Genomic DNA, 55,848 nt, shown 5'->3' with positions numbered 1-55,848 from the left:
AGATCATCGTCCGCTGGCCGCCGGCCCGCCAGGCGCTGCAGGCCGGCTATGACGCCTTGCCACCCGGCCTCCACAAGCTCGTGACCAAGGCCTATTTCGGCGGCGGCGGCGGCCGGCGTTTCGGCCTGCGCCACTTGCCCGACCCGCGTGCGCTCGCCCTCTATGAATCGCAGGCCTATGCGAGCAACGACAAGGCGGCGCGCCTGCTCGGCTACCGGCCGCACCATGGCTTCACTGAGGGCATGGCCGTCACCGGTGCCTATCTGCGCTGGGCCTATGGCGACCTCTGCCGCGCAGGCGAGGCGGCCCGGGCCTCAGCCCCCGCTGTGCCCGAACCTCCCGCAGCCCTGGCCAAAGCGAGCTAAATCCTTGCTACGCCATGCTTCCTGGACGTTGATCGATCAGGGCGTCGTAAGCCTCGGCGCCTTCCTGCTCAATATCGTGCTGGCGCGCCATATCGCGCCGGTCGAGTACGGCGTCTTCGCGCTGATCTTCGGCATCCTGCTGATGATCCAGCTCTCGATCAGCTCGGTGATCTTCTATCCGATGTCGATCCGGATCGCGCGACTGCCCGAGGAGGAGCGCGCGGCCCTGGCCGGGTGCAGTCTCGCCTTGCTGCCCATGCTGTTGCTGCCGGCAGCGCTGCTGCTCGCCTTCGGCCTCGTCGTCATGGGGCGCCCCGACCTCGCCCTGCCGGTCTCTCTCCACCTCGTGATATGGCAGGGGCAGGAAGCGCTGCGCCGCATCCTGTTCGCCGAGTTCCGGCATCGCGACGCCCTTGCCGGCGACAGCATCGCCTATCTCGGCGCGCCGCTCGCCGTGCTGCTCCTGCTTCAGCAAGGCACGCTGACGCTGCCGAGCGTCTTTTTCTGCATGGCGGCAGCATCAGGCGTGGCGCTCCTGGTCTCGTCTCGCCTCGTGCGCGCCGAACGGCCGGCGGCGGGTACGCTGCGCCCGACCTTCAGCGAGTTCTGGTCGCTCGGGCGCTGGTCGCTCGCCAACAACTTCGTCGGCGCGCTGCGAATCCAGCTCTTCCTCTGGGGGCTGACCGCGATGTTCGGCGCGGCCTCGACCGCAGCCTTCCAGGCCGCGCTGAACGTCGTAAACCTCGCCAACCCGATCCTGCTCGGCCTGTGCAACGTCATCCCGCAGGCGGCCGCCCGAAAGTCCCGCGAAGGCTACCGGGCCGCCTGGAAGGCCGCACGGGACTATGCGCTGATCGGCACGCTGCCGCTCGTGCCCTGCTATGCCGTGCTGCTGGCTGCCCCGGACCTCGTCCTGCTGCTGCTCTATGGCGCGGATTCAAGCTATCTCGGCCTTGCTTTACCGATCCGCATCCTCGCGATCAGCTGGCTGCTCGGCTACTCGGCCGACATGGTCTGCTCCTTCATGCATGGCGTCGACGCGGCCCGGCTGGCGTTGCTCGTCAGCGCCGCCGGCACGCTCGCTGCCGCCGCCCTGTTCTTGCCGCTGACCCAGCAATACGGGCTGGCCGGCGCTTGCTTTGCGCTCGGCGGCTCCAATCTGGTCCGCCTTTTGACCGCGCACTGGTTCCTGACGAGGATGATCGCCCATGGCCGACCTTCTGCTGCCTGAGGCCGCGAGCCCGGTGCCGCGCGCCGCTCCGCGCGAGAGCCTCGACATCAGACATGTCGTGATCGACGACGCTGGTCCGCACCCGTCGGCGGCCAACGGGGTGCACCATGTCGTGCGCCGGATGGCGCGCGAGCAACTCGCTGCCGGCGACAATGCGAAGATCCTATTCCTGCGCAGCCACGACCAGGATGGCGGCGGAGAGGCCGTCGATCTGCCGACACTGATCCTTCCGCTCGACGGGCCGCGCCTGGTGGGGCGGGTCTACGGGTTGGAGGAACCGATCATCGCGGCAATGGCCGGAGGCGCCGGCCCGACGACGGTGTTCCACATCCATACCGCCCGGCAATTGCTGCTGCCATCCCTGGCCCGGGCGCTCCACCAGCGGGGCTTGCCATTCGGCATCACGGTCCATGGCCGCTATTCGCATGTCTTCGCGCCAAGCGGCGCTATCGCGAACTGGCGAACCGCCGCCTATCTGCGGCTGTTCGAACGCCAGGCGCTCGAGCTGGCGCGCTTTGTCCAGGCCGTCTCGCCCGCAGAAGCCAAGCTCATCGCCAGGCTGGCGCCGGCTGCGCGCGTCCACGTCGTGCCGAACGCCGCCTATTCCAGCGTGTTCGATGGTATTCCGCGGCGGCCGACGCGCAATGTCGGCTTCGCCGACTTCCCGGTCTTCGGCTTCTGCGGCCGGTACGAGATCCTGCATAAGGGACTCGACCTGCTGGTGGAAGGATTTGCCATCTATCGCCGGCAGGGCGGGCGCGGGCGTCTTGTCCTGATCGGCACCGGACCCGCACGGGACGTTCTCGCCGCAATGGCGGCTACACTCGACCTCACCGACGCGATCGAGATCCAAGGGCCATGCTTCGGCGAAGCCAAGCACAGCAAGATGTCCGGCTGGCACTTCTTCGTGCAGCCGTCACGCTTCGATGGCGTGCCGATCGCGGCCCTGGAAGCCGCCCTCGCCGGCCTTCCCCTGGTGGTTTCGCAGGAAACCGGGCTCGCGGAACAGGTCGCCAGCGCGAATGCCGGGCTCGTCATGCGCGATCTGACGGCGAGCGCGGTCGCGGAAGCCTTCCACAAGGCCGCACTGCTCTCGCCGGAGACCTGGCAGAGCATGATGCTCGGAGCTCACGCAATGGCGACCCAGATCGGAGACTGGACCCCGATCTCCGCGCAGCTGCGAAAACTCTATCTCGCGAGGTGAGCCGGAGGTGTGGCGTCAGCCCGACACCTCACGAAGCTGCCGCAATGATCGTGCCACCGCCATGCGGCATGCCGTGCAACTCGGCCGGCGGTACCGCTTCGAGGTGGTTGACCGCCCAGATCGCCGCCTGGGTCCGGTTCTGCACGCGGATCTTGCGCAGGATTGCCTTGATATGGACCTTGACCGTCGCCTCGCCGATCGCCAGGCGCCGCGCGATCACCTTGTTGGAATCGCCCTGGATCAGGCATTTCAGGATTTGCATTTCACGCGCAGACAAACCACGGCCGGAGTCTGCGGACGGCGGCGAATACGCAATCACTTCCTTCTCGACCTGAATATCGACGCCATGCTCTTTGCCGATTTCTGTCAGGACATCGGCTGGAAACAAACTTTCTCCAAGCATGACGAGTTCAAGCGATTTAACAAGCGTCACGAAATTGATGCGCTTCAGCAGATATCCAGAAACAGACAACCTGAACGCAAGCTGAACTTGCTTTATATTATAATTGTCGGAGAGCATTACAATTTTAGCGCCAGGCATAGCCTGTTTGAAGCTTACAATATTTCGCTCCATCGCTTCGTAATCGTCGTTTATGCAAATTATGATAAGCGCTATGCTCTTAGATCCCTTCCATTTATCAGAAAAATCTTCGAAATCGATCGCCGAAGCCACGATGTCGAAGCCACGATTGCCAAGTATCTCACGCACACCCTCAGAAAAGAGAGCACACCGATCGATAAATGCAGTACTCACCCCACTCATAGAAAGTCCCCTTATCTACCGCATCTTATTATTAAGAAGTATTCATAGTCTGTTATCCTACCTCATAACTATATCAGGATACTCAAATTGGATGAACATGACAAGCAAATCGTAGTCTGCACACGAAAATTTGATTAAAACATTAACGTTTAATTTGCATTGATTAAACCACCTCGAAGGAACAACATTGGAACTGCAGTCAAATACAAACTACAGATGCAAGCAGGCAGGACCAAAGTCCCAAATCGAACTAAAAATAAGTACCAACTTAATTCTAATTAAAAATCCGAATCTTCATTTGCATGCTGCAATGAAATGGTAAGAATCTGACATTCTTCGTATGCGATTTGACATATATTTCAGATTCCGAACAATCGACATGTGTTACCGAGGAATTTCATCAACGCCCCATACCCCACCTCGAACGGGGTACCCCTTAGGAGCTTGGCAACCACCCGGGAGCCCAGGGTCATCGCAATCAAAAAATCAATGTGATATCAATATCTTCTGAATTTCCAGCCCAGAAAAAAATGCACCACCCCCTCTACCTGCCCCGTTCACGAGGACTTTTGGGGTAGTTGCACACCCTGTCGACGCTCCGATCGCATGCCCCGCGAGCGCTTTACCTTGCCGTTGCCGCACCGTCCGTCCAGATCATCAGCCGCCCGCTCGGTCCCGGCATATCCGAAGATCCCGGACCGACCCGGAACTTGCAGATCGCCTCGGCAGGCGCTCCAGTGCCGCCGAGGCCATTTCGAGCCCTAGGTGATCAATGTTACCGCCATAGTGCCCCGATTTGAAGGCGAGGACGGCAGATCTCGCCTCGAAGAAGCTTATGCGCTACGGCGACCTGGACGCTCCGGACCACCGCGGCCCTGCTGCGCAATCCCTTGAAATTCCAACTCGCCATGTTGCATTGACCGCGCAAGAAGCGCGACCATTAACCAAGTATCTTAGTAATGAAGGGCAGTAGATCGCATGAGCAGATCCTTGGGTTCTTTTCGCATCGACGGCGCCGTCGCCGTGATCACCGGCGGCGCGCGCGGAATCGGTCTGGCCACGGCCGAAGCGCTCGCCAGCGCTGGAGCACGACCGATCTTGCTCGACCGCGAGGGCGATGCCGCAGACCAAGCGGCAGAGGCGCTCGGAGCCGGCGCCTCGGCACGCCAGCTCGACGTCACCCAGGAAGCGGATGTCGATGCGGTCTTCGAGGCGATCGCGAGAGAACATGGCCGCATCGACATCCTCGTCAACAATGCAGGGGTTGCGATCCGGCGGCCGACCACCGAGCTTTCGCTCGCCGACTGGCAACGCGTCGTCGATGTCAACATGACCGGCGTCTTCCTGTGCGCGCGGGCCGCCGGCCGCGTGATGACGGCACAGGGCGCAGGCGCCGTCGTCAACGTTGCCTCGATCATGGGTCTATCGGGCGGCGGGCTCTATCCCAACATCTCCTACCAGACGACCAAGGGCGCGGTGGTGAACATGACCCGCGCGCTCGCCGTCGAATGGGCGAGCAGCGGCGTGCGCGTCAACGCGGTCGCGCCGACCTGGGTCGAGACCGACTTCATCGCGGCGCTGAAGGACAACCCGGAATTCGTGTCGGCCGTCGAGCGCCTGACGCCGATGGGACGGCTGGCCCAGCCCGAGGAGGTGGCGAATGCGATCCTCTTCCTCGCCAGCCCGGCGGCCGCGATGATCACCGGCCATGTCCTGCCGGTCGATGGCGGCTTCCTGGCACAGTAGCGGCTCGCAGGTTACCAAGCGGATGGCGCCGCCTTCGCAGGGCCCTTACGGCCCGAGCCTTGGCGGAGCCCCCGGTACCGAACACCGCTGCGCACTCTACGCAGCCCCGAGCGCATTGCGCTTCCCCTGTGCCGCGCAAGCGCCTAGCCTCCCGATAACGAGGCTAGGCGGAAAGGCGACGGACGATGAAGAAGGGCTCGGATCTTCTGGTTGCGGCGCTCGAGAACGAGGGCGTCGACCGCATTTTCGGGGTGCCGGGCGAGGAGAACCTCGACGTCGTCGAATCCTTGCGGACCTCGAAGATCGAGCTGGTGCTGACGCGTCATGAGCAGGCCGCAGCCTTCATGGCCGCGACGCATGGCAGGCTGACGGGCAAGCCTGGGGTCTGCATCGCGACGCTCGGCCCCGGCGCGCTGAACTTCTCGACCGGCGCGGCCTATGCCCATCTCGGCGCCATGCCGATGATCCTGATCACCGGCCAGAAGGCGATCATGACCGCCAAGCAGGCGCGCTTCCAGATCGTCGACGTCATCGCCTCGATGAAGCCGCTGACCAAGATGACCCGGCAGATCGTCAGCGCCGCCAGCATCCCCTCCGTGGTGCGCGATGCCTTCCGCGTCGCGATGGAGGAGCGGCCGGGACCGGTGCATCTCGAACTGCCCGAGGATATCGCTGCCGAGGAGATCGACGACGTTCCGCTGATCCCGGTGCACCCGCTGGAGCGGCCGATCGCCGATCCCGCCGCGCTCGACCGTGCTGCCCAGATGATCCTCGCCGCCAAGCGCCCGCTCGTGATGATCGGCGCCGCCGGCAACCGCCCGCGCCTGGTCGAGGCGCTCTCGGCCTTCGTGCGCCGGGCGCGGCTTCCCTTCTTCAACACCCAGATGGGCAAGGGCGCCGTCACCGGCGGCTCCAATCTCTATATGGGCACGGCGGCCCTCTCGGAGGGCGATTATGTCCACCGCGCCGTCGAGCAGGCCGACCTGATCATCTCGATCGGCCACGACACGGTCGAGAAGCCCCCCTTCCTGATGAAGAGCGCCGGCGGCTCGAAGGTGATCCATATTGGCTACCAGTCTGCCACGGTCGAGCAGGTCTACCATCCCGACGCCGAGGTCATCGGCGATATCGGCGCGAGCGTCACCGCGCTGGCCGACAGGCTGGGCGGCAAGCTCGACGCCGATCCGCACCTGCTGGAACTGCGCCAGAAGATCCTGGCACGGATCAACGACCGCGCAGAGGAGGACCGTTTCCCGCCGACGCCGCAGCGCATCGTGCATGACATCCGCAAGGTGATGCCGGAAGACGGCATCGTCTGCCTCGACAACGGCATGTACAAGATCTGGTTCGCGCGGAACTACCGCACCCATGTCGCGAACACGCTGCTGCTCGACAATGCGCTGGCGACGATGGGCGCCGGCCTGCCCTCGGCGATGATGGCGGCGATGCTCAATCCCGGCCGCCGGGTGATGGCGGTCTGCGGCGATGGCGGCTTCATGATGAACTCGCAGGAGATGGAGACCGCCGTCAGGCTCGGTCTCAACCTCGTCGTGGTGATCCTGAACGACAGCGCCTATGGCATGATCCGCTGGAAGCAGGCGGTCGACGGCTTCCCTGATTACGGCATGAGCTTCGGTAACCCCGACTTCGTCCGCTATGCGCAGGCCTATGGCGCCAGGGGCTCGCGTGTCGGCGCGGTCGAAGACCTCGTGCCGGTGCTGGAGGATGCCTTCGCCGGCGGCGGCGTCCATCTCGTCGAGGTTCCGATCGACTATTCCGAGAACACCCGCGTGCTGGTCGAGGAACTGCGCAACCGTTCGCCGGATGTGGAGTTGGCTTGAAGGTACGCCACCATGCTCCGCTGAGATCTGGCCGTCACTCCGGCCGGAGCGCCGAAATCGATCATAGAGGACTGATCTCTACGATGGATTCCGGAGCTGCGCTGCTTCGCAGCTTGTCCGGAATGACGGGACGTACGGAGCGGCAACGCACAATTCCCGAGCCGCGAAGGAGACCGAGATGTTGCAGGTGGTTCAGGCCTATGATCGCGCACCCATCGCGGAAATCGCCACCGACGACGCGGCGGCGCTCGAAGCCAAGCTTCAGGCCGCCGAGAAGGTGTTTCGGGATCGCGACAGCTGGCTGAAGCCGCATGAGCGAATGGCGATCCTGCGCCGGCTGGCCGGCCTGCTGGACGGCAAGCGCGAGCATTTCGCCCGCCAGATCGCGCGCGAAGGCGGTAAGCCGCTGCCGGACGCCATCGTCGAGACGACACGCGCCATCGACGGCATTCATAATGCCGCTGACGAGCTCAGGAATTTTGGCGGCCGCGAGATCCCTATGGGGTTGTCGCCGGCCGCGGCCAATCGCTGGGCCTTCACCACCAAGGAGCCGATCGGCATCGTCGCGGCGATCTCGGCCTTCAACCACCCGCTCAACCTGATCGTTCACCAGGTCGCGCCGGCGATCGCGACCGGCTGCCCGGTGATCGTCAAGCCGGCCGGCACGACGCCGCTCTCCTGCCGCGACTTCGTCGCCCTGGTGCATGAGGCGGGGCTCCCCGAGGCCTGGTGCCAGACCTTCATTCCAGAAAGCACCGAACTGGCGGAAAAGCTCGCCACCGACAGGCGCATCGCCTTCCTCAGCTTCATCGGCTCGGCCAAGGTCGGCTGGTATCTGCATTCCAAGCTCGCCCACGGCGCCCGCTCGGCGCTGGAGCATGGCGGAGCGGCGCCGGCGATCGTCGACCGCAGCGCCGATCTCGACAAGATCATCGAGCCGATGGTGAAGGGCGGCTATTACCATGCCGGCCAGGTCTGCGTGTCGACGCAGCGCATCTTCGTCCATCGCGAGATCGTCGATGCTTTCACCGAGCGGCTGGTTGCACGCGTCAAGGCGTTGCGCACCGGCGACCCCGTGCTGAAGGAGACCGAGGTCGGGCCGCTGATCCAGCCGCGCGAAGCGGACCGCGTCGCCGCCTGGATCGACGAGGCGGTCAATGGCGGCGCGAAGCTCGCGACCGGCGGCAAGCGGCTCTCGGAGACGACGCTGGAACCGACCGTGCTGCTCGACCCCGCTGCCGACGCCAAGGTCTCGCAACTCGAGATCTTCGGGCCGGTGGTCGGCATCTATCCCTATGAGAAGCTCGACGAGGCCATCGCCCGGGCGAACGCGCTGCCCGTCGCCTTCCAGGCCAGCATCTTCGCCGGAGATATCGACATAGCCCTGCGCGCTGCCGAGCGGCTCGACGCTTCGGCGGTGATGGTCAACGATCCCACCACCTTCCGCACCGACTGGATGCCTTTCGCCGGGCGCCGCGAATCCGGCTACGGCACCGGCGGTATCCCCTACACCATGCGCGACATGACGCAGGAGAAGATGATCCTGTTCAACCGGCGCTGAGCGCCGGGAAACGCGACGCTTCGGCGGCCAAGGCGGGCCGCCTTCCCGATCCTTCGTCTCGATCCCGCGAGAGCAGCATGCAGTTCCATCTCGACGGATTCAGCCCGGGAGACCCGGCGATCGCCCAGACCTTCGAGCATGCCTCCCCTCATACGGAAGCCCTGCCGAAGGAAGTCGACGTCCTGATCGTCGGCTGCGGCCCCGCCGGACTCACCCTCGCCGCTCAGCTCGCCGCCTTTCCCGAGATCCGGACCTGCATCGTCGAGCAGAAGGACGGTCCGCTGCAGATGGGCCAGGCCGACGGCATCGCCTGCAGGACGATCGAGATGTTCCACGCCTTCGGCTTTGCCGAGCGCGTGCTGAAGGAGGCCTACTGGGTCAACGAAACGGTGTTCTGGAAGCCGGACGGGACTAAGCGGGAGAACATCGCCCGGCACGGCCGGGTCCAGGACGTCGAGGACGGGCTGTCGGAATTTCCGCATGTCATCCTGAGCCAGGCGCGGGTGCATGATTTCTACCTCGAAACCATGCGCAATGCACCGGGCCGGCTCGAGCCTCATTATTCCCGACGCCTGCTCGACCTGGCGACAGAGCCGGATACTGGCTCGTCCCATCCCGTCACGGCGCGGCTGGAGCGGCTCGACCCCGCCCATGCCGGCCAGATCGAGACGATCAAAGCGCGCTATGTCGTCGGCTGCGACGGAGCCCGGAGCGTCGTGCGCAGATCGATCGCGCGCGCCCTGGAGGGCGACGCCGCCAATCAGGCCTGGGGCGTGATGGACGTGCTGGCGGTGACCGATTTCCCGGACATCCGCCTGAAAGCCCTGATCCAGTCGGCGAGCGAAGGCACGATCGTGCTCATCCCGCGCGAGGGCGGCTATCTCGTGCGCATCTATGTCGAGCTCGACAAGCTCAGACAGGACGAGCGCGTCGGCAGTCGCAACATCACCGTCGACTATCTGATCGCGGCCGTGCGGCGCATCCTGCAGCCCTATGAGATCGAGGTGAAGGAGGTCGCCTGGTGGTCGGTCTACGAGATCGGCCAGCGGCTCTGCGACAGGTTCGACGACGTGCCGGATGCGGAGGCAGGCGAGCGGCTGCCCCGGATCTTCATCGCCGGGGATGCCTGCCACACCCACAGCCCCAAGGCCGGGCAAGGTATGAATGTCTCGATGCAGGACAGCTTTAACCTGGGCTGGAAGCTGGCCGCCGTGCTGCGCGGGCGCTGCGCTCCGGAACTGCTGCACAGTTACTCGGCCGAGCGCCAGGCGATCGCCGGCGAATTGATCGCCTTCGACCGGGAATGGGCGGCCCTGCTCAGTGCGCCGGTGAAGGCCGCCAGCGATCCGCAGGGCGCGGGCGTCGACCCCGCCGAAGTGCAAGATTATTTCGTGCGGCATGGGCGCTACACCGCCGGCACGGCGACACGCTATGCGCCCTCGCTCCTTACCGGCAATGCCTCGTTCCAGCATCTCGCGAGGGGTTTCCTGGTCGGTACACGCTTCCACTCGGCGCCGGTCATTCGCCTTGCCGACGCCAAGCCGGTCCATATCGGGCACACTGGCAAGGCCGACGGCCGCTGGCGGCTTTTCGCCTTCGGAGGAGCCGAAGACCGGGGGCATCCCGAAGGCCCGATCGGCGCACTCTGCGAATTCCTCGCGGGATCGGAGCGCTCGCCGGTCCGCCGCTACACGCGCAACGACGAGGACATCGATGCCGTGTTCGACCTGCGCGCCGTGCTTCAGCGTGGCCATCGCGAGGTAGACATCGGAAGCGTTCACCCGCTGCTGCTGCCCGGAAAGGGCCGCCACGGCCTGCGCGACTATGAGAAGGTCTTCTGTCCCGACCTTGCCAACGGCCAGGACATCTTCGCGCTGCGCGGTATCGACCGGCAGGTGGGTTGCCTGGTCATCGTCCGGCCGGACCAGTACGTCGCGCAACTGCTGCCGCTGGACGCACATGACCCGCTCGGCGCCTTCTTCGATCGCATTATGCTGCCGCAGCCGGCGCTCCGGCAGGCCAGCTAGGCGCACCGGCCCCCCTAGCTCGCTGCGGAGGCGTGACGCCTCAGCGCTGCACCGGCGCCTGGGCGGGGCGCGGCTTGGCGAGGCGGCCTTCCTCGGCCTTGAAGAAGTACTGCGAGGCCACGAGCCAGCCCTTGAGCGGGCGCAAGGGCGGGATGCAGGTCAGGAGCACGATCGGTAGCGTCGTCACCAGATGGACCCAGGCGGACGGCTCATAGGCGAGTTCCAGCCAGAGCGCGAAAGACAGCGCGGGAATACAGACGAACATCATGACGAAGAAGGCCGGACCGTCGGCGGGATCGGCGAAGCCGTAGTCGAGCCCACAGGCCTCGCAGCGCGGCTTCAGCGTCAGGAAGCCGTCGAACAGCTTGCCTTCGCCACAGCGTGGGCAGCGCCCCCGCATGCCGGTCTTGAACGGCGACAGCTTGGGCCAAGTACGAGATTCCATCTTGCCCTCCGGGGCGCGCGTACCGTCTTTATCGATCATGGCCGTACTATAGCAGTCATTGGCAACATTGTATGCACTCAATTCTCGACACAGCCGGGATTGCGACCGTATGCCTCAGCCGATCACAGCACGGTCGAGCTGATCTCGGGCGGGTGCCCGAGCGCATGCGCCATGAATTCCAGCGCGTTGCGGACGGCATCGCGGCTCTGCGGCCCGCCGAGACAGACCCGCACGGCTTCGGGCGGATTGCCGTCGGCAGCGAAGACGTCGCTGGCAGCGACGCCGATGCCAGTCGCCTGCATGTGGCCGGCAAAGGCCGACCGCGTCCAGGGCGCGGGAAGCTCGAGCCAGAGATTGAAGCTCAGCGGATCGGCCCGGTAGCTGCCCGGCGCCAGCACCTCGGCAGCCAGTCGCTGGCGGGCATTCGCATCCGCCCGGACGAAGCGCAGAATAGCATCTGCCGTGCCGTCCTCGATCCAGCGGGTCGCAATCGCCGCCGTCAAAGGCGAAGCCATGACGCTGGCGGCGCGCAGCGCCGCCGCGAAGGGCCAGCCCGAACGCGCATCGGGCGTCACGACATAGGCGATGCGCAGGCCCGCCCCAATGCATTTCGACAGGCCGGCGACATGCCAGGTCAGCTCTGGTGCGATCACGGCAAAAGGTAGCGGCGAGACCGCGGGCACGAAGCCATAGGCGTCGTCCTCGATGATCGCGACGCGATGGCGCCTGGCGATCTCCGCAAGTTCGACGCGGCGCGCCTCCGGTACAGTCAATGTCGTCGGGTTGTGCAGCACCGGATTGAGATAGAGCGCCTTCGGCTTCAATCTCTCGCAGGCTTCGGCAAAGGCGGCAGGCACGATGCCGTCGCCATCCATGGCAAGCCCGGCCACCCGGATCCCGAGCTGGGCCGCGATCGAGCGGATGCCGGGATAGGTCAGCGCTTCGGCCAGCACGACATCGCCCGGACGCGCCAGCACGTTGAGGATGCCGAGCAGCGCCGCATGGGCACCGGGCACGACGAACAGGCGCTCGAATGCCGGCGCAAGCCCGCGCCGGCCGAGCCACTCGGCCGCCGCTACCTTGTCGGAACGCGCGCCGCCAAAACCCTGATAGCGCAGCAGCGAAATCAGATCGGCGCTGACCTCGGCAACACCCTCGCGCATTCGCGCGATCAGCGCCGGATCGTCGGGCTCGGGCGGCAGATTCATCGAGAGATCGACGAGCTCCGGCGCGACCGCGCGCTGCCGGACCGGCGCCTTGACGAAGGTGCCCTGGCCGACGCGCGAAGCAACCAGCCCGCGGCGCTGGGCCTCGACATAGCCGCGCGCTACCGTGGTGAAATCCACCGCCAGCCTGGCAGCAAGCTGGCGCTGGGGCGGCAGCCGGTCGCCGGCAGAGAGCCGGCCACTGACGATATCCTCGGCAATGGCTTCGGCGATCGCCAGATAGCGCGGCTTGTCGCTGCGCGTCAGGTCGGGCGTCCAGTCAACCATCGGCTTCACACTCGCTCGGGACAGGGGGAAGGCGGCTCACAGGATTGACTGTATATTGTTGCACGCACTTCCTGTCATCACGCCTTAAGGTCGCAGCGAAGAAAAGCCGGGCGGACTCCCGGGCGGGCCGCAGTCGCTCGTCACAGCGCCGGCGATTTACAGCCGGCGACTACGTGCATATAAAAGTGACATTAGACATGCATCTTAAAAGGATCATCACCTTGATCCCACCCCTTCCCCAGGACGTCTCCGAGCCGCTGGTCGAGCGGATCGTGCACGACTTCTATGCCCTGATCCGCCAGGACGCCGTGCTCGGACCGATATTCGAGGAGCGGATCGGCGATGGCTGGGATGCGCATCTCGCCACCATGGTCGATTTCTGGTCGTCGCTGACGCTGATGAGCGGCCGCTATGGAGGCAAGCCGCACGTCGCCCATTTCGGACTCGGGCTGACGATGGAGCATTTCGAGCACTGGCTCGTGCTGTTCGAGGGGGTCGTCAACGCGCATTGCGCGGGTCCTGCTGCCGCCCTCTTCATCGGGCGGGCCCGGCGCGTCGCCGACAGCCTGCAGATCGGGCTCAACATCGGCGACAAGGCGCTGCACCTGCCGGGCCGGGCGGCGGTTGCCGTCAGCGTCGCTTAGGATTGCCGTCGCCAATGCGGAGGCGGCTCCGATCGCAGCTTGCGGCTCGCGGCGGCGCCCTTTTGGCGGGCTGAGCTGGCGCGAGCCGGCGGGACTACAGAGCGCCTGCCGACCGCTTCAGAGCGGAATTCCGCTCGGGCGGTTGCGAAAGATGCTACAGGGCCACATCTTTCACCGTGACCCGACTGCAGCCCGGGACGACAGCGCCGGAAGCCGCAATGCGTTTGACGAACTTCTCCGACTATTCCCTGCGCCTGCTGATGTATGCGGCGACGCGGGACGGCCAGCTGATCACAATCGAGGAAACCGCCGCGGTCTACGGCATTTCCCGGGCCCATCTGATGAAAGTCGCGAACCTCTTGGTACGTGCCGGCTTCCTCAAATCCATACGCGGGCGCTCCGGCGGCCTCGTGCTGGCGCGGCCCCCCGGCGAAATCGGCGTCGGGGCGGTGCTGCGCGCGACCGAGCCGGATTTCGCGCTGGTCGAGTGCTTCGAGGCCGGCAATCGCTGCCTGGTCACGCCCCGCTGCCGCCTGCGCGGCGTGCTCAACGAGGCGCTCAGCGCCTTCGTGACGACGCTCGACCGCTACACCCTGGCCGATCTCGTGCTCAGGCCGGAGGATTTCGGCATCACGGCGCCGACGCAGGACGCTCCGAAGCCGGCACGGCGCAGGGCCTCCCAGGCCGCCACCTGACCTGGTGAGCATTTCGTCATGTCCGGTAGGCGGAACCATGCATGGCCTAGCTCCATAAGATGCATTATATATGCCTCTTATTTAGACTACGAGGCCAACGACTGCTCAGGGCATGGTGCCGGCCGACCGGCAAGGGATGCGCAGCATGGCGACACTGGTGCTTGATCCGTCGATCTTCGTCGATGACGATATCCTGCGCGATATCGCGGAATCACTGAGCGAGCGCCTGCGCCGGCACAGGCGGCTGCGCGGCGGGCTCGACAGGATCATCGGCAATCGCTGGCAGGAATTCGAGGACGACTTCGCCCGCTTTCTCGGCGCGCTGCTGTTCCAGACTGGCGAACACGGCGGCGCGATCGTCGCGCTGCATGAGGCCTTTCCCGCGCTGGAGCCGGACCATGTCCGCGATGCCTGCGAGGTCTTCATGGAGGCGGCGCTGGAAGTGCTGCCCTTCCACGCCGCGGCCAGCCTGTCGGAACTCTCCGAGCATGTCGGCGCGCTCGTCCTGCGCGCCCTCGAGCCTGCGACGTCTGCCGCCGCAGCTGTTCCGCTGGCCCAGCGCCTCAACGAGGCCGAGGAGGCGCTTCGGCTTGGGGCGAGCCTGCGCTAGAGGCCGCCTCGGACGTGGGGCCCTCCGCACTATTTTCCGCGCCGGAGACCGGGTTCGCCGGCGGGAGCGCCTCGTCGTCGAGAAGAATTCGGGCCGCCGCGCCGTCGAGGTCCTCGTACTGGCCGCTGCGCAGCGACCACATGAAGGCGCAAAGCCCGATGACGCCGAGCGCGATGGCGATCGGGATCAGATAGAAGAAGTCCATCATCGCAGGGCGATGGCGGGGGCGCCCGCCGGCTCCTGTGCAGGCGACTCCGGGTTAAGCCCGCTCGCGGCGTGCCGCCCGAGGCGCAAGGCGTTGCCGATGACCAGCAGCGAGGACAACGACATGGTGACTGCCGCGATCAGCGGCGTGACATAGCCGAGCACAGCGATCGGAATCGCGATCGCGTTGTAGGCGACGGCGAGGAAGATGTTCTGCCGGACGAGCTTGCCGGCCTCGCGCGCCACGGCGAGCGCCTGCGGCACGGCAAGCAGACTCTCGCGCAGGAAGACGAAATCGGCGGCGTTGCGCCCGACATCGGCCGCGGTCGCCGGCGCCATCGACGCATGGGCACGCGCCAGCGCCGGCGCGTCATTGAGGCCGTCGCCGACCATCAGCACCTTGTGCCCGGCAGCAGCGGCGGCCTCGACATGGGCGAGCTTGCCGCCGGGCGAGACCCGCGCGCCATGCGGCAGGCCGAGCGCCGCGGCTAGCCGGCGAACCGGTTCCTCGCGATCACCCGACAGGATCTCGACCTCGAGCCCGGCGGCTGTCAGCGCCGAGATCGCCTGGCGCGCATCGGCCCTGAGACGATCGTCGAAGCTGAAGCGCGCCAGAGCGCGCCCGTCGCGGCTGAGCACGACGCGGGCCTCGCTCGCCATGTCGTCCGGCGCAGCACCGGCACCGAGCGCCCATTCCGGCCGGCCAAGACGATAGAGCGCCCCACCCGCCCGGGCTTCGAGCCCCGCCCCAGGCAGCTCGGAAACCTCGGAGAAGACGATCCTGCCATCCGGGCGGCCCAGCCCGGCCGCCGCCGCGACCAGGGTGCGCGAATAGGGATGGCGTGAATGGCCAGCGAGTGCCGCAGCCAGCGCCAGAGCTTCCGAGTCGTGGGCCTGTGCATCGAGCAGGCGCGGATGGCCGTGGGTCAGCGTTCCCGTCTTGTCGAAGACGACACTGTCAATCTCGGCGAGGCGCTCCATGGCGGCGCCGTCCTTGACCATGATGCCCTTCTCGAACAACCGGCGTGCCGCCATGATCTGGACCATCGGCACGGCGAGGCCGAGCGCGCAGGGACAGGTCACGATCAGCACGGCGATGGCGATGGTGATCGCGCGGTGGGCATCGCCGGTCGCCGCTATCCAACCGAGAAAGGTCAAGAAGGCGGTGAGGTGGATGACCGGCGCGTAAAGTCGCGCCGCCCGGTCGGCGATGCGCCGGTAGAGCGAGCGCCCTTCCTCGGCCGCCTCCATCATGCGGACCATTTCGGCGAGGAAGGAATCGCGTGCCGCTGCGGTCGCGGTGATCGTTAGCGGCCGCGTCAGGTTGAGCGTGCCGGCCTGCAGAACCTGCCCGGCCATGGCGGGTTGCGGCAGGCTCTCACCCGAGACCAGCGAGCAGTCGAGTTCGGAAGCGCCTTCGAGCACGCGGGCATCGACCGGAACGCGCTCACCCGCAGCGAGCCGGATGGTCATGCCGGGCTCGATCTCGGCGACCGGCAGATAGGTACCGGAGCCGTCCGGGCCGATCACGAGCGCGCCACGCGCCGCGAGCCGGGCGAGGCCCTTCACCGCAACCCGCGCCCGCTCGCGCATGACATGGTCCAGCGTTCGGCCGATCAGCAGGAAGAAGAGCAGCGAGATCGCGGCATCGAAATAGGCGTGGGGGCCGCCATGCACCGTCTCGTAGAGGCTAAGCGCGAAGGCGAGCGAGACGCCGATCGAGATCGGCACATCCATGTTGGTGCGGCCCTTGCGCAGCGCGCCCCAGGCAGAACGGAAGAAGACGCGGCCGGAATAGGCGAGCGCCGGCAAGGCGATCAGCGCCGAAATCCAGTGGAATAGATCGCGCGTCGCCGGCTCGGCGCCGGACCAGACCGAGACCGAGAGCAGCATGATGTTCATCGAGGCGAAGCCGGCGACCGCCAGCGAACGGATCAGTTCGGAGAGCGCCGCGTCGGTGCCGGACTCGCCGCTATCGTCGAGATGGGCCTCATAGCCGACACCGACGAGCGTCTCGGCGAAGGGCGGCGGCGCTCCGTCGCGCCATCGGATCGAGACACGCTTGGTCGAGAGGTTGACCCTTGCCCGCTCGACGCCCGGCAGCGCCGACAAGGCCTTCTCGATGGTCGCGATGCAGCCGCCGCAATGAATGCCGGGCACGGAGAGATCGGTCTGGCGCGCCCCGCCGCCCACGGGCCGGCTTGCCAGCAGAATCTCGTCGGCGGTCAGCCTGTGATCCGCCGTCGCATAGTCGGCGCCGGGTGCGCAGCAACTCATCGAAGGCTCCAGAGAGCGAAGGCGGCCCGCTCAGGCCGCGATCGCGCGATAGGCGTACCAGGTGCCGTGCCCCAGAAGCGGGAACACGACAATCAGGCCGAGCAGGCCGGTGACGAGGCTCAGCAGGAACAGGCCGAGGACGATCGCGCCCCAGGTCAGCATCACCGGCAGGTTGTTCCAGACCAGCGCGGTGCTGCTGCCCATCGCCGTCAGCGCGTCGACCCGCTTGTCGAGCTGCATCGGGATCGCAAAGACGCTGATCGCGAAGGAGAAGGCGGCGAAAAGGCCGCCGACGGCACTGCCGACGAACAGCATCGCCAGCCCGACCGGCGTGGTGAACAGCATGCCGACGATATGGTCGAGCCCCGGGAAGGGACGCAGGCCGAAGAACAACGCGTAGATCAGAACCGCCGCCCGCATCCAGGTCAGCATCAGCAGGCAGAGCAGTACGCCGGTGAACAGCACCTGCCCGCCCGAGGCCGGCTTGACGAAGACCATCCGCCCGAGGCCGATGCGCTCGCCGAGAGCGTGCCGGCGGCTCTTCTCATAGAGCCCGATCGCGAAGAGCGGACCGACCACCATGAACCCGGCCAAGGCCGGGAACAGGATGTAGTCCCAGCCGAAGGAGACGAAACAGGCGACCACCGCGAGCGAGACCAGGAAGACAAGGAGCCCATAGCTCAGGCTCGGCATCGGGTTGTCGACGATGTCCTGCCAGCCGGCCCGCAGCCAGTCGAAGGCGGCGGAGGCGGGCAGGCCGCGGCTCCATTTGTTCTCGCGCGGGAGCGGAGGGACGACGGCCGGGATGATCATGGTTCGCCTCGCTGCGGAGTGGGCTTCATTCCGTCACCTCTACCGGCAGGCCGAACGGGCGGCGCTGTAGGCACCCGGCCGGCCCTCGCCTTCGCCCCGCCGGAGATGGGGAACGCAATCGGGCTGGGACGAGATCGCGACATGGACCAGATGCCAGTTGGCGCCGGCCAGCAGCAGCAAGCCGCCGCCGACCGCCAGCCCCACGACGAGCTTGCGTCGGCGCGCCTGCGGGCTGGACACGATCTCGCTCATGGCCGGGGCTTCCTGAGATCGGCGAGGTAGAGCGCCAGGATCTTGCGGTCGACCGGCGACAGCCGGTTCTCCCAGGCCGGCATCTGGCCCTGCCGGCCATGCCAGACCGAGTTGAAGATCGACTGCGTGTCGCCGCCATAAGTCCAGGCCTTGTCGGTCAGGTCGGGCGCGCCGAGCTCGGCATTGCCCCTGCCCTCTTCGCCATGGCAGGCGGCGCAATTGGCGGCGTAGACGGCCTTGCCAGCCTCGACCTTGGCCTTATCGATGCTGCCCGGCGCCGCCGACAGCGACTGGACGAAGGCGGTGACGTTCTCGACATCGGCGCGCGGGATCATGCCGTCCCTGCCGAAGGCGAGCATCTGGGCGGTGCGGCTCTCGCCATGGCCGGAATTGATCCCGACCCGGATCGTCTCCATCAGCGCCTCGGGCGTGCTACCCCAGAGCGTCGACGCGGCGGTGAGATCGGGGAAGCCCTTGCTGCCCTTGGCGTCGGTGCCGTGGCAGACCGCGCAATTGTCGCCGAACAGGGTTCGGCCGCTCTGGCGCACGATCGCCATCAAAGCGGGATCGGCCTGGATCGCGGCGAAGTCGGCGGCCTCGATCTTCTTGCTCCAGGCGCGCGCCTGCTCGGCCTGCTCCAGCGAGCGCGCGATGTTCTTGCGGTCGTCGGCGCCGAGCAGCCCCTTGGTGTAGCTCACGCCTGTCGGCCAGGCCGGCATCAAGAGCCAATAGAAGAGCGAGAAGACGAAGGTCGCGATCAGGAAGAAGTACACCGCCCGGGGAACCGGCGTGTTGAGCTCCTTGATGCCGCTCCATTCATGACCGGTGGTCAGGAAGCCGCTGTGAGGGTCCCGCTCTTCTACCGCCATGGCCGGTCCTCGTCGCGCAGGATGGAATCGGCGGCCTTGTCGAAGTGCTGCTTGTTCGACGGCCAGTAAGTGTAGACCAGGACGGCGACCGAGAGCCCGATCAGGTAGAACAGCCCGTAGGATTTCGAGAACCAGACAGCCGTGTCATGGGCGAGGCTCATGGCTTGCCTCCAGATGGCGTGGCTTCTGCCGGCTTGGCTTCCGCCGACTTGGTGCCTGCCGGCCCGGTTTCCGTCGCGACGGACGGCTTGTGGGCGGCATCGGTCAGGCGGCCGAGGATCTGGAGATAGGCGACGATCGCGTCCATCTCGGTCAGTTCATTGGGCTTGCCGTCGAAGGCACGCACCGTCGTCGCCTCGCCATAACGCTTGCTCACGCCTTCTGCGAAGGGCGAGTCCGGCGCCGCCTGGCCATAAGCGTCGGCCGGGGCGTTGGCGATCATCTCGTCGGTATAGGGCACGCCGACGGCGCGGAGCGAACGCAGATGCTTGCCGAGATCGTCGGTCCGCAGCGGCGTGCGCAGGAACCAGGAATAGGCCGGCATGATCGAGACGGGGACGACGTCGCGCGGATTGTTGAGATGCGCGACATGCCAGGCATCCGAATACTTGCCGCCATTGCGGGCGAGGTCGGGGCCGGTGCGCTTCGAGCCCCAGAGCATCGGGTGGTCGTATTTCGACTCGACCGCGAGCGAGTAAGGCCCGTAGCGCTCGACCTCGTCGCGCAGGGTGCGGATCATCTGCGAATGGCAGGCATAGCAGCCCTCGCGGATGTAGATGTTGCGGCCAGCCACCTCCAGCGGCGTGTAGACGCGCATGTCGGGCGCGTCCTCCACCGTCTGGTTGATGGTGAAGAGCGGCGCGATCTCGACGAGGCCGCCAATGCTGGCGACGCCGATCACCGCCAGCACGAAACCGAGCGTCTTGCGTTCGAGGCGGTAGTGCAGACCAAACATCGGCGTCACTCCCCGGGCTGAAGGGCCGGGGCCGGAACCGGCACCGAACTATCCGCGGCCGGATCGTGCAGATGGGCTGCCCGGATCGTCATCCAGATATTGTAGCAGCCGACCAGCGCGCCGATCAGGAAGAGCAGGCCGCCGATCGCGCGGGCGATGTAGTAGGGCCGCATCGCCACGAGCGAGTCGAGGAAGGAATAGGCCAGCGTGCCGCTTTCATTGTAGGTCCGCCACATCAGCCCCTGGATGATGCCGGAATTCCACATCGAAAAGACGTAGATGACGGTACCGGCGAGTGCGAGCCAGAAGTGCACCTCGACCAGCCCGGCCGAGTACATCGCCTTGCGCTTCCAGAGCCAGGGCACGGTGGCGTAGATCGCGCCGAAGGTGATCATCGCGACCCAGCCAAGCGCGCCGGCATGGACATGGCCGACCGTCCAGTCGGTGTAATGCGATAGCGCGTTGACCTGGCGGATCGCCATGAACGACCCCTCGAAGGTGGAGAGGCCGTAGAACACGGCGGCGACCATCATGAAGCGCAAAGTCGCGTCGTCGCGCACCTTGTCCCAGGCGCCGTTCAGGGTCAGGAGCGCGTTGCCGGCAGAAGCCCAGGACGGCACCAGCAGCATGACCGAGAAGGTCACGCCGAGGCTCTGCACCCATTGCGGCAGGGCCGTGTAGTGCAGGTGGTGCGAGCCCGCCCACATGTAGAAGAAGGTGATGCCCCAGAAGCTGATGATCGACATCCGGTAGGAGTAGATCGGCCGGTCGGCGCGCTTCGGCAGGTAGTAATACATCATGCCGAGGAAGCCGGCGGTCAGGAAGAAGGCGACGGCGTTGTGGCCGTACCACCACTGCGTCATCGCATCCTGGACGCCGGAGAAGGCGGAATAGCTCTTCGCCTGGCCAAGCGAGATCGGCATGGCGAGGTTGTTGACGATGTGAAGGATCGCCACGACCAGGATGAACGCCATGTAGTACCAGTTGGAGACGTAGATATGCGGCTCCTTGCGGCGGGCGAGCGTCCTTACATAGAGGATGAAATAGGTGACCCAGACGACCACGAGCCAGATATCGGCGTACCATTCCGGCTCGGCATATTCCTTCGACTGGGTGATGCCCATCATGTAGCCGGTGACGGCGATGAGGCAGAAAAGGTTGTAGCCGAGCAGCACGAACCAGGGGCTGAGCTGGTCCGGCAGACGTGCCCGTGAGGTGCGCTGCACGACATAGAAGGAGGTGGCGATCAGGGCGTTGCCACCGAAGCCGAAGATCACGCCGGTGGTGTGGATCGGCCGGATGCGGCCGAAGCTCGCCCAGCCGGCATCGAAGGTCAGCTCAGGGTAGACCAGGAGCCAGGCGACCCAGTCGCCGACGAACAGGCCGAGCACGGCCCAGGCCATCGCCATGACGATGCCGAATTTGGTCGGCTCGTCGTAATAGTGCTGCAGCCGTTCAGCGCTCGGCTCCGGCGAAAGATAGCCGGCAATCACCACGAAGATCCCGACGGCGCCGGCGACCAGGAACATCAGTCCGTGCACGCCGATCGGGTCGCCCTGACCGGCGATCGTCAGCAAGAGACCGCACAAGGCAACGGCAACCAGGATGGCTAATGCCAGCCGTCGTTCTGCAATCGTCAACTGGGCGATCATCGGAAGTCGTCCTCGGCTCACTACAAGCACGTCGATGCAATCTGCGACATCGAGTCCGTGAACCCGATCCGCGCCGGTCCGGTGACAGTGCCGCATGGGCAGGGTCGAATCGTCAAGGCCATTTAATATACATCAAAGATGATTGTTTTAAATCAAGACAGGGCGTCGCAGGCGCTGGCGGGGCGGCGTGCATGCCTGTATGAGCAAAGCGGAACTGCCGCAGCGCCGACCACCTCTCGACGCCGCGCAAAGACGCGCGCCGCCAGCGCCAAACATTACGGCGCGACACGCCACAGCTCTTCACAAATGATGCAGGACCAGCATGTCTTCGCAGCGCGATCCGGCTGCAAGTCGCGGCAGGACAAGCGCTTTTGACCCGCAACCGGGCCACACTTGACTTCCCGCCGAAGCATACTAATCCTAGCGCGCCATGATCAGTTTTCGGCTATACGATCCTCGCAGAGCAGGATTTCCCAAGACCGACGTTTAACCCGGACGCGCGCATTGCAGCCTCGTCCGGGCAGTCAGGCATCTCCGACGACAACTCGAGCACATGACGCCTACTCGGCGAGAGCGCGTACCATCCGCTCCGCCATGACCGGCGCGGATCGGCCCACATGGAAGCTGCAGTGAACATCATGAAATTTCTGGGTGCCGACGACATCGCGCTCGACCTGCCTGCCGCAAGCAAGCAGGCGGCGATCGAGAGCGCCGCCGACCGGCTCTGCCGCGGCGATGACGACGGCGACAGGAAGGCTGTTCTCCAGGCGCTCAACGCCCGCGAGCAGCTCGGCTCCACGGCCCTCGGCCGCGGCGTCGCGCTGCCGCACGCTCGAACCGACGTTCTGGGCGAGCCCAGGGTCACGCTGATGCGCCTGGACCACCCGGTCGACTTCGGCGCCGCCGATGGCGACCCGGTCGATCTCGTGCTGGCTGTGGTCTGGCCGGCCGAGGCGATGGACGATTTCCTGAGCACGCTCTCGAAGTTCTGCAAGATGATGCGCGAGCCGCGCCTGCTGCAGGGGTTGCGCGATGCCGCGGATTCCGAGGCTGCGAGCGAACTCCTCCGGGTCGCGGCGGAGCAGACCGCCTCCGCGCAAAGCGCGGCGCGGGCCTGACGCGCGGCAAACACCCGCCAACCGTCAGCGATAAAGGGCCCTCTCCTCGCGGGAGGGCTGCACCTGTTCGTCGGCAACCCCGAACAGTTTTTGCTTCACCTGAAACGAAGGAGGACAGCGACGTGCGGTTGACCGATCGCGCCGCTTGCGAGCGGAAGATCGTCCTGGAGACAGCGAATAGCGAGGGAAGCGGGCGCCTCTCCGGAGAGCCGGTTCGCCTGCAATACGCCGCGCTCCCGTACCGTCTGTCCGATGCCGGATGCCTCGACATCATATTGGTCACCTCGCGGGACACAGGCCGCTGGGTGCTGCCGAAGGGCTGGCCGATGCGCGGCAAGACCGGCGCCGAGGCGGCGGCACGCGAAGCCTATGAAGAGGCCGGGATCATCGGGTACCCCGCGGCCACTCCCGTCGGCGCCTATCACTATCGCAAGCGCCGAAGCCACGGCGCCTCCGTCCTCTGCCGGGTCGAAGTCTTCCCGCTAGACGTCCTCGACGAACTCGACCGCTGGCCCGAGAAGCGCCAGCGCAGGCGGTCCTGGTTCGCGGCGAAGGACGCCAGCGGGCTCGTCGACGAAGCAGAACTGAAGGCCCTCATCCTGACGGCGCAGGACGTCATTCTCCGCGCCTTCGACAAAGAGGTCGCTGCACCGGCTGGCTAGCGCCCGTTCCATGGGACTTACCCGGTTAGCTTGAAGCAAGAAAACCGACAGAAATTTTGATCCACCCCGCAGAAAAAATCTAAACTCTGAATAAAAACAACCTCACAATATCCAAAACACTGAGATGATATCTGAATTCCAATCTAGATTTTGCAACGTCCGCGGACGGGTTGATTTTCCCGCAATGGCTGATATAGGATCGTATATCGCCTGATGCAGGCTACATCTGCTGGTTGGGGAGGACGGCATGTCTCACGACGCCCTCTTCCAATTGGGGATGGGCGCAGTTTTACTGAACGCCTCCCAAAAGGAAGAAACTTTTGCGATGTGCGCCTCGGCCGCGTCGATCAAGGTGATCAGTCCTGCCAGCCGTCTTAGCAGGCAGTCGCCCGCTGCCGCCGCCATTCTCCGCACCGAGAAGAAGAGCAGGAGCAACAGCGCGAAAGCGCTGATCCCGCGCGCGTCGACGGCGTCCGCGTCGGCGATGCCGTAACCGCAGGCACAGGCTCCGCCGGCAGCCAGGCGCTGCGGGCCCAATTCCAAGATCAAAACGCCATCACGACACCGCAACGCGGTGAGCGTGCTGCCTCATAGCGCCGAGATGCGGGCCGGCCGGCTCGGTCGCGGTCCGATACTCTTTCGACAGGTGCGACGCATCGATGATCCAGACCCCGTATTATCTCATCGATAAGGCCGGGTTGCTGCGCAACCTGCAGACGATCGACCGTGTCCGCACACAATCGGGCGCCAAGGTTCTGCTGGCGCTGAAGTGCTTCGCGACCTGGTCGGTGTTCGACCTGATGCGCGAATACATGGACGGCACGACCTCCTCCTCGCTCAACGAGGTCAAGCTCGGCCGCGAGACATTCGGCGGCGAGACCCATGCCTACAGCGTCGCCTTCGCCGATCACGAGGTCGACGAGGTCCTGGCCAATTCCGACAAGATCATCTTCAACTCGATCAGCCAGTTCGAGCGCTTCGCCGACAAGACGGCCGCGACGAGTCGCGGGCTGCGCCTCAACCCGCAGATCAGCGCCTCCGGCTTCGACCTCGCCGACCCCGCCCGCCCGTTCAGCCGCCTCGGCGAATGGGATGCGCAGAAGGTTGGGGCGATCATCGGCCGGATCGACGGCTTCATGATCCACAACAACTGCGAGAACGCCGATTTCGCGCGTTTCGACGCGATGCTGGCGCAGGTCGAGGAGAACTTCGGCGCGCTGCTGCAGCAGGTCAGCTGGGTCAGCCTGGGCGGCGGCATCCATTTCACCGGCGACAGCTACCCGCTCGATGCCTTCTGCGAGCGGCTGAAGCGCTTCTCGCAGCGCTATGGCGTCCAGGTCTATCTCGAGCCCGGCGAGGCCGCGGTGACGAAGAGCACGACCCTCGAGGTCACGGTGCTCGACACGCTGTTCAACGGCAAGCACCTCGCCATCGTCGACAGCTCGATCGAGGCGCATATGCTCGACCTGCTGATCTACCGGCAGAGCGCCAAGCTCGCCGCCGAGCCCGGCCCGCATCGCTATGCGATCTGCGGCAAGTCCTGCCTGGCCGGCGACATCTTCGGCGAGTTCGACTTTGCCCATGAGCTGAAGCCCGGCGACCGGATCTCGATCGAGGACGCGGGCGGCTACACCATGGTGAAGAAGAACTGGTTCAACGGCGTCCAGATGCCGGCCATCGCCGTGCGCGAGCTCGACGGCAGCGTGCGCGTCGTCCGCGAATTCTCCTTCCAGGACTACCTCTCCAGCCTGTCCTGACCTCTCCCCCTCTCTGCAGAAAGGAAATCCCAGCAGAATGAGAAGGAACGTTCTGATCATCGGCGCCGGCGGCGTCGGCCAGGTCGTCGCCCATAAATGCGCGGAGCACAACGACGTGCTCGGCGACATCCACCTCGCTTCGCGCAATGTCGAGAAATGCGAGGCGATCATTCGCTCCGTTCGCGAGAAGCGCAGCCTGAAGACCGGCGGCCGCCTCGCCGGCCACGCGCTGGATGCGCTCGATGTCGAACGAACCGCCCAGCTGATCCGGGACACCGGCGCCGAGATCGTCATCAATGTCGGCTCGGCTTTCCTCAACATGTCGGTGCTGTCGGCCTGCATCGCGGCGGGCGCCGCTTATATCGACACGGCGATCCACGAGGACCCGCTGAAGATCTGCGAGGCGCCGCCCTGGTATGGCAATTACGAGTGGAAGCGGCAGGCCGACTGTGCCGCCGCGGGCATCACCGCGATCCTCGGCGCCGGCTTCGACCCGGGCGTCGTCAACGCCTATGCGGCCCTGGCGCGCGACGCGTATTTCGACAAGATCGACTCGATCGACATCGTCGACGTCAATGCCGGCGACCATGGCCGCTATTTCGCGACCAATTTCGACCCCGAGATCAATTTCCGCGAGTTCACCGGACAGGTCTGGTCCTGGCAGAAGGGCGAGTGGACCTCGAACAGGATGTTCGAGGTCAGCAAGACATGGGACCTGCCGGTGGTCGGCAACCGCACCACCTATCTGACCGGCCATGACGAGATCCATTCGCTGTCGAAGAATCTCAACGTCCCCAATGTCCGGTTCTGGATGGGCTTCGGCGAGCGCTACATCAACGTCTTCACCGTACTCAGGAATCTCGGCCTGCTCTCCGAGCAGCCGGTCAGGACGGCGGAGGGGCTCGAAGTGGTGCCGCTGAAGGTGGTCAAAGCCGTCCTGCCCGATCCGTCCTCGCTGGCACCCGACTATGCCGGCAAGACCTGCATCGGCGATGTCGTGAAGGGAATGAAGGACGGGCAGAAGCGCGAGGTCTTCATCTACAACGTCGCCGACCATGAAGAGGCCTATGCCGAGGTCGGCAGCCAGGCGATCTCCTATACTGCCGGCGTTCCCGCGGCCGCCGCGGCGATCCTCGTCGCCAAGGGCGACTGGGACGTGCGCAGGATGGTCAATGTCGAGGAGCTGGCACCGCGGCCCTTCCTGCGCCTGCTCGACCAGATGGGCCTGCCGGCGCGGATCCGCGATGCCGAAGGCGACCGGCCGCTGAGCTTCGACGAAAAGCCGACAGCAGCGGCGCCGCGGGTGGCCGAACCGGCCCTCGCCGGCTGATCGCGTCCGCGGTCGACAACCGGCTCGAGGGCAGATCGTTGCCGGCGTGCCTGCCCTCGATGCCCACGCCCGGCCGCGTAAGCGGCCGGGCCTTCAACAGCGGTCTCCGCGACACCTGCACCCGGCAGGACGCTACACCGGCCATACGCTGGGACTAAGCTGCGCAACCAGCCAAGACATCCGAACAAGAAATCCGACCAACGCCCTCGCAAGAAGCCAAACCTTGGAAAATTTCAGAAATAACTAGCTTTGCAATATAAATTAACTGAAATTTTACTCCGCTATATTGAAATTTGACTTTCTTTCCACTTCGTCCGAAACTGCCTTTGTCATGACAGGAAACCATCCCCCCGCAGGGATTTTCTTTACGGCGCTTCGCCTCGCACGGCAGTAGCCCTGGTTCGGCGCACGGCCTTTTCGGCCCCAAGCGCGACCGAGCCAGGGAGAACCGCGCCGCCCGCATGCCTGCCGGCACAGGCTGCATCGGGCCATTCAACTCCGGACATTGCCCGGGCTTCCGGCCGCGCATCTGATGCACCGGCCCGGCGGTTCCGCGACCGCAGGACATGACGATGAGCAACAAACGCAATGGCAATCGCGAAGCGAAGAAGCCGAAGCAAGTAAAGCAGCCGGCACAGGCCGTCTCCTCAATCGCCGATCTGAGCAAGCAGCAATTGGGCAGGAAGCCAGGCAAGTAGCGCCGGTAGCCTGAACATAGCTGCAAGCGTGACTGGCGGGCGGGCACCACAGTGACCCGCCCGCTTCATTCGTCAACGAAATCGGGGCGACAGGCCCTGTTGAAAGGAAAAGGTGCGTCCACTTCCGCAGATCACGATCACCTATGAGGATCTTGCCATCCTCTTGCCTCTCGTCAGGCAGGCGATGGCGACCGGCCGTTACGACGCGGCCTCGCGCCTCGCCGCCGAACTCCACCGCGCGCATGTGATCGAGGCCAGGCAGGCACCACAGGACTGCCTGTTCCTGCACGTTCCCGGGCAGTATCTGGAGGAGCGCAGCGGCGCTGTACGCGAGGTGACCCTCGTCCCAGGCCGGGGCAGCGCCGCGGTGGGACTGGTGTCGGTGCTGAGCCCGGTCGGGACCGCGCTGCTCGGGCTTTCCGAGGGGCAGCGCACAGGCTGGCTGAGTCCGCGCGGCGAGCCGCGCATGTTGCGCCTGCTGCGGGTGACACGCCGCCATCGGGCGACGAAACCATCCAACGACGCGAAAGCACGCTCCTGACGAAAGCGGCAAGGCTGGGCACAGGCGCTGCGGCTGATCGTCGCCGCCAGCCGCCGCGCAGGCAGATCTCCCTGTTCCTATGTTGGTTGCGCTACCTCAGCCGCGCCCCTGAGAACGGCGAAGCCGCACGCCAGGTCCCTCGCGGCTCTCCGGCAGGAAGCGGACGCCGGCCCGCTCGAAAGCGGCGAGGACCAGGGCCTCCGAGGCGCGCTGAAGCTCATGGCGCTCACGCTCGAAATCGCGGACCGTGCTGCGCGAGACTCCGGCAGTGACAGCAAGCTGATCCTGCGTCCAGTTCAGCAGACCGCGCGCCGCGCGACACAGTTCAGGACGTAAATTCATGGCGTTGGCCCATTGCCTTCGGCTGCCTGAGTCAACCATAATGGACGGAATCGGGCAAGGCTGGAGTTTTTTGCGGCAGTCCAACTGAAAGGATCCTTCATCGATCATGGCGGACGATGCCGTATTACTGAGTCTGATCATCGCCCTGCCTTTCGTCGGCAGCCTGCTAGCCGCGCTCCTGCCGGCCAATGCCCGCAATGCCGAAGCCTGGCTCGCCGGCCTGATCACGGTCGGCATCCTGATCATCGCCGCAATCCTGTGGCCGAAGGTCGCCGAGCCTGCCGTGGTGCGTGCGCAGTTCGAATGGCTGCCGGAGTACGGCCTGAACTTCGTGCTGCGAGTCGACGGGCTGGCCTGGCTCTTCGTCGTCATGATCGCGGGGATCGGCCTGCTCGTCGTCCTCTACGCGCGCTACTACATGTCGCCGGAAGACCCGGTGCCGCGCTTCTTCTCGTTCCTGCTCGCCTTCATGGGCGCGATGCTGGGTGTCGTCACTAGCGGGAACCTGATCCAGATCGTGCTGTTCTGGGAACTGACCAGCCTCTTCTCCTTCCTGCTGATCGCCTATTGGCACCATAGCCAGAGTGCCCGCGACGGCGCGCGCATCGCCCTGACCGTCACTGGCGCAGGCGGGCTCAGCCTCCTCGCAGGCATGCTGCTGCTCGGCCACATCGTCGGCAGCTACGACCTCGACGTCGTCCTGGCCTCGGGCCAGAAGATCGTCGCGCACCCGCTTTATCTCGCGGCGCTGATCCTGGTCGCGCTCGGTGCGCTGACCAAGAGCGCGCAGTTCCCCTTCCATTTCTGGCTACCGCGAGCTATGGCCGCGCCGACCCCGGTCTCGGCCTATCTCCACTCCGCCACCATGGTGAAGGCCGGCGTCTTCCTGCTGGCCCGGCTCTGGCCGGCCATGGCGGGGCACGAATACTGGTTCTGGGTGCTGGCTCCGGTCGGCGTCGCGACCTTGGTGATCGGCGCCTTCCTGGCGCTGTTCCAGCAGGACCTGAAGGGGCTTCTCGCCTATTCGACGATCAGCCATCTCGGCCTGATCACCCTGCTGCTCGGCCTCGGCAGCCCGCTCGCCGCGGTCGCGGCGATCTTCCACATCATGAACCACGCGACCTTCAAGGCCTCGCTGTTCATGGCAGCCGGGATCATCGACCATGAGGCGGGCACGCGCGACGTCCGCCGGCTCGGTGGGCTCTACCGTGCCATGCCGATCACGGCGACGCTCGCCATGGTCGCGGCGGCCTCGATGGCCGGCGTGCCGCTGCTCAACGGCTTCCTTTCGAAGGAAATGTTCTTCGCCGAGACCATCGAGTACCATGTCGACACGGCGCTCGACCATTTGCTGCCCTATATCGCGACCGTCGCCGGCATGTTCAGCGTCGGCTATTCACTGCGGCTGATCCATCAGGTCTTCTTCGGTCCGCCTGCGACCGACCTGCCGCACAAGCCGCATGACCCGGTGATCTGGATGCTGTTGCCGGTCGGCCTGCTGGTGCTGATCTGCCTTCTGGTCGGCATCGTGCCGGCGCAGACGGTGGGCGGCGTGCTCGCGGTCGCGGTCGAGTCGGTGCTGAGGGGGCAGACGCCGAGCTACAGCCTCGCCGTTTGGCACGGCTTCACCCCGGCCCTGCTTATGAGCTTGGTGGCGACGGCGGGTGGCATCGTCATCTATCTCTCGATGCTGCGCTATCTCTCCGGCAACATCGAAGGCGCACCGCTGCTGCGCGAACTGAAGGGCAAGCGCCTGTTCGAGCGGGCGATCGTCTTCCTGTCCTGGCGCTGGGCCAAAGGCCTCGAGCAGGTGGTCAGCACGGCCCGGCTGCAGCCGCAGATGCGCCTGCTGATCGGCGTCACCATCATGCTGGCGCTGTGGTCCTTCTACATCCGGCCGGTCTCGCTGGCGCCCGGCAATGTCCAGGGAGCGGATCTCGAATTCATGCTGGTCTGGCTGGTCGGTGCCGCTTGCGCGCTCGGCGCGGCCTACCAGGCCAAGTATCACCGCCTCGCCGCCGTGATCCTGACCGGCGGGACCGGCCTCGCGGTCTGCCTGACCTTCGCCTGGTTCTCGGCCCCCGACCTCGCCTTGACCCAGTTGCTGGTCGAGGTCGTCACCACCGTCCTACTGCTGCTCGGCCTGCGCTGGCTGCCGAAGCGCATCGAGGGCATCAGCTCCGAGACGATCTTCTCGGCGAGGCTTCGGCGCTTCCGCGACCTCACCGTCGCGGTCGCCGGCGGCGCCGGGCTGGCTCTGCTCTCCTATCTGGTCATGACCTGGCCGCTCACCGGCAGCATCTCCAGCAACTTCCTCGAGCGCGCTTATACGGAGGGCGGCGGGCGCAATGTCGTCAACGTCCTGCTCGTCGACTTCCGCGGCTTCGACACGCTCGGCGAGATCGCCGTGCTCGGCGTGGTGGCGATCACGGTCTATGCGCTGCTACGCCGCTTCCGCCCTGCCCGCGACAGCGTCGGGCTGCCCGAGCAGAAGAAGTTCCAGAACCTCTACGACGCCGACATCCAGGGTAGCGGCAAGGACCCGATCAGCGCGCACTACCTCCTGGTGCCGGGCCTGATCATGCGCCTGCTGTTCCCGGTGATCGCGATGATGGCGGTGTTCCTGTTCATGCGCGGGCATGACCTGCCCGGCGGCGGCTTCGTCTCCGGCCTGACCTTCGCGATCGCCTTCATCCTGCAATACATGGCGGGCGGCGCCCGTTGGGTCGAAGCGCGGCTGCGCATCCTGCCGGTCCGGTGGATCGGCATCGGCCTGCTCGCCGCCGCCTTCACCGGCGCCGGCGCATGGTTGTTCGGCCGCCCCTTCCTGACCACCGCCTTCGCCTATGTCGAGGTCCCCGTCCTCGGCAAGCTGCCTCTGGCCAGTGCCCTGCTCTTCGATTTCGGCGTCGTCGCGCTGGTGCTGGGCGCGACGGTCCTGGTGCTGATCGCGCTGGCGCACCAATCGCTGCGCGTCTACCGCGCTGCGGCTGCCGCTCGCACCACCACAACGACCGGCGGGAGAAACTGATGGAACTGATCGTCTCCCTCGCCATCGGCATCCTTGCCGGCTCGGGCATCTGGCTCTTGCTGCGGCCGCGCACCTTCCAGGTGATCATCGGCCTCTCGCTGCTGTCCTACGCGGTCAACCTCTTCATCTTCGGGATGGGCAGGCTGCGCGTCGGCGCCCCGCCAGTGCTCGACCCCGCCGCCGGCGGCGACATCTCGCGCTATGCCGACCCGCTGCCCCAGGCGCTGGTGCTGACGGCGATCGTCATCAGCTTCGCCATGACCGCCCTCTTCCTCGTCGTCCTGCTGGCCTCGCGCGGCTTGACCCGCAGCGACCATGTCGACGGCCGGGAGGGCGGTTCGTGAACTGGCACGACCATCTCGTCATCGCGCCGATCATCCTGCCGCTGATCGCAGGCGCGACGATGCTGCTCTTCGACGGTCGCGACCGCACGGTCGCGGCCGTGTTCAACCTCGTCTCGACCTTCGCTCTGCTCGCGATCGCGATCGCCCTGGTGATGGGCAGCGCCGGTCCCGATCCGGCCGCCGCGGTCAAGGTCTACCGGCTCGGCGACTGGCCGGCGCAGTTCGGCATCGTGCTGGTCGTCGACCGGCTGTCGAGCATGATGCTGCTGCTCACGGCGATCCTCGCCTGTGCCGCGCTGATCTTCTCGCTGGCGCGCTGGCACAGCTCCGGCAGCTATTTCCACCCGCTCTTCCAGTTCCTGCTGATGGGGCTGAACGGCGCCTTCCTGACCGGCGACCTGTTCAATCTGTTCGTCTTCTTCGAAGTGCTGCTCGCCGCCTCCTACGGCCTGGCACTGCATGGATCCGGGCATGCGCGCGTCCGCGCCGGCCTGCACTACATCGCCGTCAACCTCGTCGCGGCGCTGGTCTTCCTCGTCGGCGTCAGCATGGTCTACGGCGCCGCCGGCACCCTCAACATGGCCGATCTCGCCGCACGCATCGGTAGCCTGCCGGCCCGCGAACGCGCCCTGCTGGAAACCGGCACAAGTATTCTCGGCGTTGCCTTCCTGGTGAAGGCCGCGGCCTGGCCGCTCGGCTTCTGGCTACCCGGGACCTATGCAGCCGCGAGCGCACCGGTGGCGGCGCTGTTCTCGGTGATGACCAAAGTCGGCATCTACGCGATCCTCCGGATCGGCTTCCTGCTGGCCGGCCCCGAGGCTGCCGCCGGCTCGGCCCAGTTCGGCGATGTCTGGCTGCTCGCTGCAGGCGCCGCCACCATCCTCTTCGCGATGGTCGGCATGCTGGCCTCGCAGGACCTCGCCAAGCTCGCAAGCTTCTCCGTCGTCGTCTCTTCGGGAACCATGCTCGCCGTGCTCGGCACCAATGATGTCACGATCATCGGGCCCGCCCTCTATTATCTAGTGTCATCGACGCTCGCGATCGGCGCCTTCTTCCTGCTGATCGAATTGATCGAGCGGGGCCGCGCGCCGACCGACGACATCCTAGCCGTGACGCTCGAGGCCTATGGCATCGAGGATGATGACGAGCCCGGCGAGGACGGCGAAGCCGGGGTCGCCGTGCCCGCGATTCTTGCCGTGCTCGGAGCGGCCTTCATCATCTCGGCGCTGCTGCTCTCCGGCCTGCCGCCGCTGTCCGGCTTCGTCGCCAAGTTCGCGATCCTGGCCGGCGCGCTCGGCCGGACCGAACCGTCGACGGTGACCGGGGTCGCTCCGGGGGCCTGGGTCCTGCTTGTCCTGCTGCTCCTCTCCGGCTTCGTCACGTTGATCGCAATGGTCCGCGCCGGGATCCGCTCCTTCTGGGCGGTGATCGAGCGCGAGGCGCCGCGCGTCCGGGTGATCGAGCTCGCCCCCGTCGCCGCCCTGCTCCTGCTGTGTCTCACTCTCACCCTGCAGGCCGGGCCGGCGATGCGCTTCATGCAGGCCACCGCGTCCGGGCTGCACGGCTCGGCAGCCTATATCCATGGCGTGCTGGGACCGACGACGCCCTCGGCCGGAGGCAAGCCATGAGCCGCTGGCTGCCTTCTCCGCCGACCACACTGGGGCTGCTGGCGCTCTGGCTGCTGCTCAACCAGAGCGTTTCGCCGGGCCATATCCTGCTCGGCAGCATCCTCGGCCTGCTCGGACCTTTCCTGCTGAAGCGGCTCGACGTGCCGCCGCTGAGGCTGCGCCGGCCCGGCGCGATCCTGCGGCTGCTCGGCATCTTCATCGCCGACATGATCCGGTCCAATATCGCGGTCGCACGTGTCATCCTTGCAAACCATCCCGCCCGCAAGAACGGCTTCGTCCGCATCCCGTTGCGACTGCGCTCGCGCTACGGGCTCGCGGCTCTGGCCTGCCTCATCACCGCGACGCCCGGCACGAGCTGGGTCAGCTACGACCCCGCCACGGGCATGCTGGTGATCCATGTGCTCGACCTGACCGAGGGCGACGACTGGTCCGCGCTGATCGAACGGCGCTATGTCGGCTTGTTGGTGGAGATCTTCGAATGAGCGCCACGATCCTTGCCTTCGCCCTCGTCGCCGGTCAGGTCATGCTCGCCCTCGCCATGGTCGCCGCGGCCTACCGCATCCTGCGCGGACCGCGCGCCCAGGATCGCGTGCTCGGCATGGACGCGCTCTATCTCAATGCGATGCTGCTACTGCTCGTCTTCGGCATCGGCTCCGGCACGACGCTGTATTTCGAGGCGGCACTGGCAATCGGCCTGCTCGGTTTCGTCTCGACAGTGGCAATGGCGAAGTTCCTGATGCGCGGGGAGGTGATCGAATGATAACGCTTCACGCCCTGCCGAGCTGGGCCGCCCTGCTGATCGCGCTGCTCATCCTGACGGGGTCGGGACTCGCCCTCATCGGCGCGCTTGGCCTGCTCCGGTTCAAGAGCTTCTACGAGCGCGTGCACGCGCCGACGCTCGGCTCGACGCTGGGGATGGGATGCATCCTGCTCGCCTCGATGCTGTATTTCTCGATCGGCCAGACGCGGCCCGTGGTGCACGAGATCCTGATCGGCCTGTTCATCACGATAACCACCCCGGTGACGCTGCTGCTGCTGGTCCAGGCGACGCTTTACCGGGACCGGCAGGAAGGCCGCGACCCGCTGGACGGAAGCAATCGTCCGGACGCATAGAGCGCCCTTCTCACGCCTTGCCTCTACATCGTGGATCAGGTGATCGGGCACTCTCCGCGAGCAGCAGCGCGAGAAGCTCGCGCTGATTATGCGTCCCGGTCTTGCTGAAAGCGCTCTTGATGTGACCTCGGGCGGTTTCGTAGGTGATGCCCAGTTCCTTCGAGATATCCACCAGGGAGCCGCCGAGCCGTAAGGCGCTGGTGATGCGGGCTTCCTGCTCCGTCAGGCGATAGCGCTCCCGAAGGCGAACCACTACATCCGACCGGTTCGGAGGGAGCACTCTGAGGATCACCAGCGCCGTAACGGCGGGGCTGAAATACGCGAGCGGGCCACGCATCACCAAGGGCTGCAGGTTTGACGCGAGCGGAAGGACCGACACCGAGAGGCGGGTACCGGCCAGTTCGACCAGGAACTCGGCATGCCCCCCCGCTCCGCCAGGGTATCTCTCACAGGTTTCCTGAACCGATCTTGCGAACCTGGCATCAACCTCGGGCAAGCCGAATGAAACGATATCGCGGGCCCGCACATTGATCAGCATGCCGCTGCCGATCAACGCCTCGGCCGCGGAATTTGCCGCGACGAGTTTGCAGTCGGCGTTCACGATGAAGGCGGGATCGAGCAGGTTCTGCATGAGACCATCACTGGGAATTGAGCATTGACTACGCAGAACGGCGCGGTTGCAGTCGAGGGCCCGGCGCATGCGGGAGGCCAGGGCCTGCATAGCCGGCGCCATCACTTCGTTCGTTCGCTCATGCGAGCGGCTGTCATAGTGGATGCAGAAGAACGCGACGCGATCGCGCTCATGGGCAATCTTGAGACCCATGGCCATGTCGGCCCGGCCCATTGGTTTCAGCCAGTCGTTGAAGAACTCGGTTCTCTCGAGGATGCTACGCGGCAGGAGCGCATCGGCCAACTCGACCTTCGCTGTCGCCATCTCCTTCCAGATTCCCAGCCATGGATTGCGAGAGGCGAAATGCAGGAAGTAGGGCTCGAGGTTGACGTCCTCCCAGCCAGCTCCGGCGAGAGGTAGGGCGTAAGGGGACAATCTATCATGGCCCTGGAAAAGAACGCGCGCATCGGGGCGAAGTGCCTGGAAAGCAGCACAGACGTCCTGCCACCGATCAGGAGATAGCGCTGCCGCGTCGATGACTTCGCCGACCTGCGAAATCGCGCGAACGAACTCGGCACTACTGAGGCCGCGCAGCGCCATTCCGGATCCCCCGACCCCCTTCTTGATTTTGGCCGATCATTCTCCAGCGGGAACCGAAGAGCAATAGTTATCCAGCTCGCCTCTGCGATCGCTCGAAACTTAACGGTCCGCGAAACGACTGTCTTACCCCAATTGGGTGAGGGCCACGATCTTGAATTGCCGTAGTTTCGAAACTGGCCGATCAAGGCTGCCTGCTCGAACCGGGGGGATGGGCAGTGAGGAGTCTATGCGTGATGCGCCCTGCCGAAGCACGGGGGGGCTGCCGCTCCTGCGACAGGAGCGATGCGGAACCGTGCACCTGCCAGGGCGTCGATGGCGACACCGTCAGGATGGTGACGCTTAGCCAGCTATGGGGCGCCGAGGCGCTCGGCCGAAGTTGCCATCCCGCGATCCACGCGGCGACGAAATCAAGGGAACTCCACAGCATCGGACGGCTACGCTACCTGCTGTTCGTAGAACGCGGCGGCGAGAATTCCGCCTATACTAACCATGGCGAAGGCTGGCTTCTGGAACCGATCGATGCGGTAAGCCTCAATCTCTGGGCGGGGCCGGAGCGGCGTTGCCTCGCCGCGATCAGGCTTACCCAGGGCGCCGATGCCGTCTCCGATCCGCGGCTTGCGGCGATGCTTCGATGCAGCGCGCTGCCGCAGGCGGACCATCACAGCTGTCTGGTTCTCTCGCGCCTCGCGGTCCGCCGCGAAGCTCGCGCGCAGGCTCTTACTCCGGCCCTCGCCCGGCATGCCTACAGGGCCGGGCTCGAATCCGGCGCCAGCATGGCGCTGCTCGCTTCCCGTCCCACAGACATTCCGTTCTTCGCGCGCCTTGGTTTCAGACCCTCCGGCACCGCATGGGCCGAGCCCGGCATGGACGAACTCCGCTGCCTGACACTCGGGCTGCGGGACCGAGCAACTCTCCAGACGGTCAAGTCACCGCTGTTGGCGGAGCTCGATGCGTTCGAGGCCAACGGACCTGTCGGCACGTCCGAGGTTTCGATCGTTGATCTCGGCGACGACCTGTGAGGTCAGGCACGGCACAAGCCATCCGGCCGAACTCGGCCTCCGATTGCACCTGTCTTGGCAGCGCCCTTTCCAAACGGGAACTCAGGCGCCGTTCTTGATCAGCTCCCGCGCGATGATGGTGCGCTGGATCTGGTTGGTGCCCTCATAGATCTGGGTGATCTTGGCGTCGCGATAAAGCCGCTCGACCTCGAAGCCCTGGATGTAGCCGGAGCCGCCGAAGATCTGGACGGCGTTTGCGGTCTGTGCCACCGCCATGTCGCTGGCGAAGCATTTGGCGATAGAGGCGGCCGAGGTCGCCGGCGCACCATGGTCGATCAGCAGCGCCGCGCGCTCGACCAGCGCCCGGGCGGCGGCGATGTCCTTGGCCATGTCGGCGAGCATCCATTGCAGGCCCTGGTTCTCCAGGATCGGCTTGCCGAACTGGCGCCGCTCGCGGGCATAGGCCAGCGCCGCCTCGAGCCCGGCCTGAGCGATGCCGACCGCGAGCGCGCCGATGCCGACGCGACCCTTCTCGAGCACGCTCATCATGATGTGGAAACCGCGCCCCTGCGGCCCGAGCATCGCCTCGCGCGGCACTGTCACGCCGTCGAAGTTAAGCGCGCCGACCTGGCTCGCGCGCTGACCCATCTTGTGTTCCTTGGCGCCGCGCGAAACGCCGGGCGCGTTGAGGTCGACGATGAAGATGCTCATGCCCCGATGGCCGGCTGCGGGATCGGTCGAAGCCAGCACGAAGCCGAGATCGGCGACCGGCGCATTGTGGATCCAGAGCTTGCCGCCATCGATGACATGGCCGTCGGCGCTCTCGCGCGCAGTGGTGCGGACATTGGAAAGATCGGAACCCGCCTCGGCCTCGGTCAGGCAATAGGCGACGCGGGTCTTGCCCAGCAGGATGCCCGGCAGATGGCGGGCGCGCTGCTCGGCCGTGCCATAGCGGGTCAGCAGCGTGCCGATGAGCTCGACGAGGCCGCACTGATCGGCGACCGAGGCATAGCCGCGCGACAACTCCTCCATCACCAGCGCATAGGCATAGGTGTCGAGCCCGGCCCCACCATGCTCGGGATCGGCAGTGATGCCGAACAGGCCGAGCTCGCCCATCTGGCGATAGATCTCGGCCGGAAAGGTCGAGTCGCGGTCGAGATCGGCAGCAGCCGGGCGCACCCACTCGTCGGCGAAGCGGCGGGCGGTGTCGCGGATCTGCTGGTAGAGTGGGGCATCCTGGAGCGACGCGTGCATGGGTTTCCTCCCGTCCTCAGGCGATGCCGTTCAAGGCGCAGAGATGGCCCATGCGCATTGCGGCGCGCTCGGGATCGGCGAAGAGCCCGGCCTGGTCGGCGAGGCGGAAGAGATCGGCATAGTGCAGGATGCCGCGGGCCGATTCCGCGCCGCCGACCATGCGGAAGTGGTCCTGGAAGCCATTGAGCCAGACGAGGAAGACGACGCCGCTCTTGTAGTATTGGGTCGGGGCCTCGAAGAGCCGGCGAGCCAGCGTGACCGTCGGATCGAGGATTGCGTGGAAGCCCTGCCGGTCGCCGGCATCGAGGCAGGCGAAGGCGGCGGCGGCCGCCGGCGCGATAGGATCGAAGATCCCGAGCAAGCCATGAGAAAAGCCCTGCTCGTCGCCGCCGATCAGCTCGGCATAGTTGAAGTCGTCGCCGGTATACATCACGACGCCCTCCGGCAGCCTCCGGCGCATGGTGATCTCCTTGCCGGCGTCGAGCAGCGAGATCTTGATCCCGTCTATCTTGGCGGCATGCTCGCGGATCAGCGTCAGCACGGTCTGCATCGCCGGCTCGAAATCACGGCTGCCCCAATAGCCTGCGAGCGCCGGATCGAACATCTCGCCGAGCCAGTGCAGGATGACCTTGCCGCGGCACTGGCCGATCAGCCGGCCGTAGACGGCAAGATAGTCGTCCGGCCCCTTCGCCACCCGGCAGAGCGCGCGACTCGCCATCAGGATGATCTTGCCGCCATGCTTCTCGACATGAGCGATCTGCTCCTCATAGGCGCGGATGACGTCGTCGAGCGTGGTCGCGGCATTGGCGTCGAGCTGGTCGGTGCCGGCGCCGCAGGCGAGATCGGCGCCCGGCACGGTCTTCGCTTCGGCGAGCACGCGGGCGATCAGCTCGGCGGCATTACTCCAGTCGAGCCCCTGTCCGCGCTGCGAGGTGTCCATCGCCTCGGCGATCTTGAAGCCCAGGCCCCAGAGATGGCGCCGGAAGGCCAGCGTCGCGTCCCAGTCGAGCGCCGGAACGCGCCAGGGCTCGTTCAGCTTGCGGGGATCGGCAACGACATGGGCCGCCGCGAAGACCGTGCGGGTGCGTGAGGGAGCATGCACCGGAGCAAAGCGCGAGGCCGGCGCCAGAAGGTAGCGTTCAGTCCCGCCATCGGCCTTGGGCAAAGTGATCTGGGCCACGGCTTCCTCCCGATTTAATGGAACGTTCCAGTTACTGAACGCCTTTCCATCGCTATAATTCATTCTTTTTTGGTTTCAAAGAGAGATATTGCCACACCACTCTCACGATGATATGGAACGTTCCAAATTTAGAACTGCCCGGGGACGCACGGCGCCTCGGGCGCGAACGGGACGGAACGATGCCGCAAGAGGCGGAAGCCAGGGAAAAGGTGACGATCATCGAGATCGCGGACGCCGCCGGCGTCTCGAAATCGACGGTCTCGCTCGTCCTGACCGGCCGCGGCAGCGTCAAGCCGGAGACGCGCGAGCGCATCCTGCGCGTGATGGACGAGCTCGGCTACGTCTACAATCGCGGCGCCGCCAATCTGCGCAACACGCACTCAAAGATCGTGGGGCTCGTCCTGAACGATCTCTCCAACCCGTTCTTCGCCGAGTTCGCCATCGGCGTCGAAACCGTGCTGCAGATGGCCGGCTATGTCGCCTTCATGGCTAACACCTCCGAAAGCGTGGTGCGCCAGAGCCAGGTGATGCGGATGATGCGCGAGCATGGCGCGGGCGGCATCATCCTCTGCCCGGCGCTCGACACCACCGCCGAAGAGCTGGCGCAGGCGAGCGGCCCGGAAACGGCACTGCTGGTCGCGATCCGGCGGTTGCCAGGCGTCGCGGCGAGCTCGGTGGTGCCGGACAATGTCGCCGGTTCGGCGCGGATCACCCGCCATCTCCTCAATCTCGGGCACAAACGCATCGCCTATCTCGGCGGCATGAACTCGATGGTGGTCCGGCAGGACCGCCATCAGGGCTTCAGCGAGGCCATGGCGAAGGCAGGGCTTTCGGCCGATCCCGGCCTCAACCTCGAATGCATGCCGACCCGCGATGGCGGCTTCAGCGCGATGAGCTCGGCCCTGGCGCTGCCGGACCGGCCGACGGCCGTGGTCTGCTACAACGACGTCGTCGCCATCGGCGCCATGCTGGCAGCCGCGAGGCGCGGCCTCGTCGTCGGCCGCGACATCGCGATCGTCGGCTTCGACGACACCAGCGAGGCGCGCCATGTCTCGCCGGCCCTGACCACAATCGCCGTCGATGCGGTCGGACTCGGCGAGCGTGCCGCGGCGATGCTGCTCGAGCGCATCACCAACCGTGCGGCGCCGGCGACCAGCCATGTCGGCCCGGCCGATCTCGTCATCCGCGAATCCTGCGGCGCCTATCAGCATGCGCTGACGGCCGCCGGCTGACCCCTTTATCACAACCGGACGAAAGCAAGATGGCGTTCCCCCGCATCCTCACCGCAGACGAAGCCGCAGCCCTGATCCCGGACGAGGCGATCGTCACCGTCTCCTCGTCTTCCGGGCTTGGCTGCCCGGATGCGGTTCTCGCCGCGATCGGCCGGCGCTTCGAGGCGAGCGGCCATCCGAAGCAGCTGACGACGCTGCACCCGATCGCCGCTGGCGACATGTCGGGCATCAAGGGCATCGACCATCTCGCCAGGCCGGGCCTCCTCGCCCGCATCCTCGGCGGCTCCTACCCGTCCGGCCCGTCGAGCGCCGAGCCGCCCGCGATCTGGAAGATGGTCACCGGCAACGAGATCCCGGCCTACAACGTGCCGAGCGGCATCCTGTTCGACATGCATCGCGAGGCGGCTGCGAAGCGCCCGGGGGTGCTGACCAAGATCGGCATGGAGACCTTCGTCGACCCCCGCAACCAGGGCTGCGCGATGAACGAGCGCGCCGCCGCCGAGCCGATCGTCAGCCGCGTCGAGTTCGACGGAGAGGACTGGCTCTATTTCCGCAGCATCGTGCCGAAGATCGCGATCATCCGCGCCACCACGGCCGATGAGCGCGGCAACCTCTCCTACGAGCATGAGGGCGGCTATCTCGGCCCGCTCGACCAGGCGCTCTCCGTCCGCAACAATGGCGGCATCGTCATCGCGCAGGTGAAACGCGTCGTCGCCGCCGGCTCGCTGAAGCCGCAGCAGGTCTTCGTGCCCGGCATCCTGGTCGACGCCATCGTCGTCGCGCCCGAGCAGATGCAGACGACGCAGACGGTCTACGACCCCGCGATCTCCGGCGAGATCGCCCGGCCGCTGTCGAGCTTCGAGACGCCGGCCTTCGACGTCGCCAAGGTGATCGCGCGGCGCGTCGCACAGGAGCTGCGCCATGGCGACGCCGTCAATATCGGCTTCGGCATCTCCGCCAATGTGCCGCGCATCCTGATCGAGGAAGGCCAGCACGGCGCCGTCACCTGGGTGATCGAGCAGGGAGCGGTCGGCGGCGTGCCGCTGCTCGAATTCCAGTTCGGCTGCGCTTCCAATGCCGAGGCGATCGTGCCCTCGCCCTACCAGTTCACCTATTTCCAGGGCGCCGGCTTCGACATGTCGCTGCTCTCCTTCCTGCAGATCGACAGGCAGGGCTCGGTCAACGTCTCCAAGCTCGGCGTACGCCCGCATGTCACCGCCGGTGCCGGCGGCTTCATCGACATCACGGCCCGCGCCCGGCGCATCGTCTTCTCCGGCTATTTCAGCGCCGGCGCCAAGCTCGCCATCGCCGATGGCAAGCTGGTCATCGAGAAGGAAGGCAAGGTCAGGAAGCTGGTCGAGGCGGTCGAGCACATCTCCTTCTCCGGCCCGCGCGCCATCGCCCAGGGCCAGGACATCACCTACATCACCGAGCGCTGCGTGATGAAGCTGACGGCAGACGGCATCGTCGTCAGCGAGATCGCGCCCGGCGTCGACCTCGAGCGCGACATCCTCGCCCAGGCGGAGTTCCCGCTGCTGGTGCCGCAGCCGCCGAAGCTGATGGATGCGGCGCTGTTCCAGGAGGCCCTGCTCGGCCTCGCCATCCCCCGGAGGGCCGCATGAGCGATCCCGTCACCCTCGAAATCGCGGGCGGGCTCGCGATCATCACCCTCGCCCGTCCCGAGAAGCTCAACGCACTCGACGACGTCATGGTCGCGCTGCTCGGCCGCCATGCCGAGACGATCGATGCCGACCGTTCGGTGCGCGCCGTGATCCTGACCGGCGAGGGTAAGGCCTTCTGCGCCGGCGGCGACATCGTCGCCTGGGGCGGGCTCTCGCCGCTGGAGATGGGCCAGGGCTGGGTTCGCTCCGGTCATCGCGTCTTCGACAAGCTGGCGCGGATGAAGCCGCCGGTGATCGCGGCGATGAACGGCCATGCGCTCGGCGGCGGGCTCGAGCTCGCCGTCACCGCCGACATCCGGATCTGCGAGGTCCAGGCCAAGATCGGCCTGCCCGAAAGCGGGCTCGGCATGATCCCCGGCTGGTCGGGCACGCAGCGCCTGGTCAAGCGCCTCGGCGGGCGCGTCGCCCGCCGCCTCGCGCTCACCGGCGAGATCATCACCGCCGAGACGGCGCTGTCGCTCGGAATCGTCGACGAGGTCGTCGAGAAGGGTGGCGCCCTGGCAGCTGCCAAGGTCGTGGCCGAGCGCGTGCTGACTCGCGGCCCGGTGGCGAACATGGTGGTCAAGCAGTTGATCAACGCCGCCGAGGATGAGGACCGCGCCGCGATCATGGAGACGCTGGCGACCTCGCTCGTCTCCTATACGGACGATGTCAAGGAAGGCGTCGACGCCTTCAAGGACAAGCGTCCGCCGAACTACCGGGGGTCCTGAGATGACACGTCCCGTCGCCCTGATCACCGGCGGACGACGCGGCATCGGCCGCGCCATCGGCCTCGCCCTCGCCCAGGCCGGCCATGACATCGCCTTCACCGACATCGCCGAGGACGAGGCTGCCGACGCGGCCAAGGCGGCCTTCGCCGAGGCCGGCGCCCGGACCTTGTTCGTGCGGCACGATGTCACCGCGATCGAGAGCCATGCCGATCTCGTCGCGAGCGTCATGCGCGAATTCGGCCGGCTCGACCTCTTCGTCTCGAACGCCGGCATCGGCGCGCCAGTGCGCGGCGACATGCTGGAGATCACGCCGGAATCCTATGATCTCGTCATGGGGGTCAATCTGCGCGGCGCCGCCTTCCTGAGCCAGGAAGTCGCCAAGGCGATGATCGGCCAGGGCAAGGACCGGCATCAAGCAATCGTGTTCATCACCTCGGCCAGCACGGAGCTGGTCTCGATCGACCGGGCCCAGTATTGCGTCTCGAAGATCGGCCTCTCGATGTGGGCGAAGGCGCTGGCCGTCAGGCTCGCGCCCGAGGGCATCCCGGTCTTCGAGGTCCGTCCGGGCGTGATCCGCACCGACATGACGGCGAAGGTCGCAGCGAAATACGATGCCCGCATCGCCGACGGGCTGATCCCGGCGGGGCGCTGGGGTGAGGGAGAAGACGTCGCGCGCTGCGTGGTCGGCCTGGCCAGTGGCGATTTCGCCTATGCGACGGGAACTGTGATCAATGCCGATGGCGGGTTGATGATTCCGCGCCTGTAGTTAGGTTCGCCGCCTTCAGATTCGATTCAGATAAAGTGGCGGCCGCCGCCAATGGACAAGGAGCAGGGCGCGCGATGACAGCAAAGACTTGCTCATCCCCGGAGGGGGCACACTGAATGAGCTATGAGTTCGATTTCGCCTCGGTCTTCGAAGCCTGGCCGGAACTGCTTCACGGGCTGATCAATTCGCTCGTGCTCTCGGCGGCTGCGATGGCGATCGGCATGATCGTCGCCGTCGCCGGCGCGCTCGGCAAGACCTCCGGCCCGAAATGGCTGGTCTGGATCATCGACGGCTATATCGAGCTGATCCGCAACACGCCATTCCTGATCCAGATCTTCATGATCTATTTCGGCCTGCCCTCGCTCGGACTGAAGTTCTCGTCCAACACTGCGGCGCTGATCGCGCTGGTGGTCAATGTCGGCGCCTATGGCATCGAGATCATCCGCGCCGGCATCGAGAGCATCCAGAAGGGCCAGGTCGAGGCCGGAAAATCGCTCGGCATGCGGCCGCTGCAGATCTTCCGCTACATCATCCTGAAGCCGGCGATCCAAGCGATTTATCCCTCGCTGACCAGCCAGTTCATCCTGCTGATGCTGAATTCGAGCGTCTGCTCGGTGATCGCGGCGACCGAGCTGACGGCCATCGCCGGCGACATCCAGTCGCGCACCTTCCGCAGTTTCGAGGTCTATTTCATCGTCACCTGCATGTATCTCGGCCTGTCGATCTTCTTCTGGACCGCTTTCGCGGCGATCGAGCGCACCTTCCTGCGCAAGCCAACCCGGTAAGGTCTGAGACAATGCGTGAACTTGGACCCAACGAAATCATCTTCATCCTCGCCGCCGTGCGCTGGACCCTGCTGCTTTCGCTCGTCGCCTTCCTCGGCGGCGCGCTCGGTGGCGCGCTGGTGGCGCTCGCCCGCACCAGCGAGTTCAAATGGCTCCGGCTCGCCGCGAACGGTTACATCAAGCTGTTCCAGGGCACGCCGCTCTTGATGCAGCTCTTCCTCGCCTTCTTCGTGCCGGGACTGTTCGGCTGGTCCGTCGATCCCTGGACCGCGGCGGCGCTCGGCCTGTCGCTGCATGCCAGCGCCTTCCTCGGCGAGATCTGGCGCGGCGCCATCGAGGTCGTGCCGCGCGGCCAATGGGAGGCGGCGACCTCGCTCGGCCTGCGCTACACGCCGAAAATGGCGCTGATCATTGTGCCGCAGGCGATCCGCATCGCGATTCCGCCGACGATCGGCTTCCTCGTGCAGCTGATCAAGGGCACTTCGCTCGCCTCGATCATCGGCTTCGTCGAGCTGACCCGCGCCGCCCAGGTGATCAACAACGCCACCTTCCGGCCGTTCACGATCTTCGCGCTGGTCGCGCTGGTCTACTTCCTGATCTGCTGGCCGCTCTCGGCCTACAGCAAGCGAATGGAGCGCAAGCTCCTGGTCGCCGCGCGCTAGCGCGACGGCCCGAATTCCAACCCAAAAGGCAAACTGAGGAGAAACGCCTGATGTCCATGTTCAAGTCACTCGTCCGCCGCAGCTTCGGCGCGCTGGTTCTCGCCGGCGTCGCCGCCGCCACCCTCGGCGCCGCCCCGGCCAAGGCCGCCACGCCCGAAGAGATCAAGGCCCGCGGCAAGCTCATGGTCGGCCTCCTGACCGACTATCCGCCCTTCGGCGGCACCGACGCGCAGCAGCAGCCGGCCGGCTACGACGCCGACGTCGCCGCGCTGATGGCGAAGTCGCTCGGGGTCAAGCTCGAGCTCGTGCCGGTCACCGGCCCGAACCGCATCCCCTATCTCCTGACCAACAAGGTCGACGTGCTGATCGCGACCTTCGGCATCACCGCCGAGCGCTCGAAGCAGGTGCTGTTCTCGAACCCCTACAGCTCGCTGACGATCTATGTGCTCGCGCCCAAGAGCCTGAACATCAAGACGACCGACGATCTGAAGCCGGTGACGATCAGCGTCGCCCGCGCCTCGACGCAGGACACCGCGATCACCGCCGCCGCGCCGCAGGGCACGCAGATCAAGCGCTTCGACGACGACGCCACCGCCCTGCAGGCGCTGATCTCCGGCCAGGTCCAGGCGATGGGCGCGAGCAACACCATCCTCGCCCAGCTCAACAAGGACTATCCGCAGCTCAACATCGAGCCGAAGCTGACGATGCGCGAGCAGGCCAACGGCATGGCCTTCCGCAAGGCCGACACGGCGCTGGCCGAGTTCGCCAACAAGTTCATCGCCGAGATCGAGAAGAACGGTGAGCTCTCGGCCATCAACAAGCGCTGGTTCGGCGTCGAGCTGACCAAGCTGCCGCCGATGCCGCAGTTCTGATCCAGAACGACGACGCTGCGCCCGGCTGAGCGCCGGGCGCAGCGCCACAAGACGCAAGCGACGAGAAAAAGTGATGGCGAGCGAAGCGACCGCGACCAAGCCCGTGGCACGATCGGACGAAGCCCCGATCATCCAGATGCGCAAGGTCGACAAGTTCTACGGCGACTTCCATGTGCTCAGGAACATCGACCTCTCGGTCACCCGCGGCGAGCGCATCGTGATCTGCGGGCCTTCGGGCTCGGGCAAGTCGACGCTGATCCGCTGCCTCAACCAGCTCGAGGAGCACCAGTCCGGCGAGATCGTCATCGACGGCACCACGGTGCATGCGGGCCTGCGCGGCATCGAGGATGTCCGCCGCGAGATCGGCATGGTGTTCCAGAGCTTCAACCTGTTCCCGCACCTGACCGCGCTGGAGAACTGCACGCTGGCGCCGATGAAGGTCCGCGGCATCCCGAGGGCGGAGGCCGAGGCTGCCGCGCGCATCATGCTCGAGCGCGTGCATATCCCCGAGCAGGCGATGAAATTCCCGATCCAGCTCTCGGGCGGCCAGCAGCAGCGCGTCGCGATCGCCCGCTCGCTCTGCATGAACCCGAAGATCATGCTGTTCGACGAGCCGACCTCGGCGCTCGATCCCGAAATGGTCAGCGAGGTGCTCGACGTCATGGTCGAACTCGCCGAGAGCGGCATGACCATGCTGGTCGTCACCCATGAGATGGGCTTTGCCCGCAAGGTCGCCGACCGGGTGATTTTCATGGATGCCGGCGAGATCGTCGAGGTCGCGCCGCCCGAGCAGTTCTTCCGGGCGCCGGAGAACGAGCGCACGCGCAAATTCCTCGGCCAGATCCTGCATACGGCCGGTCACTGAGGCCGGCGCCCTGCGGAGGCTGAAGCGACCGCAGGGCGTCGCTTCGGATCGGCGGTGCAGAACAGAGGCGCGGATTTCCCCACCTCCGCTATGCTGGGCGAGCCCGCCCCGGAGCCCCGTCCGTAATGCGCCTGAAGCAGCCGCTTCTCGTCTACGCCAATGTGCTGCTGCTCGTTGCAGCTGCGACCGCCCTCGCCGCCACGGTCGTCTCCTTCGCGACGCTGGACAGCGTCTCGGCGATCTACATGCTGCCGGTCCTCATCGCAGCCGTCCGCTACGGAACCGGGCCTGCGATCATGGCTGCCCTCCTGGGCGCGCTACTGACGACGCTGTTCTACCCGCCGCTGTTCAACGTCAAAGTCTTCCGCCTCCCGCAGCTCATCGACCTCGCGACCTCGCTGGTCGTCGCCCTGGTGATCGGGCAACTCGCCGGGCGCATCCGCCAGGAGATGCTCCAGGCCCGGAACCGTGAGCGCGAGATCCGGCAGCTCTATCAGCTCGGAGGCGCGATGGCGGCAGCGGGAGATGCAGACAAGATCTATAGTATCGTCGCCGACCATATGACGCAGGTCCTGGCCCGGCCGGTGACGGTGTTCCGGATATCGCCGCATGGCGGGATCGAGCTCGTCCGCGCGCCTCCGAGCCACGGCATTCCAGCAGAGCTCGCGGCCGCCATCGCCGACTTCGCCGATGCGGAAGCGGCGACGCCCTCCCGCCCGGTCACGCTCGTCAAACTCCCCAGGGGCGGCCACTGGCTGCTCTGCCGGCTCGGCGGGCAGCGCAGGACGGATGCCGTGCTCGCGGCAGTGCTGGACGATCTCGGCACGCAGCCCGCTGACGAACTCGTCGCGCAGGCGAGCTCGATCCTGGCCGAGGGCTCGCGCTCGCTGGAGCGGCTCGGCCTGTCCAAGGCGATCGAGGAGCGCAATCTGCGGCAACGGACGGACGAGTTGCGCGATATCCTGATGGAATCGGTCTCGCATGACCTGCGCACGCCGGTCGCGAGCATCATGGGGGCTGCGAGCGTGCTGGCCGCAGCTCCCGGCATCGCCACGACCCCCGAGCTCACCGGCCTCGCCGGCGCGATCGGCAGCGAGGCGCGGCGCCTCGATCTGCGCATCCAGAACCTGCTCGATGTCACCCGCATCCGCTCGGGCGCGCTGCAGCCGCGGCTCGATACGGTCGACGCCGCCGATCTCATCAACGCCGCCATGGAAGGCGCTGCGGCGAACCTGCGCGGCCGCAGGATCGAACGGCATTTCGCGGATGACCTGCCCTTCCTGCGCATCGACCCGATCCTGATCGAGCAGGCCCTGATCAACCTCCTCGACAATGCCGCCAAATTCGGCCCCGCAGCTGCCGCCATCGCGATTTCGGCGTCGGTCGAGACAGAGAAGCTCGTCATCGCGGTTCGCGACCAGGGGCCCGGACTGGATGCCGGCGAGAGAGAGCAGATCTTCGAGCGCTTCTATCGCGGCGAGCGTCATGCCGACATCGCGGGCGGCAGCGGACTCGGCCTCGCGATCGCCAAGGTTTTCGTCGAAGCCAATGGCGGGACGATCGAGGCCTTGAGCGACGGTCCGAACCGGGGCACGACAATGCGGATCGCACTGCCCCTCGCCGCCGATCAGCCGACCGGAGACGATGATGAGTGAAGCCACGCGCTCGACCCCGCCCCTGATGGCGCTCGTTGTCGACGACGAGCCCGAGATCCGCCGCTTCCTGCGCACCGGGCTGGAGATGCGGGGCTTCAGGGTCGTGGAAGCACAGACGGCGCGCGAGGCCATCGAGCTCGCAGTCATGCGGGCGCCGGACCTCGTGGTGCTCGATCTCGGCCTGCCTGACGCCGACGGGGCGAGCGTGCTCGCGGAGCTGCGCTCCTGGTCGAAGGTGCCGGTGATCGTGCTTTCAGTGCGCAGTTCGGAGGCCGAGAAGGTCGCGTTGCTCGAAGCCGGGGCGGACGACTACATCGTCAAGCCGTTCGGCATGGCGGAACTCCTCGCCCGTGCCGGCGTCGTGCTGCGCCGGATGGCGACGCGAGCAGCGCCGGCGCCCGTCCTCCGCGTCGGCGGGCTGACGCTCGATCTCGCCCAGCGGATCGTCAGCCGCGACGGCGTCGTGCTGACCCTCTCACCCAAGCAGTTCGCGCTGCTGCGGGCGCTCGCCGCCCATCACGGCCTGGTCCTGACCCATCGCCAATTGATGCGCGAGCTCTGGCCGCACGATCCCGACGAGGACGTGCAGTATCTCCGCATCCTGATGAAGAAGCTCCGCAACCGGATCGAGCCCGACCCTGCCCGCCCGATCTATGTCGTGACCGAGCTGGCCGTCGGCTACCGGCTGCGCACGCAGGAGCAATTCGACGCGGCCGGCTATGCGATGGCTATATCGTAGCGCCTTGCGCACCATGGAACGGCTAAGCGCATAGCTGCTAGCTCCCGGCGAAGCCCACATGGCGAACGGCCATGGCGAGGCTGCGGCAGGGAGCGCTCATGTTCAAGATCTGGCTGGCGCTCGCCTCGATCGGCGGCATGGCTTCACTCGTCGCAATCGCCTGGCTGTTCTGCCGGCAGCTGCTGCCGCTTTCCCGCGCCATCGACAAGCTCGGCGAATGGCTCGGCGTGATCGCGAGCTGGCTCGTCCTGCTCGCCTGCCTGGTCAGCGCGATCAATGCCACGGTGCGCTATCTCATCTCGTACAGCTCGAACGCCTGGCTCGAGCTGCAATGGTACATGTTCGCCGGCATGGTGCTGCTCGGCGCCGCCTACACGCTCAAGGTCAACGAGCATGTCCGCGTCGACCTGATCTATGGCGCGATCTCGGACCGCGCCCGCCACTGGATCGACCTGCTCGGCGGCGCGATCTTCCTGACGCCAATGTGCCTGGTGATGATCTGGTTCACCTGGCCCTGGTTCGTGCAGGCCTGGACGCTGAACGAGAGCTCCAGCAATGCCGGCGGCCTGATCCGCTGGCCCGTCATCCTGCTCCTGCCGGTCGGCTTCGCCCTGATCCTGCTCCAGGGCTTCTCCGAGATGATCAAACGTGCGGCGGCGCTGCGCGGCTTCCATCAACACGAATACGCTTACGAGAAGCCGCTGCAATGATGGACGTGATCCGCGCGAATCTCGGCCCGATGATGTTCGCGGGCCTGGTGCTGTTCCTGCTCATCGGCTACCCGGCGGCGTTCTCGCTCGCCGCGGTCGGCCTGTTCTTCGGCTTCGTCGCCATCGAGATGGGGGTCATCAGCCACAACTATATGGGCAACCTGACGTTCCAGCTCTACTCGATCATCTCGAACGACCTTCTGCTCTCGATCCCCTTCTTCACCTTCATGGGCGCGGTGCTCGAGCGCTGCGGCCTCGCCGAGGACCTGCTCGACTCGATCGGCCAGCTCTTCGGCAGCGTCCGCGGCGGGCTCTCCTATGCGGTGATCTTCGTCGGCGCGATCCTCGGCGCGATCACCGGCACGGTCGCGGCCTCGGTCATCGCGATGGGCGTGATCTCGCTGCCGGTGATGATGCGCTACGGCTACAACATGCGGCACGCCACGGGCGTGATCGCCGCCTCCGGCACGATCACGCAGCTGATCCCGCCCTCGCTCGTGCTGATCGTCCTTGCCGACGTGATGGGCAAGTCGGTCGGCGATATGTATGCCGGCGCGATCGGCCCCAGCATCGTTCAGGTCGCGCTGTTCTGCATCTGGGTGATGATCCTCAGCATCCTCAAGCCGGAGCAGGTGCCGGCGCTGCCGCCGGAGGCTCGTGTCCTGTCGGGTTGGCCGCTGGCGCTGAAGTGCATCCGCGGCATCGTTCCCTCCGCCGCGCTGATCTTCCTCGTGCTCGGCACCATCTTCCTCGGTCTGGCGACACCGACCGAGGCCGGCGCGATGGGCGCCGTCGGCTCGCTCCTGCTAGCGGCGATGTACCGGACGCTGACCTGGAAGCTCACCTATCAGGCGATGTCCTCGACGATGCGGATCACCGCCATGGTGACCTTCATCCTGATAGGTGCCCGCGTCTTCAGCCTCGTCTTCCAGGGCGTCGGCGGCGGGCTGTGGATCGAACACATGCTGACCGGGCTGCCCGGCGGTCAGGTCGGGTTCCTGACCTTCACCATGGTGTTCATCTTCTTCATCGCCTTCTTCCTCGACTTCTTCGAGATCGCCTTCATCATCATCCCGCTGCTGGCCCCGGCGGCGACCAAGCTCGACATCAACCTGATCTGGTTCGGTCTCCTGATCTGCGCCAACATCCAGACGGCGTTCATGCACCCGCCCTTCGGCTTCGCGCTGTTCTATCTGCGCGGCATCGCGCCGCCGCAGGTGAAGAGCCGCGACATCTATCTCGGCTCGATCCCCTGGATCGTGCTGCAGCTCATCCTCGTCGGACTGATGATCATCTTCCCGGAGATGGTGACTTATTGGCTAGAGAAACCGGTCGCGCTCGATCCTGCGGCGCTGCAAAAGCAGTTCGACGCCCTGCCCTCAGTCGGCACGTTCGAACTCGAGGGGCTGACGCCGCCCAAGCCTTGAGGCCAACCTCACCGGCGAGTCGGCCCCAGCGCGCGCGGAGCCGCTCTCAGGCCTCTTCGAGCGGAAGATCGAAGCTCCCGCCGGCCAGCACGGCTTCGACCAGGGTTTCATAGGGCGCAGGGTCCAGCCCTTTCTCCGCGAGCCAGGCCGGATCGTAATAGGTCTTGAGATAGCGCTCGCCGGAATCGCAGATCAGCGTTACCAGCGAGCCCTTCCGGCCTGTCGCCTTCATCTCCGCCGCAAGCCAGCACAGGGCGAAGAAATTGGTGCCGGTCGAGCCGCCGACCCGACGCCCGAGCCGCCGCGAGAGTACATTCATCGCCGCGATCGAGGCCGCGTCGGGAACCCTGACCATCCGGTCGATGACCCCGGGCACGAAGGAAGGTTCGACGCGCGGGCGCCCGACACCTTCGATCAGCGAGGCGCGCTCGCAACGGCAATCGGCATCGGCGGTCCGGTAGCCGTCGAAAAAGGCGGAGTGCTCAACGTCGGCGGCGCAGAGCCGTGTCGCGTGGCGCTTGTAGCGGAGATAGCGGCCGAGCGTCGCCGAGGTGCCGCCGGTTCCGGCGCTCATCACCACCCAGGCCGGGACCGGGTGCGGCTCGCGCTCCATCTGGCGGAAGATCGCCTCGGCGATGTTGTTGTTGCCGCGCCAGTCGGTCGCCCGCTCGGCGAAGGTGAACTGGTCCATGTAGTGGCCGCCGAGGCGCCGGGCGAGAGCCTCGGCTTCGGCATAGAGCGTGCTACCATCGTCGATGAAGTGACAGGTCCCGCCATAATGCTCGATCGCCGCGATCTTCTCGCGAGACGTCGTTCTCGGCATCACCGCATAGAACGGCACGCCGATCATGCGGGCGAAATAGGCCTCCGATACCGCCGTTGAGCCTGAGGAAGCCTCGACCACTGGCGTGCCTTCACGGATGTGCCCGTTGCAGAGGGCGTAGAGGAACAGCGAGCGTGCCAGGCGGTGCTTCAGGCTGCCGGTCGGATGGGTCGACTCGTCCTTCAGATAGATGTCGATGCCGCTCAGCTTCGGGCATTCGAGCTTGAAGAGATGGGTGTCGGCCGAACGATGCTGATCGGCGTCCAGCGCGGCAATGGCCTGCTCCACCCAGCCGCGGGAGCACAGTCTCTGAACGGGAACGCGGATCGTCATCGGGCAGGCCCTGTCGGCGGCGAGGCCGGCATTATGCCGCTTTCGCAGGGGATCGCCACCGCCCCGCGAGAGCGCTGCGGGGAGCATGCGCCGAGGCCGCCCCCGTCCTGCGGGCAATGAAGGGGCAGATGGATGGTCCCACCTGGCGACATGTCGTAGTAGCATGGCGAAGCGCCGCGGCGCTCTGCGCCATGCCGACGGAACCCGGTCCCGGCCAGCGCAATGTTGGCGGGCGGTGTCCGCGGAAACGCTTGTGTGGAGAGATCGATGAAGATCGCGGTCATGGGCGCCGGAGCCGTCGGCTGCTATTACGGCGCGATGCTGGCCCTGGCCGGTCATCCCGTGACGATGATCGGCCGGCAGGCCCATGCCACTGCCATGGCGTCGAACGGCGTCATCCTGCTCAAGGCCGGAGAGACACACCGGGCGCCGGTTCAGGCGACCACCGAGCCTTCCGGCGTCGCCGATGCCGATCTCGTGCTGATTTCGGTGAAGTCCGACGACACCGTCGCGGCCGCAGAGGCGATCGCGCCTTACCTGAAACCCGATTCGCATATCCTCAGCCTGCAGAACGGCGTCGACAATGCCGAGCGCCTCGAAGCGGTCTTCGGGCGGGCCGTCATCCCGGCCGCGGTCTATGTCGCGGTCGAGACGGTCGCGGCCGGCAAGGTCCGGCACAATGGCCGCGGCGAACTGGTGATCGGCACCGGGCCGGCGAGTGCCGAACTCGCCCGGACCTTCGCGCAGGCGGGCATTCCGACCGATGTCTCGGAGAATGTCGCGGCCGTGCTCTGGACCAAGCTGACGGTGAACTGCGCCTATAACGCGCTTTGCGCGATCGGGCAGCTGCCCTATGGACCGATGGTCTCGGTGAACGGCGTGGCCGAGGTCATGACCGATGTGGTCAAGGAATGCCGCGCCGTGGCGCAGGCGGCCGGGATCAGCCTCCCCGACAATCTGATCGGCACCGTGATGGGACTCGCCGCCGCGATGCCCAGCCAGTTCTCCTCGACCGCTCAGGACCTGCAGCGCCGCAAGAAGACCGAGATCGAGCATCTCAACGGCTATGTCGTCCGGACGGCCGAGAAATTCGGGCTGAGTGTCCCGGCCAATCGCACCCTGCTCGCCTGCGTTCGCCTGCTCGAGGAAGCGAACCGCCGCGCCTCCTGAACACCGGCATCAGCCCCACTCCGGCGCCCTGGAAGGGGCGTCATCACGTTCGCAAGCAGGAAAGAAGCACGACCATGCCCAGCAAGATCGGTGTCATCGGCGTTGGCCTGATGGGCCACGGCATCGCCAGGAACATCCTCAAGAAGGGCTATGGGTTGACGGTGATGGAGCATCCCGGCAACCAGCCACTCGACGAGCTCCTGGCCGGCGGCGCCGCGACCCGCAGGACCGCGGCCGACGTCGCCCGCGAATCCGAGATCGTCATCCTCTGCGTCACCGGCTCGGCCGAGGTCGAGGCCGTTCTGAGCGGATCGTCCGGCCTGCTCGAAGGGCTGCGCCCGGGTGCCATCGTCGTCGATTGCTCGACCTCGGTGCCTGAGTCGACCAAGAAGATGGCCGCGCTCGTCGAGAAGGCGGGCGGGCGCTTCATCGATGCGCCGATGACCCGGACCGCCAGGCACGCCCATGAAGGCAAGCTCAACCTCCTGGTCGGCGGCCCCGCCGAGACGCTGGAAGAGGTGCGCCCGGTGCTCGCCTGCTTCGCCGAGAACATCACCCATGCCGGCCCGCTCGGCGCCGGCCATCGCATGAAGCTCCTGCACAATTACGTCTCGCTCGGCTTCGTCACCCTGCTCGCCGAGGCCTCGGCCTGCGCACGGCGCTCGGAGGTCTCGCTCGACGTCTTCGTCGATGTGCTGGCGAGCGGCGGCGGCGCCGGCGCGGCGCTGGAACGGCTCAAGCCCTTCCTGCTCGCGAACGACTCCTCCGGCCTGCAGTTCTCGATCTCCAATGCGCTGAAGGACCTCGGCTACTACACCCAGATGGCGCAGGATGCCGGCGCTGCCCATGGCGTCGCCGAAGCGGTGCGGGAAACGCTGGCGCAGGGTGTCGAGCAAGGCGGAAAACAGGCCATGCTGCCGGAGCTGGCGGGAATGCTCTGAAGCGATCTGTGCCGTCGCAATGCCGGGCCGCTCGCAGGCTCGTGCGGCGGGTGACCAGCCGGGACGGCATCAGTCCCGGCGATCGCCCACACTCGGCGGCGACACCAGGAATGGCTTGAGGTGCATCTCGAGGAAGCCGAGGAAGACCGAGACCCGCTTCGGCCGGTAATTGCGATTCACCGAGACGATGCTCAGCGCCATGGAATGGTTGCTCCATTCCGGGATCAGCCGCTGGAGCTTGCCTTCGGCGATCGGCGCCCAGGCGAGCCAGCGCGGCAGCATCGCCACGCCCAGGCCGGCCAGGCAACGCTGCATCAGGACATCGGCATCGTTGGCGATGAAGTCGCCCTCGACATTCACCAGCCTGGCGACATCGCCGCGCGAGAACGACCAGCTCTGCGTGCCGGCACTGGTGGAGAAGCAGAAACAGTTCTTGCCGAGCAGGTGCTCCGGCTCGGTGATCGGATCGACCCCGGCGAGATAGGCCGGGCTGGCGACGACGAGCTGCTCGACGATGCCGATCTTGCGCGCCGGGTGATCATTGACCGGTTGCCGGCCGACCCGGACGGCGACATCGATGCCGTCGGCCGCGAGATTGACCAGGTTGTTGTTCATCAGGAGCTCGACCCGGACCTTGGTGTAGAGCTTCAGGAACTCGCTGACGATCGGCACCAGCAGCACGCGGCCCAAGGTCGTCGGGCAGGCGACGCGGATCAGGCCGCTGGGCTCGCGGCCGCGGCCGCGCAATTCCCCCTCGCATTCATCGAGCGCGTGCAGGATCGAGGCGAGCCGCAGCCGATAGCGCTCGCCCTCCTCAGTGACGGTGACGGAGCGCGTCGTGCGCCGCAGCAGTTGGACGCCGAGCTGCGATTCCAGCCCTGCCACCAACCGGCTGACCTGCGATTGCTGCTGCCTCATCTCCTCCGCAGCGCGGCTGAAGCTGCCGGTTTCTGCGACGCGCAGGAACGCCCGATAGGCTTGAAGCATGTCCATTAATGCCGATTCTGCATAAATCCAATGCGACAAACAATCTTTATTCCTTAGCCACGGCAGGAAATTCTCGCAGCGTCACCGGGGTGGAACCGGGCGACCGGCCCCCAGCGAAGGGCCGGCGGGGGCTTGGTTCCACGATGACGGAAAGCGCAGCCGCACCGCGCCTGCGCCGCAAAGGCGAAAAGCCGATGGAGGGGAATGTGAAGCTCGACCGCAGGACGGTTCTGAAGTCGATGGGCGCCGCGGTCGCGCTGCCCGCCATCGGTCGCGGCGCGCAGGCGCAGGCCACCGAAACCATCGTGATCGGCGGCTCGGTGCCGCTTTCGGGCCGCGCTGCCGAAACCGGGCTCAACGTCAACAACGGCTATCTCGCCGCACAGAAATTCTTCAACGAGCAGCTGAACGGCGTCGAGATCGACGGCAAACGCTACAAGATCGACGTCCGCCTGTTCGACGACGCCTCCGATCCGGCCCGCGCCTCCACACTGATCCAGCGCCATCTCGACGACGGCGTGCAGTTCTTCCTCGGCTCCTTCGGCAGCAACATCGTGCTCCCGACCGCAGCGATCGTCGAGCGCGCCGGCAAGCCGATGATGCAGACCGGCGGCGCCTCCGACCAGATCTACACCC

The 55,848-nt window shown here is 66.1% G+C and carries 55 protein-coding genes and 1 pseudogene (2 of these 56 running past the window's edge); 39 read left to right on the top strand and 17 right to left on the bottom strand.

The annotated features are described in order from the left end of the window. The 3 genes in view from DK26_RS18960 to DK26_RS18950 are tightly spaced (at most 4 nt apart) and all read left to right on the top strand, a layout consistent with a single transcriptional unit that may run on beyond the window. Positions 1 to 365, top strand: partial view of an NAD-dependent epimerase/dehydratase family protein gene (locus DK26_RS18960; RefSeq protein WP_066475752.1) — the 3' end only. Its footprint begins 1,879 nt before the window's first position; the window shows 365 of its 2,244 coding nt (coding positions 1,880-2,244); its start codon lies off the left edge, out of view; the stop codon is at positions 363 to 365. Positions 366 to 369: 4 nt separating this feature from the next. Then, positions 370 to 1,596, top strand: a complete 1,227-nt coding sequence (locus DK26_RS18955) for a hypothetical protein (RefSeq protein WP_066475750.1) — start codon at positions 370 to 372, stop codon at positions 1,594 to 1,596. Then, entirely contained in the window at positions 1,574 to 2,800 is a 1,227-nt protein-coding gene (locus DK26_RS18950; RefSeq protein ID WP_066475748.1) for a glycosyltransferase, read from the top strand. The genes DK26_RS18955 and DK26_RS18950 overlap by 23 nt, the downstream gene beginning before the upstream one ends. A 28-nt stretch (positions 2,801 to 2,828) precedes the next feature. Here the strand turns inward: DK26_RS18950 and DK26_RS28615 are convergent, their stop codons facing one another. Continuing rightward, positions 2,829 to 3,563, bottom strand: a complete 735-nt coding sequence (locus DK26_RS28615; protein ID WP_083533350.1) for a response regulator transcription factor — start codon at positions 3,561 to 3,563, stop codon at positions 2,829 to 2,831. A 990-nt stretch (positions 3,564 to 4,553) separates the two neighbouring features. On the opposite strand from DK26_RS28615, the gene DK26_RS18940 reads away from it, so the two are divergent. From DK26_RS18940 to DK26_RS18925, 4 genes are all read left to right on the top strand, one after another. Beyond that, positions 4,554 to 5,309, top strand: a complete 756-nt coding sequence (locus tag DK26_RS18940) for an SDR family oxidoreductase (protein WP_248310028.1) — start codon at positions 4,554 to 4,556, stop codon at positions 5,307 to 5,309. Positions 5,310 to 5,494: 185 nt separating this feature from the next. After that, the gene (locus DK26_RS18935) at positions 5,495 to 7,150 is read left to right on the top strand and encodes an acetolactate synthase large subunit (protein WP_066475742.1); all 1,656 of its coding nucleotides are present in this window, start codon (positions 5,495 to 5,497) and stop codon (positions 7,148 to 7,150) included. 178 nt (positions 7,151 to 7,328) lie between these two features. Next, entirely contained in the window at positions 7,329 to 8,711 is a 1,383-nt protein-coding gene (locus DK26_RS18930) for an aldehyde dehydrogenase family protein (RefSeq protein WP_066475740.1), read from the top strand. 77 nt (positions 8,712 to 8,788) lie between these two features. Further along, positions 8,789 to 10,738 carry an FAD-binding monooxygenase gene (locus DK26_RS18925; protein WP_066475738.1) on the top strand — a complete coding sequence of 650 codons (1,950 nt, stop codon included), beginning with the start codon at positions 8,789 to 8,791 and terminating at the stop codon, positions 10,736 to 10,738. 40 nt (positions 10,739 to 10,778) lie between these two features. Here the strand turns inward: DK26_RS18925 and DK26_RS18920 are convergent, their stop codons facing one another. Beyond that, entirely contained in the window at positions 10,779 to 11,183 is a 405-nt protein-coding gene (locus DK26_RS18920; protein ID WP_066475736.1) for a DUF983 domain-containing protein, read from the bottom strand. A 122-nt stretch (positions 11,184 to 11,305) separates the two neighbouring features. Beyond that, on the bottom strand, positions 11,306 to 12,676 hold the full coding sequence (locus DK26_RS18915) for a PLP-dependent aminotransferase family protein (RefSeq protein WP_066475734.1): 1,371 nt from the start codon (positions 12,674 to 12,676) through the stop codon (positions 11,306 to 11,308). A gap of 221 nt (positions 12,677 to 12,897) precedes the next feature. Here DK26_RS18915 and DK26_RS18910 point away from each other — a divergent pair, with 221 nt between their 5' ends. From DK26_RS18910 to DK26_RS18900, 3 genes are all read left to right on the top strand, one after another. Further along, positions 12,898 to 13,320 (top strand): group III truncated hemoglobin, encoded by a 423-nt coding sequence (locus DK26_RS18910; RefSeq protein WP_248310027.1) that lies wholly within the window; start codon positions 12,898 to 12,900, stop codon positions 13,318 to 13,320. 218 nt (positions 13,321 to 13,538) lie between these two features. Next, on the top strand, positions 13,539 to 14,015 hold the full coding sequence (locus DK26_RS18905; RefSeq protein WP_066475732.1) for an Rrf2 family transcriptional regulator: 477 nt from the start codon (positions 13,539 to 13,541) through the stop codon (positions 14,013 to 14,015). Positions 14,016 to 14,160: 145 nt separating this feature from the next. Next, positions 14,161 to 14,625, top strand: coding sequence for a hypothetical protein (locus tag DK26_RS18900; RefSeq protein WP_157089725.1), 465 nt, complete (start codon positions 14,161 to 14,163; stop codon positions 14,623 to 14,625). Between the two features lie 61 nt (positions 14,626 to 14,686). Here DK26_RS18900 and ccoS read toward each other — a convergent pair. The 8 genes and pseudogenes from ccoS to ccoN all read right to left on the bottom strand — a co-directional run. Then, positions 14,687 to 14,833: pseudogene (gene ccoS / locus DK26_RS29975) on the bottom strand (cbb3-type cytochrome oxidase assembly protein CcoS); the annotation flags it as partial. Beyond that, on the bottom strand, positions 14,830 to 17,106 hold the full coding sequence (locus tag DK26_RS18890) for a cation-translocating P-type ATPase (protein WP_066475726.1): 2,277 nt from the start codon (positions 17,104 to 17,106) through the stop codon (positions 14,830 to 14,832). The gene DK26_RS18890 and the pseudogene ccoS, both read right to left, overlap by 4 nt. Before the next feature lie 30 nt (positions 17,107 to 17,136). Further along, positions 17,137 to 17,919 carry a DUF2189 domain-containing protein gene (locus DK26_RS18885; RefSeq protein WP_066475724.1) on the bottom strand — a complete coding sequence of 261 codons (783 nt, stop codon included), beginning with the start codon at positions 17,917 to 17,919 and terminating at the stop codon, positions 17,137 to 17,139. A 39-nt stretch (positions 17,920 to 17,958) separates the two neighbouring features. After that, the gene (locus tag DK26_RS18880) at positions 17,959 to 18,171 is read right to left on the bottom strand and encodes a hypothetical protein (protein ID WP_066475722.1); all 213 of its coding nucleotides are present in this window, start codon (positions 18,169 to 18,171) and stop codon (positions 17,959 to 17,961) included. Then, entirely contained in the window at positions 18,168 to 19,040 is an 873-nt protein-coding gene (gene ccoP / locus DK26_RS18875; protein ID WP_066475720.1) for a cytochrome-c oxidase, cbb3-type subunit III, read from the bottom strand. Before ccoP ends, DK26_RS18880 begins: the two co-directional genes overlap by 4 nt. After that, a complete protein-coding gene (locus DK26_RS18870) occupies positions 19,031 to 19,201 on the bottom strand; it encodes a cbb3-type cytochrome c oxidase subunit 3 (protein WP_066475718.1) in 171 nt (56 codons plus the stop codon). Before DK26_RS18870 ends, ccoP begins: the two co-directional genes overlap by 10 nt. Continuing rightward, a complete protein-coding gene (gene ccoO, locus DK26_RS18865) occupies positions 19,198 to 19,995 on the bottom strand; it encodes a cytochrome-c oxidase, cbb3-type subunit II (RefSeq protein ID WP_083533348.1) in 798 nt (265 codons plus the stop codon). The genes DK26_RS18870 and ccoO overlap by 4 nt, the downstream gene beginning before the upstream one ends. 5 nt (positions 19,996 to 20,000) lie before the next feature. Then, entirely contained in the window at positions 20,001 to 21,647 is a 1,647-nt protein-coding gene (gene ccoN, locus DK26_RS18860; protein WP_066475717.1) for a cytochrome-c oxidase, cbb3-type subunit I, read from the bottom strand. 617 nt (positions 21,648 to 22,264) lie between these two features. On the opposite strand from ccoN, the gene DK26_RS18855 reads away from it, so the two are divergent. From DK26_RS18855 to DK26_RS18830, 7 genes are all read left to right on the top strand, one after another. Next, positions 22,265 to 22,765, top strand: coding sequence for a PTS sugar transporter subunit IIA (locus tag DK26_RS18855; RefSeq protein WP_066475716.1), 501 nt, complete (start codon positions 22,265 to 22,267; stop codon positions 22,763 to 22,765). A gap of 128 nt (positions 22,766 to 22,893) precedes the next feature. Further along, on the top strand, positions 22,894 to 23,427 hold the full coding sequence (locus DK26_RS18850; protein ID WP_248310026.1) for an NUDIX hydrolase: 534 nt from the start codon (positions 22,894 to 22,896) through the stop codon (positions 23,425 to 23,427). Between the two features lie 247 nt (positions 23,428 to 23,674). Further along, positions 23,675 to 23,920 (top strand): hypothetical protein, encoded by a 246-nt coding sequence (locus DK26_RS29400; protein ID WP_184231745.1) that lies wholly within the window; start codon positions 23,675 to 23,677, stop codon positions 23,918 to 23,920. Positions 23,921 to 24,086: 166 nt separating this feature from the next. After that, the gene (locus DK26_RS18840; protein ID WP_066475714.1) at positions 24,087 to 25,184 is read left to right on the top strand and encodes a carboxynorspermidine decarboxylase; all 1,098 of its coding nucleotides are present in this window, start codon (positions 24,087 to 24,089) and stop codon (positions 25,182 to 25,184) included. Between the two features lie 37 nt (positions 25,185 to 25,221). Further along, complete coding sequence (locus DK26_RS18835; protein ID WP_066475713.1) at positions 25,222 to 26,514, top strand: saccharopine dehydrogenase family protein; 1,293 nt, start codon at positions 25,222 to 25,224, stop codon at positions 26,512 to 26,514. Between the two features lie 572 nt (positions 26,515 to 27,086). Further along, the gene (locus tag DK26_RS29900) at positions 27,087 to 27,212 is read left to right on the top strand and encodes a hypothetical protein (RefSeq protein ID WP_282568046.1); all 126 of its coding nucleotides are present in this window, start codon (positions 27,087 to 27,089) and stop codon (positions 27,210 to 27,212) included. Positions 27,213 to 27,324: 112 nt separating this feature from the next. Continuing rightward, positions 27,325 to 27,753, top strand: coding sequence for a GreA/GreB family elongation factor (locus DK26_RS18830; protein WP_066475712.1), 429 nt, complete (start codon positions 27,325 to 27,327; stop codon positions 27,751 to 27,753). Positions 27,754 to 27,849: 96 nt separating this feature from the next. Here the strand turns inward: DK26_RS18830 and DK26_RS18825 are convergent, their stop codons facing one another. Beyond that, positions 27,850 to 28,095, bottom strand: coding sequence for a helix-turn-helix transcriptional regulator (locus DK26_RS18825; RefSeq protein WP_066475710.1), 246 nt, complete (start codon positions 28,093 to 28,095; stop codon positions 27,850 to 27,852). Positions 28,096 to 28,201: 106 nt separating this feature from the next. Between DK26_RS18825 and DK26_RS18820 the strand changes: the two genes are divergently transcribed. Genes DK26_RS18820 through mnhG form a run of 6 tightly spaced genes read left to right on the top strand, consistent with a single transcriptional unit; the run spans position 28,202 to position 34,211 of the window. After that, complete coding sequence (locus DK26_RS18820) at positions 28,202 to 31,126, top strand: monovalent cation/H+ antiporter subunit A (RefSeq protein WP_066475708.1); 2,925 nt, start codon at positions 28,202 to 28,204, stop codon at positions 31,124 to 31,126. After that, positions 31,126 to 31,470: a Na+/H+ antiporter subunit C gene (locus DK26_RS18815; protein WP_066475707.1), complete on the top strand. Its 345-nt coding sequence runs from the start codon at positions 31,126 to 31,128 to the stop codon at positions 31,468 to 31,470. The genes DK26_RS18820 and DK26_RS18815 overlap by 1 nt, the downstream gene beginning before the upstream one ends. Then, positions 31,467 to 33,098: a monovalent cation/H+ antiporter subunit D gene (locus DK26_RS18810; RefSeq protein WP_083533345.1), complete on the top strand. Its 1,632-nt coding sequence runs from the start codon at positions 31,467 to 31,469 to the stop codon at positions 33,096 to 33,098. Before DK26_RS18815 ends, DK26_RS18810 begins: the two co-directional genes overlap by 4 nt. Further along, positions 33,095 to 33,580 (top strand): Na+/H+ antiporter subunit E, encoded by a 486-nt coding sequence (locus DK26_RS18805; protein ID WP_066475706.1) that lies wholly within the window; start codon positions 33,095 to 33,097, stop codon positions 33,578 to 33,580. Before DK26_RS18810 ends, DK26_RS18805 begins: the two co-directional genes overlap by 4 nt. Beyond that, positions 33,577 to 33,858: a K+/H+ antiporter subunit F gene (locus DK26_RS18800; RefSeq protein ID WP_066475705.1), complete on the top strand. Its 282-nt coding sequence runs from the start codon at positions 33,577 to 33,579 to the stop codon at positions 33,856 to 33,858. Before DK26_RS18805 ends, DK26_RS18800 begins: the two co-directional genes overlap by 4 nt. Then, a complete protein-coding gene (mnhG, locus tag DK26_RS18795; RefSeq protein WP_066475704.1) occupies positions 33,855 to 34,211 on the top strand; it encodes a monovalent cation/H(+) antiporter subunit G in 357 nt (118 codons plus the stop codon). The genes DK26_RS18800 and mnhG overlap by 4 nt, the downstream gene beginning before the upstream one ends. A gap of 10 nt (positions 34,212 to 34,221) precedes the next feature. On the opposite strand, the gene DK26_RS18790 is transcribed toward mnhG, so the two are convergent. Beyond that, positions 34,222 to 35,421 carry a hypothetical protein gene (locus DK26_RS18790; protein WP_066475702.1) on the bottom strand — a complete coding sequence of 400 codons (1,200 nt, stop codon included), beginning with the start codon at positions 35,419 to 35,421 and terminating at the stop codon, positions 34,222 to 34,224. Positions 35,422 to 35,651: 230 nt separating this feature from the next. Between DK26_RS18790 and DK26_RS18785 the strand changes: the two genes are divergently transcribed. Next, on the top strand, positions 35,652 to 36,440 hold the full coding sequence (locus DK26_RS18785; RefSeq protein ID WP_157089724.1) for a hypothetical protein: 789 nt from the start codon (positions 35,652 to 35,654) through the stop codon (positions 36,438 to 36,440). An 81-nt stretch (positions 36,441 to 36,521) separates the two neighbouring features. Here DK26_RS18785 and DK26_RS18780 read toward each other — a convergent pair whose 3' ends face one another. Both DK26_RS18780 and DK26_RS18775 read right to left on the bottom strand, forming a co-directional pair. Further along, entirely contained in the window at positions 36,522 to 37,673 is a 1,152-nt protein-coding gene (locus DK26_RS18780) for an acyl-CoA dehydrogenase family protein (protein ID WP_066475698.1), read from the bottom strand. Positions 37,674 to 37,689: 16 nt separating this feature from the next. Next, positions 37,690 to 38,853: a dihydrodipicolinate synthase family protein gene (locus DK26_RS18775; RefSeq protein ID WP_066475697.1), complete on the bottom strand. Its 1,164-nt coding sequence runs from the start codon at positions 38,851 to 38,853 to the stop codon at positions 37,690 to 37,692. A gap of 179 nt (positions 38,854 to 39,032) precedes the next feature. On the opposite strand from DK26_RS18775, the gene DK26_RS18770 reads away from it, so the two are divergent. The 12 genes from DK26_RS18770 to DK26_RS18715 all read left to right on the top strand — a co-directional run bounded on the left by DK26_RS18770 (position 39,033) and on the right by DK26_RS18715 (position 50,958). Then, positions 39,033 to 40,085: a LacI family DNA-binding transcriptional regulator gene (locus tag DK26_RS18770; RefSeq protein ID WP_066475696.1), complete on the top strand. Its 1,053-nt coding sequence runs from the start codon at positions 39,033 to 39,035 to the stop codon at positions 40,083 to 40,085. Between the two features lie 29 nt (positions 40,086 to 40,114). Then, complete coding sequence (locus DK26_RS18765) at positions 40,115 to 41,707, top strand: acyl CoA:acetate/3-ketoacid CoA transferase (RefSeq protein ID WP_066475694.1); 1,593 nt, start codon at positions 40,115 to 40,117, stop codon at positions 41,705 to 41,707. After that, the gene (locus DK26_RS18760; RefSeq protein WP_066475693.1) at positions 41,704 to 42,477 is read left to right on the top strand and encodes an enoyl-CoA hydratase/isomerase family protein; all 774 of its coding nucleotides are present in this window, start codon (positions 41,704 to 41,706) and stop codon (positions 42,475 to 42,477) included. Before DK26_RS18765 ends, DK26_RS18760 begins: the two co-directional genes overlap by 4 nt. A 1-nt stretch (position 42,478) precedes the next feature. Further along, positions 42,479 to 43,243, top strand: a complete 765-nt coding sequence (locus tag DK26_RS18755; protein WP_066475692.1) for a 3-ketoacyl-ACP reductase — start codon at positions 42,479 to 42,481, stop codon at positions 43,241 to 43,243. A gap of 116 nt (positions 43,244 to 43,359) precedes the next feature. Further along, entirely contained in the window at positions 43,360 to 44,028 is a 669-nt protein-coding gene (locus DK26_RS18750; protein ID WP_066475691.1) for an amino acid ABC transporter permease, read from the top strand. Between the two features lie 11 nt (positions 44,029 to 44,039). After that, positions 44,040 to 44,690 carry an amino acid ABC transporter permease gene (locus DK26_RS18745; protein WP_066475690.1) on the top strand — a complete coding sequence of 217 codons (651 nt, stop codon included), beginning with the start codon at positions 44,040 to 44,042 and terminating at the stop codon, positions 44,688 to 44,690. Positions 44,691 to 44,740: 50 nt separating this feature from the next. Then, positions 44,741 to 45,562, top strand: a complete 822-nt coding sequence (locus tag DK26_RS18740; RefSeq protein ID WP_198162370.1) for a transporter substrate-binding domain-containing protein — start codon at positions 44,741 to 44,743, stop codon at positions 45,560 to 45,562. A 73-nt stretch (positions 45,563 to 45,635) separates the two neighbouring features. Then, on the top strand, positions 45,636 to 46,427 hold the full coding sequence (locus DK26_RS18735; protein WP_083533342.1) for an amino acid ABC transporter ATP-binding protein: 792 nt from the start codon (positions 45,636 to 45,638) through the stop codon (positions 46,425 to 46,427). A gap of 125 nt (positions 46,428 to 46,552) precedes the next feature. Beyond that, positions 46,553 to 48,082, top strand: a complete 1,530-nt coding sequence (locus tag DK26_RS18730) for an ATP-binding protein (protein WP_066475688.1) — start codon at positions 46,553 to 46,555, stop codon at positions 48,080 to 48,082. Next, complete coding sequence (locus tag DK26_RS18725) at positions 48,075 to 48,821, top strand: response regulator (RefSeq protein WP_248310025.1); 747 nt, start codon at positions 48,075 to 48,077, stop codon at positions 48,819 to 48,821. Before DK26_RS18730 ends, DK26_RS18725 begins: the two co-directional genes overlap by 8 nt. A 137-nt stretch (positions 48,822 to 48,958) precedes the next feature. Then, positions 48,959 to 49,531 (top strand): TRAP transporter small permease subunit, encoded by a 573-nt coding sequence (locus DK26_RS18720; RefSeq protein WP_066475830.1) that lies wholly within the window; start codon positions 48,959 to 48,961, stop codon positions 49,529 to 49,531. Next, positions 49,528 to 50,958 carry a TRAP transporter large permease subunit gene (locus DK26_RS18715; protein WP_083533340.1) on the top strand — a complete coding sequence of 477 codons (1,431 nt, stop codon included), beginning with the start codon at positions 49,528 to 49,530 and terminating at the stop codon, positions 50,956 to 50,958. Before DK26_RS18720 ends, DK26_RS18715 begins: the two co-directional genes overlap by 4 nt. A gap of 46 nt (positions 50,959 to 51,004) precedes the next feature. Here DK26_RS18715 and DK26_RS18710 read toward each other — a convergent pair whose 3' ends face one another. After that, positions 51,005 to 52,114 (bottom strand): PLP-dependent cysteine synthase family protein, encoded by a 1,110-nt coding sequence (locus DK26_RS18710; protein WP_066475828.1) that lies wholly within the window; start codon positions 52,112 to 52,114, stop codon positions 51,005 to 51,007. A 267-nt stretch (positions 52,115 to 52,381) separates the two neighbouring features. On the opposite strand from DK26_RS18710, the gene DK26_RS18705 reads away from it, so the two are divergent. Both DK26_RS18705 and DK26_RS18700 read left to right on the top strand, forming a co-directional pair. After that, positions 52,382 to 53,284, top strand: coding sequence for a ketopantoate reductase family protein (locus tag DK26_RS18705; protein WP_066475685.1), 903 nt, complete (start codon positions 52,382 to 52,384; stop codon positions 53,282 to 53,284). A 74-nt stretch (positions 53,285 to 53,358) separates the two neighbouring features. Continuing rightward, the gene (locus DK26_RS18700; protein WP_066475684.1) at positions 53,359 to 54,225 is read left to right on the top strand and encodes an NAD(P)-dependent oxidoreductase; all 867 of its coding nucleotides are present in this window, start codon (positions 53,359 to 53,361) and stop codon (positions 54,223 to 54,225) included. Positions 54,226 to 54,294: 69 nt separating this feature from the next. Here DK26_RS18700 and DK26_RS18695 read toward each other — a convergent pair whose 3' ends face one another. Beyond that, a complete protein-coding gene (locus DK26_RS18695; RefSeq protein ID WP_066475683.1) occupies positions 54,295 to 55,218 on the bottom strand; it encodes a LysR family transcriptional regulator in 924 nt (307 codons plus the stop codon). 200 nt (positions 55,219 to 55,418) lie between these two features. Between DK26_RS18695 and DK26_RS18690 the strand changes: the two genes are divergently transcribed. Beyond that, positions 55,419 to 55,848 carry the 5' end (the start) of an amino acid ABC transporter substrate-binding protein gene (locus DK26_RS18690; protein WP_198162369.1) on the top strand. The gene runs 809 nt beyond the window's last position, so 430 of the gene's 1,239 nt are visible here — the first part of the coding sequence; its start codon is at positions 55,419 to 55,421; the stop codon falls past the right edge of the window.

It is taken from the genome of Allobosea sp. WAO (assembly GCF_001509835.1).
In the GTDB taxonomy this organism is placed as follows: Bacteria; Pseudomonadota; Alphaproteobacteria; order Rhizobiales; family Beijerinckiaceae; genus Allobosea.
The sequence above is the reverse complement of the archived record's forward strand: the minus strand, read 5'-3'. Positions and strand labels throughout refer to the sequence as shown.

What these genes read in the sequence shown, in the direction of transcription:
- DK26_RS18885 (WP_066475724.1), bottom strand. Translation starts at nt 17,919, where the DNA reads ATGATCATCCCGGCCGTCGTCCCTCCGCTCCCGCGCGAGAACAAATGG.
- mnhG (WP_066475704.1), top strand. Translation starts at nt 33,855, where the DNA reads ATGATAACGCTTCACGCCCTGCCGAGCTGGGCCGCCCTGCTGATCGCG.
- DK26_RS29400 (WP_184231745.1), top strand. Translation starts at nt 23,675, where the DNA reads ATGTCTCACGACGCCCTCTTCCAATTGGGGATGGGCGCAGTTTTACTG.
- DK26_RS18890 (WP_066475726.1), bottom strand. Translation starts at nt 17,106, where the DNA reads ATGAGTTGCTGCGCACCCGGCGCCGACTATGCGACGGCGGATCACAGG.
- DK26_RS28615 (WP_083533350.1), bottom strand. Translation starts at nt 3,563, where the DNA reads ATGAGTGGGGTGAGTACTGCATTTATCGATCGGTGTGCTCTCTTTTCT.
- DK26_RS18855 (WP_066475716.1), top strand. Translation starts at nt 22,265, where the DNA reads ATGGAAGCTGCAGTGAACATCATGAAATTTCTGGGTGCCGACGACATC.
- DK26_RS18950 (WP_066475748.1), top strand. Translation starts at nt 1,574, where the DNA reads ATGGCCGACCTTCTGCTGCCTGAGGCCGCGAGCCCGGTGCCGCGCGCC.
- DK26_RS29900 (WP_282568046.1), top strand. Translation starts at nt 27,087, where the DNA reads ATGAGCAACAAACGCAATGGCAATCGCGAAGCGAAGAAGCCGAAGCAA.
- DK26_RS18700 (WP_066475684.1), top strand. Translation starts at nt 53,359, where the DNA reads ATGCCCAGCAAGATCGGTGTCATCGGCGTTGGCCTGATGGGCCACGGC.
- DK26_RS18840 (WP_066475714.1), top strand. Translation starts at nt 24,087, where the DNA reads ATGATCCAGACCCCGTATTATCTCATCGATAAGGCCGGGTTGCTGCGC.
- DK26_RS18880 (WP_066475722.1), bottom strand. Translation starts at nt 18,171, where the DNA reads ATGAGCGAGATCGTGTCCAGCCCGCAGGCGCGCCGACGCAAGCTCGTC.
- DK26_RS18920 (WP_066475736.1), bottom strand. Translation starts at nt 11,183, where the DNA reads ATGGAATCTCGTACTTGGCCCAAGCTGTCGCCGTTCAAGACCGGCATG.
- DK26_RS18735 (WP_083533342.1), top strand. Translation starts at nt 45,636, where the DNA reads ATGGCGAGCGAAGCGACCGCGACCAAGCCCGTGGCACGATCGGACGAA.
- DK26_RS18740 (WP_198162370.1), top strand. Translation starts at nt 44,741, where the DNA reads ATGTCCATGTTCAAGTCACTCGTCCGCCGCAGCTTCGGCGCGCTGGTT.
- DK26_RS18760 (WP_066475693.1), top strand. Translation starts at nt 41,704, where the DNA reads ATGAGCGATCCCGTCACCCTCGAAATCGCGGGCGGGCTCGCGATCATC.
- DK26_RS18710 (WP_066475828.1), bottom strand. Translation starts at nt 52,114, where the DNA reads ATGACGATCCGCGTTCCCGTTCAGAGACTGTGCTCCCGCGGCTGGGTG.
- DK26_RS18730 (WP_066475688.1), top strand. Translation starts at nt 46,553, where the DNA reads ATGCGCCTGAAGCAGCCGCTTCTCGTCTACGCCAATGTGCTGCTGCTC.
- DK26_RS18750 (WP_066475691.1), top strand. Translation starts at nt 43,360, where the DNA reads ATGAGCTATGAGTTCGATTTCGCCTCGGTCTTCGAAGCCTGGCCGGAA.
- DK26_RS18790 (WP_066475702.1), bottom strand. Translation starts at nt 35,421, where the DNA reads ATGGCGCTGCGCGGCCTCAGTAGTGCCGAGTTCGTTCGCGCGATTTCG.
- DK26_RS18715 (WP_083533340.1), top strand. Translation starts at nt 49,528, where the DNA reads ATGATGGACGTGATCCGCGCGAATCTCGGCCCGATGATGTTCGCGGGC.
- DK26_RS18770 (WP_066475696.1), top strand. Translation starts at nt 39,033, where the DNA reads ATGCCGCAAGAGGCGGAAGCCAGGGAAAAGGTGACGATCATCGAGATC.
- DK26_RS18745 (WP_066475690.1), top strand. Translation starts at nt 44,040, where the DNA reads ATGCGTGAACTTGGACCCAACGAAATCATCTTCATCCTCGCCGCCGTG.
- DK26_RS18905 (WP_066475732.1), top strand. Translation starts at nt 13,539, where the DNA reads ATGCGTTTGACGAACTTCTCCGACTATTCCCTGCGCCTGCTGATGTAT.
- DK26_RS18725 (WP_248310025.1), top strand. Translation starts at nt 48,075, where the DNA reads ATGAGTGAAGCCACGCGCTCGACCCCGCCCCTGATGGCGCTCGTTGTC.
- DK26_RS18930 (WP_066475740.1), top strand. Translation starts at nt 7,329, where the DNA reads ATGTTGCAGGTGGTTCAGGCCTATGATCGCGCACCCATCGCGGAAATC.
- DK26_RS18870 (WP_066475718.1), bottom strand. Translation starts at nt 19,201, where the DNA reads ATGAGCCTCGCCCATGACACGGCTGTCTGGTTCTCGAAATCCTACGGG.
- DK26_RS18780 (WP_066475698.1), bottom strand. Translation starts at nt 37,673, where the DNA reads ATGCACGCGTCGCTCCAGGATGCCCCACTCTACCAGCAGATCCGCGAC.
- DK26_RS18805 (WP_066475706.1), top strand. Translation starts at nt 33,095, where the DNA reads ATGAGCCGCTGGCTGCCTTCTCCGCCGACCACACTGGGGCTGCTGGCG.
- DK26_RS18935 (WP_066475742.1), top strand. Translation starts at nt 5,495, where the DNA reads ATGAAGAAGGGCTCGGATCTTCTGGTTGCGGCGCTCGAGAACGAGGGC.
- ccoP (WP_066475720.1), bottom strand. Translation starts at nt 19,040, where the DNA reads ATGGCGGTAGAAGAGCGGGACCCTCACAGCGGCTTCCTGACCACCGGT.
- DK26_RS18820 (WP_066475708.1), top strand. Translation starts at nt 28,202, where the DNA reads ATGGCGGACGATGCCGTATTACTGAGTCTGATCATCGCCCTGCCTTTC.
- DK26_RS18925 (WP_066475738.1), top strand. Translation starts at nt 8,789, where the DNA reads ATGCAGTTCCATCTCGACGGATTCAGCCCGGGAGACCCGGCGATCGCC.
- DK26_RS18720 (WP_066475830.1), top strand. Translation starts at nt 48,959, where the DNA reads ATGGCTTCACTCGTCGCAATCGCCTGGCTGTTCTGCCGGCAGCTGCTG.
- ccoN (WP_066475717.1), bottom strand. Translation starts at nt 21,647, where the DNA reads ATGATCGCCCAGTTGACGATTGCAGAACGACGGCTGGCATTAGCCATC.
- DK26_RS18705 (WP_066475685.1), top strand. Translation starts at nt 52,382, where the DNA reads ATGAAGATCGCGGTCATGGGCGCCGGAGCCGTCGGCTGCTATTACGGC.
- DK26_RS18815 (WP_066475707.1), top strand. Translation starts at nt 31,126, where the DNA reads ATGGAACTGATCGTCTCCCTCGCCATCGGCATCCTTGCCGGCTCGGGC.
- DK26_RS18825 (WP_066475710.1), bottom strand. Translation starts at nt 28,095, where the DNA reads ATGAATTTACGTCCTGAACTGTGTCGCGCGGCGCGCGGTCTGCTGAAC.
- DK26_RS18915 (WP_066475734.1), bottom strand. Translation starts at nt 12,676, where the DNA reads ATGGTTGACTGGACGCCCGACCTGACGCGCAGCGACAAGCCGCGCTAT.
- DK26_RS18695 (WP_066475683.1), bottom strand. Translation starts at nt 55,218, where the DNA reads ATGGACATGCTTCAAGCCTATCGGGCGTTCCTGCGCGTCGCAGAAACC.
- DK26_RS18800 (WP_066475705.1), top strand. Translation starts at nt 33,577, where the DNA reads ATGAGCGCCACGATCCTTGCCTTCGCCCTCGTCGCCGGTCAGGTCATG.
- ccoO (WP_083533348.1), bottom strand. Translation starts at nt 19,995, where the DNA reads ATGTTTGGTCTGCACTACCGCCTCGAACGCAAGACGCTCGGTTTCGTG.
- DK26_RS18755 (WP_066475692.1), top strand. Translation starts at nt 42,479, where the DNA reads ATGACACGTCCCGTCGCCCTGATCACCGGCGGACGACGCGGCATCGGC.
- DK26_RS18835 (WP_066475713.1), top strand. Translation starts at nt 25,222, where the DNA reads ATGAGAAGGAACGTTCTGATCATCGGCGCCGGCGGCGTCGGCCAGGTC.
- DK26_RS18765 (WP_066475694.1), top strand. Translation starts at nt 40,115, where the DNA reads ATGGCGTTCCCCCGCATCCTCACCGCAGACGAAGCCGCAGCCCTGATC.
- DK26_RS18900 (WP_157089725.1), top strand. Translation starts at nt 14,161, where the DNA reads ATGGCGACACTGGTGCTTGATCCGTCGATCTTCGTCGATGACGATATC.